We start from the raw sequence: 57,603 nt of genomic DNA, 5'->3' as shown, positions 1-57,603 counted from the left end.
GGGGGGGGCGGCGTGGGCGCCGCCCCCCCTCTCCGGCGCCCTTGGGACATCTCGAGTCCCGCCGACCGCCGTTTTTTCGCTTCCGCGGCGCGGGCCGCCATCCGCCCAACGGCCATCCCGCCGGCACCAGGCCCATTATCGGGACCAATCGCGCTCCCGCCCACCCGGCGATCTCAAAACCATGCCGCTTTACGGGGCCAGGCCGGGAACCCTCGGGGATGCCGTAATCGGTAAAATCAAAACCGCAGGTAGACGACTTGCGAATTTCGTGAAATGCAGGGTATGGACGGCCGGTCCGGGTCCAGCCCCGTAATCCGGCATGGTTTTGAAATGGCACTAATTCACTGGCAGGCAAACAAGGTTGTTCTAGTATCTCGTTGCCGGCTAATTCCCGATTTCCAACCAGTTGCACAAAACATTTGCTCGCAGTCGCGTTTCGGCGCGCTTCATCGCCTCGGATTTGGCTTTATATCGAATCCCCAAACGACTGCAGACGCTTTTGACTATGGTGTCTAGCTGCTTTTTGTCGTTAAGCATATCGTGGGTTACCAGGAACACGTCGAAACCCATGCTCTGGAGCGCAGTCATACGTTCCGCATCGTGGTCAAGTACCGCGCCTGATCCATGGATGACTTCACCTTGAATCTCGATAATTACTGCCTTCATTAGCATTGGGTTTACAATCACGATGTCGCCGTAGCAGACCTTTTGACCTGCGATGCTTTGGGCTGCCTCGGATAGAGGGGTTAAATCGTTGAGGTACACGTATCTGAAACCTGAACCACCTAGACGTCGAGAACGACTTAGGAGCAGGACTCCCGCGACCTCGAGTGGAGATGCAGCAATGCCGATAACCTGTTGAGCGGCATCATAAAACTGCTTTCCCCACATTTGACTTTTGACCTTATCGGCGAATCGATGCAGGTCGCTCAGTTCGATAAGCGGCTTTCTCATCCAAAGAGAAGTACCTTTGAGTTTCGTAACCTCTCTTCCATCCTCACGCTTGTTCGTTTGGCCTTCATTATCTGGGACCTTAACGGTTGCGTGGGCATAAACTCGTTTCCAAGGAACCTCGTCTTCGCCTTCTCCAAGTTCGAACAGATCCTGCGTGCTGGAATTGCGATTCTCCTCTTCTGCCATTTTTAGCTGTATTTCGGCAGCGGGAGTTGGCTCGAAAACAGAAAACCAGCCGCATAGTTCGTACATAGCCAGCACGAGATCTATTTGAGACACAAAGCGTGTCATAGTAAATAACGTGTTAAGCGGATTGGTGACACTAAAGCCTAAATGAGTGTCGATTGTTGCGCTGGCTTCCGATGCCCCTTCCCAGCGAATAGTGGAGCGCAATCCCGAGTGGTGATTACAAGAACCTGGCGAAGCTACAGCGATAATCGGGGTCTTGAGGACGTCGGTTACGAAAGGGGCTTGGGATAGAGCTCGCCAGCCGTCTTCGGAGTTGGGCAGGCGCGGGTAGAGATCGCGCACCTGCGGTGGGCAGCGCCAATAGCGAAATGCGGTGTTTGCGCAGACGATTTCGTCCATTTGCGCCTCCCCTGGTTTCGGCCGCGGGCCGTGCGGATCACGGGCATGGCCGATTATCTACTGGGCCATCATGCGGGTAAGTACCGGAAGCAAACCAATAGCTTAACGAGTTCTGCCGAAGATCCCTCGTGCAATACAATTCCGCTGGAAGGAGCTCTGGGCGTGTGGTCCCTGTCTCCACATTTACGCTCGAATCAGATGGGGAATTCAATGAAAATACGCATGCGTTTTATATAAAACATGCAATGGCATCAGCAAAAAGGGCGCGATATAAAATGACACCTTATACGACTACGATTCGATTTTGGTGTCAGTTCTGGTGTCACCCTTGGTGTCAAAAAGAAAAAGGCCAGAGGCTTAACACCTCTGACCTGTGCTTTTGATGGTGGGCGATACAAGATTCGAACTTGTGACCCCATCCGTGTGAAGGATATGCTCTACCCCTGAGCCAATCGCCCGTCGCCTTTCGGCAAAAGAGATACTAACATAGCCGCGCGTAGTTTACCAAGAACTTTTTGCCCTCGATTTTAAATTCGTGGGCGCCAGTCATGCCAAAGCAACCAAAGCAACCGACAAACCCGCAGCTAAACCACCCTTTATCGCTTGATCCACAAGGTCTCGGGGCGGCAAATGAGTCGCGCGTTGTTGTAAGCCATGTCGAGTCTGAGGCAGGTGCGCGCGGCGTAAAAGCCGTCCTCGCGCTGGATGGTCAGCGCCAGCTCGGGCTTGTCGCCGGTCAGGCACAGCGGCAGGACCAGCTGGATTCGGCCACCATAGAACTGAGGCACCGCGAGCGTGTAGCTAGCTGCGGGGCGGTCTGGTCCGCGTCGCGCTCGGTCAGGAACACCGCGCGGCTAAAAGAAAACGACAGGTAGTTTTTGAGGATGCGGTTACTGGGACCCCAGTCCTCGGGATCGGCGAGGTCAACCAGGCGGTCGTAGCAGGGCTCGGGGCAAAACGCGAAGTCACACACATTGCTGCACAGGGTGCTAGGGAGTTCCATGCGGTGTCCAACCCATTCAGTAACCAGCGTGCGGAAGGTTTGATTCTATACGGGCGAAGCGCAGTCGAGACACACAACGCAATTGCGCCTAAGCTCTTCCGCGAGATCGGCGCGAGAGCGGTTTCCGGATACGAGGTCTTGGATCCAGACGTAGTACTGGTTGTCTTTGGGCTCGGGGCTGTCGGACAGCACGACCGGGGTGCCGGCGAACCTTAGGACGGACAACGCAAAGACAAGGCTGGTGCGTTTGTTACCGTCCTCAAAGATGTGGTCCTTGACCATGTGCTCGGCCACGTAGGTGACCTGGTCAAAGATGTCTGCGAAGCGGTCGGCCGGCGATTGGCCGAATATCGTACAGAATGCACCCGCAAGCACGGACTCGACGCGTCCAAGCTCAAGCGCGGCCCGGCCGCCTGTGGCGTCGGTTGTATAGCAGCGCCTGACCGTCATCAGCGTGCTGTGTAGGCGCATTACGGCCGCGGCCATAGATTCGAGCGAACCGGCATCATTGAACGCGAGCGGCGCGAACGGATGAGCGCTCCGCTGCGTATCCGCCATCATGAGTCCTCCAAGAGCCTGAGCGCGTTGGGCATGCCCTCAATGGTCAGTCGAATAGCTTCATCGATCGACGTGACGCCGGCGAGCAAAATCGATGATGGTGAATTTGCCTCGTGTGCAGTTGAATGACCTTCTTTAGCAACGTGATTGGCGCCGTCATCTAGTTGAACGTAGTTCCAAGGCATGACTGCCTCCTCTATAGCTTTACGAACGGAATGGCCCGCGAGTCGTACTCCAGGGCGACCGGTTGCCAGACGAGGTCTTCGATCGCGCAGTTTAGGGTGTTTGCGAGCGCCAATGCCGAAGAGACCGAGGCGCGGCGCAAATCCAGCTGATTCTGTTCGTAGAGCTGTATAGCGCGAAGTTTAACCCCCGATTGGGCGGCGAGCTGTTTTTGCGTTAGGCCGGCCGCCTTTCGTGCCGCTTTGAGGCCCTTTTTGTCTGCCTGGGCTTTGTTCCATTTATCGATGACTATCTCTGCGAATGTATCTTCCGACGCCTCGTGAAGCGGGGAATACGAACCGATAATCCAATCAAGCGGGGCGACTTCAAAGAGCTCGTTAAAGTTCAAGCTGCTCGCCCATTGCGAATAAGCCAAAACCCAGCCCGCCCAATACTGAGGCGAACGATCAAGCGGATAGCTCTCCCTACATTCTGCGGGTTTCAGTCCCGCACTGGCAATTATTTCACGCGCAAGTTCGTCACCCGACATGCCGCAGACAACGCGCGCCACACCACGCTCGAATTGACTCATCTCGCGAGAATTCAATAGGATTGTCGTTAGTTCGACAGGACTCAGCCCTTGGTCACAGAGGGCAAAGTCGACCGCCTCGCCCAGCGTTCTCATGGCATCCTCGAGATACATCTCACTGTAGGCGTGGGTCATTTTCTGTCATCCCCTCTCGAACGATATCGACGATACGAATTCCCTCAAACGGGTTTTCGGTAAGCAATTCCCGATACTGCGCCCTTGCCAACTCATCTCGGTCCTTGGCCAATGGGCCATATAGAGCTTGTGGAGCACGTTCAAATCCAGCAAAACGAATGCTCTTAAACGCGCGCTCGCTTTTGAGCACAATCTGTTCTCCAAGGTTACCGAGCCTCATCGCTCGACCGAGCTGGTCAATGGTGATCGTATTGTTTACAAACGCCCTGGCATAGCTGAAGTACGAGTCATCCGCACGCCACCCTCTAATCACATCGTAAGCGTTAGCATCAGGCAAAAAATGATCGCGAAGGTATTCGCATGCCCCCACAGCGACGGCGGTGTCCTTTCGGAATGAACGATGCTCTACAAGCAATGCTATCCAATGCAGAACTGAATATTGCGGCGATAGCAGGTCGAGTACGTTGAGATCGGCCATATCGAGTTCATAGCGATTCGCAAAGCCATCGGCATCACGCGAGCACGCCCATTCCCTTGCAAGGTCGAGGCTCTCTGTGCAATAGAATCCCTGTCCATAGTCGTTATGGACATTCCCCAGGCCAATCTGGGGAGTCTCAATGATCTTCTGAGAACCATGCCACAGTTCCACGCGAGTCTCCTAACAGGTATCGCCCTAGCGATAGTATAGCATGCTATCGCTAGGGCGATACCTGTATTCAAGTGCAAGAGGGTGTATGGAACGGAGTTTGAGTTCAATACTGACTTCTAAGACTCTCCGAATCCGGAAGTATGCGGCAAAATTCAGACTTGCCGACCACACTGGAGCACACCGACGCCTCTACCTGCTACAGTACTTCATAGATGCACACCTCATCCTGTTCGATGCTTTTGCGGAAGGGCGGGCGCATGTGCTCTGGTGGGTTGGTGACGATATCAACCTTTCGCCCAAGTACCTTCTCGAGCTCATGGGAGAGTTCGTAAAGCGTGCCGAACGTCATGGTGTTGCCGCAGACTAGGCGCAAGTCAATATCGCTATCAGGCGTTTGCTCGCCTCGGGCAAACGAACCAAATAAATATGCCTCGCTGACGTCGTATTGAACCAGCACGCGGGAGGCCGCAGATGATATGTCAGCAAGTGAAACCATGTCTCAATTGGGCGTTTAACAGTAGAACGTCAGGGGGCCAGCGCCGAAACCGCCGGTCCGGCTTTTTGGCGTTCGGCGAGCTCGAAGATAAACGGGGCGTTTGATCTAACGAATTCAGTCAAGAAATTGAGGTCATCAGCAGTAAATCCTTCGACGTTGAACCATTTGACCGCAGGCAAGAAGCATTCCGCATGGTCAAAGCCAAAGTCAACCGGGCGCTCGACGGCCAAGCGAACGGTTCCGTCTTCTCTTGTCTCTGAGTAGGCAAATTGAGTGCCATCATCAAGCTGAACATAGCTCCAAAACATGACTACCTCCTTAGTGGTTATATTCGAGTATAAGGAGCAGCCTAGACGTAACGCGGCGTGAATTGGAGCATTCCTATAAGACCTTGCAACCGTGCTCGTTAACCCAAGGCGGCAAGCCGTTCTAACTAACCCGAATGCAGCAAGTAAAAGCAAGGCTTGACCCCAGGAGCAAAGGAATTCTCGGTCAAAAGGACCTACCCCCATTCGGGAACCCAGCTGAATCCATCCCAAGTCAGCCTTGCTTTGGTCGGAACTATATCACCACGAGTTCGGGCTACGCTAGCCAGCGGGATATTTCCGATAACCACCGATGTGCAAAAAATGGCGAGGTACGAACCTCGCCAGTCTGACACTTCCGAGACCATCGCCTCTTCGGTGATTGATTTCTCTCACACTTCAGGGGCTTTTAGAGCCGCATCGATTAGGTCGGCGGCGTTGTCGAAGCGGCCGGGATTCCCCCTGGCAAAGAACGCATCGCTCTCGTGAATTGCCTCAAGGCTTTCCGTGTTGGGCTCGGCGTGCAGAGTGAGCTGCGTGATGGTATCTGTAAGCTCCTTGTCACGTTTACTTCGCTTCATAGAGACGCACCTCATCCTGTTCGAGATTTTTGCGGAAGGCCGGGCGCATGTGCTCTGGTGGGTTGGTGACTATATCAACCTTTCGCCCAAGTTCCTTTTCGAGCTCAAGTGAAAGTACATATAGCGCGCCAAACGTCATCGTGGCGCCGCAGGCTAGACGCAAGTCAATATCGCTTTCTGGCGTTTGCTCGCCTCGGGCGAACGAGCCAAACAGATATGCCTCGCGGACGTCGTAGCGAGCCAGCACGCGGGAGACCGCAGTGGATATGTCGGTAGGCGAGATCATGGATAATTGCCGCTCAACGGTAAAACATCAGGGGACCAGCGCCGAAACCGCCGGTCCAACTTTATGGCGTTCGGCAAGCTCGAAAATGTATGGGGAATTTGACCTGAGGTTCTTGGGAAATAGTGTGACTGGCCGTAGCACGGGATAATCACACTATTGGCCCGACCCAAATACATCATCTACAAGATCAGGCAAATCTGTCCATACCTGATAGGCGGCAACGTTGTCCGGATTTGCTTCTCTTGCGCGGCGTTTATCATCGGTATTGTGCTTTGCGGCATTGGCCAAAGCCTGGTCCTTTTTGCCATCAATCATTTCTAGATTTACAGACTTGAACTTAGACGCAGACGACCTGTTGGGGTCGGTGGTCTTTAATACACCAAGGTTGCGCGCCCTTTTCTCACATTGGGGAGTCGATGCAAAAGTTTCCGGGCATGGTGACACATGATCGATGAGCCACACTTCAAAGCATGGATTAGAGATTGCAAGCCTTACACCTTTGGCCTTTGCTTCTCGTTCTGCCACGGCTAGGTTTCTGAACTCATCCGAATCGACAACAATCCATGCGGAACTCAATGCTTCGATTTCACCTATTTTAACTGCCTTTTTATCATTCTCGAGCTCTCGCGACAGCTGCTTGGCCACCTTCAAGGGATCTCCGTCTATATGCCGATACCGCACGCTTCCGCGAACGTCCATCTCACTGATTAAGTGGTTGAAGTATTCGGTTTCGGTCACCTTGCCATTGGACACAATTAAGTGGCGCTTTCTTTTGGCTCTTGTTTGCTTTTTGCGGCCAAGAGCAAGCCCTCTCCTTTCTGCCTTAGCCATTTATATCAGCGCCCTCCTTCATGAGTTGGGCCACAAGTTGATGAAAACTTGGGTTGGGCAGCGGCACATAGACACCGTTTAAGTAATTGCGCCCCAGATTCTCATTTGCGCGAGGGGAATACTCCATCGCGGCAATTAATTGCGAAGTACCTTCAGAGTCCTTTTCCACAAACCAGACCTGGTCACGTTCGAGCACCTCTTCCATGGGGCTGGTTCGCGTCATCAAGGTGACATCATGGGTTGAGAAGATTAGCTGCGCGCCATTTGGATTTGTGTCGGGATCGGCGAACAGTGAGACGAAGTCGCGCAGGAGCGTAGGATGAAGACTCGAATCAAGCTCGTCAATTACTGTTGTGGCCCCGCCGCTTAAAGAGCGTAATGCTACCGAGAAAAACGCCAGCGCAGCTTTTGTACCCTCCGATTCATGGGCGGAGTCCAGCCAAAAGCCATCTCCCGAGCCTTTGTGGTGGAAGAACAGGTCATAAGCGAACGACCATTTAAAGTCTTCTGCAATTTTATTACGTGCCTCTTCCGGAATCTCATCGAGTCCAACGAGCGAGTCTTTTAAACTCATGGCGCCTTCCGCTTGACGGACATCCATGCCGTCAATTCCGATGTCAGCATATTTAATGAGCTGAGATAGCATGTGAGCTCGTGCGTCATCGTTGATAAACAGCTTTTTTATGGTGGCGAGCTCTGCTAGATAATGCGTTGCATCATAAAGATTGATGTCATTTGCAAGAGCTGCGAATGCGGGTTGAATTACATCGCTTCCAGCCGCCGCGGCGGCAGATAAGAACAAAGAATTATTGCGCGTGATATCCCAAAGTTGTTTTTTGGCACCTGTAAAGGTGCTACCAAATTTAATTGACTGTTCCCCGTTTATCGATGAGCGGTCATAGAGAAGGGACGGCTGTTTTGATCGATACACGGTGAGATTCTCGTATGTAACCTCATTTTTGTTTACACCAAATGAAAATTCATACTTTAAGTTGTTGGCGATAAAATCTATCGAGAATTCTGTGTCATTTGTTCGCGATTCCGAGTCAAGTAAAAAGGGGACGATGGGTATTTGAGACTTCACATCGCCCGCTGCGTAGCTTGTGCGAACAAAGTAAGAGACAAAACTCAGGGCGTCTAAGAAATTTGATTTACCAGAGGCATTGGCGCCGTACACTGCAGCTACGCGAACGGGACCAAACTCTTTTTTACTGGAAATCGGTTCAAATGAAAATTGCTGGGCATCTCGAAAACTGAGGTAATTCTTAAAAGAAAAATTGAGGATCATTGTCGGAATCTTTCTAGATATTGTTCGCTTACCACAGGCACACCGGAAGAACAATAAGAATTATATGCTTTTAAAAGCAATATTTGTTTATTTTGGACAAATATTTGCCTTGAAACTCCAATTGCATTGATATTGGACTCTTAAGTCCGGTAACCACCTTCGATACCGTTGCATAATCTAAGGCTGAATTATCTGACACGCCCTTGCCCGCTAGGGCTGCATTGAAAAGTTCGGCGGCGATGACAACACTTCCGGAAATCGGGAGCATCAGCAACGGCGTGCAGCTTTAAGAACCGCTGTTCCCAGCACGAACAGCAATGCGGACACGGCGATCCAATTTGTGTCGCTGGTTTTGGGAAGCGACGAGGAGGTCACGGTGGCGGCCTTCGGCCTAGAAACCTTGGCGGCCGTGGTGTTGGCCACTGTGGTCGTGGTCACCGTCTTAGTCGCGGCCGCGGGCTTTTGTGTGGGATTCGTCGACGGATCTGCAGCGGGCTCGCCGGTAGCGGGGTCGGTGCCAGGGGCGGACGGGCCATCGCCCGGCACATCGGGCCCGCCGGTCTCCCCCGCCGGCGCCGTGGTATCCACGGGCTCGATCGTCACACGCGCCGCGGGCCCGTCGGCATCCACCACGCCGCCTGCGCCAAAAGCCCCGCCCGCAGGTGCCACAAAGCGCGCGGATGCAAGCGACCCGCCCAGGCAGGCGACGCCGCCTTCGGCGCCCGAAGCATCCAGCCAGGACGCATCGACGAAAAGCTGCCCGGCCGCGCCGCCGCCGGCAGCCCCGCCCAGCAGACACACACCATAGGCGCGCACGCCCGCCCCGGAGCCCGCGCCCGCGGCGACAACGCGCCCGGCGCCGCGAACGGCAAGACCGTCCGCGATCACGCCGGCCACCCGTGCATCATCCGCGATGCCGGCGCCGTCGGCCCGCGCGTCAACCTTGCAGCCGTCCACCGCGAGCGTCCCCGACACGTAGATCCCGCACTGCGAGCCCGTGGCCACCAGCGATCCGGCGCCGCCGAGCGTCAGATCGCCCCACACCTCCATGCCGCAACGCGAGATGTCCACGTCGGGCGCGCTCGTCTCGACAACAGTGTTCTGCCCGGTCAGCGTCACCACCAGGTCGCCTTTGGCGCCGATAGCCTCGCCTGTGTATCCGTTAAGTTCCAGGTGGCCGGCATCGGTCCAGGCCCAACCGGGGCCCGATATGCCCGGCTCGTAGTACGTGGCGCCCGCGATGAACAGGCTGTCCGCGCCCGCGGCATAAGAAGGCCCGCCCAGCAAAACGCATAGGCAGGCCATGACAGTAAACAGGATGTAGTGACGGCTAGTGTGGAACGCGGCAGCAAACATAACCGCTCCGATCTTCGCAAGAGCCAATGGAAGCCGCGCCAGAAAACCACCTGGTAGCAGCAGCTATTAGTGTAGCGAGATCAGATATCGGGCGAAGAAGGAAACCTGTGATCGGCTCCCAAAATTAGGTGTAAATCGTTTTGCCAGTCGGTGAAAGGCATTCGTGCCGAAAATGTTGGTGTAGGGGCGACCCCCTAGCGTCTATTTAACAAAGAGCGGTCACCAGTCCATTACCTCTATCCTCGCTTATTGTGCGCTATCCAATCGTCAGCGTAATAAAGACCTCCTCATTTCCCAACTTAAAGAGATCCTGAGATAGTTCTTGAGAAGTCTTCGTTCCAAAGCACCCCCGAGTCAAATAGGGAACCGAACAACCGCGCACCCGTTGCAAATCTTCAGCAAGCTCCGTTCTCCTAGTCAAATGAGCGATATCAGTTAGATCGCCAAGTTTAAGAATTAGAGGCTCATATGAGCGTTCATTCCTATTAACGGCGATACGCCATTCAGCTTGGTTTGCAAAACGAACATTCTTTACAAACACTCCTGCATTAAAATGTGGAATCCCATTTGGAAAAACCATATAAGCAGGTAATGGATTATGAGATTTTAAATCCATTGTTGATTTAACAACTTCAGAGGTATTCAACTGAACGCTATCTCTATATTCAACCGGAGCAGCTACAAAGTCATAACCCAATTGCAGAACGGCTGTCCTAAGCCTAGATATAAGTTCACAGGGATTGTCAATAACAACAATCCATGAACCAAGGTCAAGGCCCGGATCGGGCAATTCAATTAAGTCGACTCTCGTATCTACTTGCTTAATGAGGACACACGAAAAGCAGCACACATTACAGTAGCCTGCGCCTCTCGGTATTGCATACGATTCTTTTGCAAGGACACCGAGTAAATCTTCAGGAAAGCCCCGCATGAGGAAGCCTGTCGGACTGGATCAAGAGGCCCGACGCAGTCGATTGCAGCACGGGCGATGCTCCGTTCTTGATGCTCAAGGCTAAATGCAGGGAAAATGGAGTTCGTTGCGTAACGTGCTATATACAACGCATCGGTCACCAGCTGCAAAAGGAATCAGTCTTATACCAAAAGAGGTCATATCGGCGTTAGCCGATATGACCTCTTTCTTGACAATGCGACTCATAGATAAGGCTAAAATCGCGGTTGAGAATCCTCTCCCCTAATCCCTCTTAAACAGATCCCTCGTGTACACCTTGTCCGCAACGTCCGCGAGCTCGTCGCTCCAGCGGTTGGCGACGATCACGTCGCTGCCGGCCTTGAAGGCCTCCAGGTCGTGGGTCACCTCGGACCCGAAGAACTCCGGCGCGTCCAGCGTGGGCTCGTAGACCACCACGGGCACGCCCTTAGCCTTCACGCGCTTCATGACGCCCTGGATGGAGCTCGCGCGGAAGTTGTCGGAGTTCGACTTCATCGTCAGGCGGTACACGCCGACGACCGGCTTCTCCTTGCCGGCGTACACGCGGTCCCACACCATCTGCAGCACCTCGTCTGCCACGAAGTCCTTGCGGGTGCGGTTGGCCTCCACGATGGCCTCGATTAGGTTCTGGGGCACGTCCTTGTAGTTGGCCAGCAGCTGCTTGGTGTCCTTGGGCAGGCAGTAGCCGCCGTAGCCGAAGCTGGGGTTGTTGTAGTGGCTGCCGATGCGCGGCTCCAGGCACACGCCGTCGATGACGTCGCGGGTGTTGAGGCCGCGGACCTCACAGTAGGTGTCGAGCTCGTTGAAGTAGGCCACACGCAGCGCCAGGTATGTGTTGGCGAAGAGCTTTACGGCCTCGGCCTCGGTGGTGCCCAGCACGAGCTCCGGGATGCCGATAGTTCCGTCGGCGTTCACACGCTCCAACTCGGCGGAGTCCGCCCCTTGGGCAAGCAAGCGCGCGAAGCGCTCGGCAGCCGCGACGGCGTCAGCGTCTTCCTTCGGCGCGCCCACCACGATTCGGCTGGGGTGCAGGTTGTCGTAGAGCGCCCTGCTCTCGCGCAGGAACTCCGGGCTGAAGAAGATCTTGCTGTCGCCCAGCCTCTCGCAAAGGCCCGCGGTGTAGCCGACGGGGATGGTCGATTTGATGACGATCCAGGCGTCCGGGTTCACCGAGCGAACGGCGGCGATGGCGGCCTCGACGGAGGAAGTATCAAAGAAATTCTTATCGGAATCGTAGTTGGTGGGCGTGGCGATGACGGCGTAGTCGGCGCCCGTGTATGCCTCTGCAACGTCGACGGTGGCATGCAGGTCGAGCTCGCGCTCCCCCGCCTTGGCCTCCGCCAGGAAGCGCTCGATCTCGTCGTCCTGGATGGGCGATACGTAGCTGTTTATCTTCTCGACCTTCTCGGGCACGATGTCCAGTGCGCGCACCTCGTTGTGCTGCGAGAGCAAGACGGCGAGGGACAGGCCGACGTAGCCGGTACCGGCGACAGCGATCTTCATGTCATTCTCCAATTGTCAAAGAACTAAATACTCAAATTAATTCGCAAAATAGTGGTTAGCATTAACCTATGTTTGACTATATTAAAAAGCCTGGATAGTACTTAAAAGTCTCAAAATTAAACCCCTCTACTAAATGAAATAGCTCAAATTAGAGGATCAACTTCATAATGCATCCAAACGTATCAGGACAATTAAACGTTCAAAATAACTTCGACTAGCAAAGATGAGTTATTCCCAAAACGCTTGAACTCCATGTAAAGGTAGGTTAAAGGGGAAATGAATAGGTACCCGAATAACAACTTACATTCCTCTATAGAGAAATCTCCCAGCACGAGACCAAGCGAACGCCACGTCGACAGCAGAACTACCCTTGAAAGAGCATATATTGAGAGCACCAAGGTTCACCTGTTCTTTAGGCACTCTATCAAATGCTGCACGGAATACAGCATTGTCATTTTTGATACCTGCACGTTTGCGAAGCACAAGCCTCTCTTCAGTGTTGCCACATTCATCAATTAAATGCATATGGTCCTGCTGTACCCAATCTGGCGGAATATGCCCATTAGAATCAGCAAGCCAAATCCCTCGATGAAATGCGCTGATCTTGCAGGGATGTTTTTGCAATCCTAATAGAAGGACCTTCCCGCCTGCATGAAGAAACTTAGTGTACGGTGCACAGTCATCAAAACCGTAGGAGCAATTAAATGAATCCTGGAATAGCATTTCGGTGGCTGGTCCGATGCCCGCAATTGCAAAATGAGGAACAGCAGAACGAACAACATCAGCCTGCAGCCGAAACATCTCAGACAAAGCACCGGCATTCGAAGGAGTATTCCTGACATCGAAAAAATCTTTCGAGTATCCATAGCTCGGCATTAGCAAAGTTCCGCTATCACCAACCAAAGCACGCAGCATATCAACTAAAGAAGAGAGCGACCCCCCCCGCGCATATATCCATAGAAGCTGCGCCATCCACAGTGAACCATAACAATATCTCCGGGGTTGATGCCGACACTGCGAAGGGCAAGCCTTAGGTCATCTTGATAAATTATGCTTCGATCAATCTTAGACAGGGCGCACACCTCATGCCGTCTTAGGGCATCTCTAATTGGTTCATGATTCTTAGCCCCAACTGCCTTCCGGGCAAAATCGTGCAGCAATTTTATCAGCCTTCCAACACACGAGATCGGCAGTAAATACCAACAGTTAGTGCAAGCTTGAGGATATTGGCAGCTAGGACTCCAATACAAAAACCAATGAGTCCAAATGCACTCAGTAACCCAAAAGAGAAAACCAAGTAAGCAATTAAAACGGAAGCATTAATAATTACTTGCCACTTCATCGGATAAAACCTGACAATAAATGGGTTTAGCATGGAAGCAAATGTGTTGATTAGTCCAGATAGCGAAACAATGTACACAAATTCCATTGCAGTATCGACGTAGGCTGGATAAAGAACCGCGAGGACAGGTCTGGCAAATAAGATGACTCCAACCATTCCAACAGCTACTAGAATTGACCCAAAAGCAAACGTGATAGAAAATTGCTTATCTGACCTTCCTTTAGCTTTGGCCAAATAAGTTAGCATTACTGTCGTCAAAGGACTAACGATCATAGACAGTATTTTTCCAACGAGCGAAGATGCGTAATAGGCTCCAACTAAGCTTGCACCAACAATTGGAATCAGTAAAATTCGATCCGAATAAGTCAGTGCTCGACCAAGAAAGACAGAAAGAGCATACATTGAGGTTTCACCCGCCATATAGCCAAGAGACGGTGTTTTACGCAAAGGCTCACGCCAAAGATCGCTAAATAAACTCAAATGCAAAATTGGAAGAAATTGCCCCGCAAGCAAAACGAGTGCGAAATCTCCACCTTGTAAATAAATAATACAGCCAAGAAGATACCCAATAGCTTGAAGCCCGTTATTAATAAGAATCAATTTGTAATTGATTTGTATACGAAAAGCCACTAGCAGATACTCACGGACACACCAAAGGACACTTGCGAGGCAAGCATAAATAAGTCCAGTGAGGCTATCAACACCCATATAAACTAATGCCAGTAAGGTTCCTAAGATCGTTAAGCCACAGGAACTGAAGCATAGCAACTGAAAGTCACCGCTGCTCTCTCCGTATTTTCCATCGTGAAGAAGCCTAATATTATTCAGTGCTGTTCCAAGAGTTCCAGGTAATAAGCTCATAAGCGAGTACTCAGCTGTAAGTAGACCGTAAGCTTGACCATTTCCATGGCCCGCGACTAAGGGGAACGCAATAAGTTGCAGTACCAACGTTGGCAATGCAACTGCAACTATATTAAGAAAGACATCTATCACGGCTTTCTTTTTATTCATCCGATGCACAACCTTCGTTTATTGAGAAAAAATTTTACTAATTGACTTATCAGCCGAGTTGCGCGGAAGCCAATAAAGCGCAAGACACAACGCAGCAACACCATGCGTAAGAAGAACAGTGAAAAAGGAAGATGAATTGAAAGTAAATGATGCGGAAATTAATGCAGCGGCTAATACCTTTCCGGAAATACCGCTCGCACACGCCTCAATGAAACGGAAAACTAATACTGCAGCCAAAGGCATCACTAAACATCCGATTATTCCAAGATTCGCATACGCATCAGCAAACAGTCCGTTATTTGCATTCATTGCCGGATCATTGAAGCAATAGAGACCGATTACTCTAGCTATATCAATGCTATAAGCAGATTTAATTCCAATTTTGGAAAGCAAACTTTGTCTGTATAAATCAATTGCATGACTTGAAAAAAAATCGTAATAACTGTAATTCAGAAGCGCAGGAATTAGAAAAATTCTCCTTACTAAATAATTAACAACTCCAGTGCTGTGCAATAAATACAAGATGAACGAAATTAAAAATAGAGCAACAAATGCTCTAATTAGCAGCTTACAATCAATTATCCGTGCAAAACGATAAGCCAAAATAGCAAATACCAATGCAAAAAAAGTTGATTTAGTTCCATCAGCAGAAAAGGCCAGAAATTGAACCAACGCCACAAGTACTGCCGCAGTTTTCCGATCCTGCGATAAAAATAATACACAATACAAAGGAAGTACGTATTTCGCAGCTGAGAATAAAAATGTTAGTAGAAGAGGCATCTTGAATTGGCGGGCTTCCATTCTCAACTCATATACATCGCTTAAATTAAAAGTGAAATGAAAACCGGAATATAAAGCACAAACAGCGAGAACAGAAAGAACCAACACAGCAAGAATGGCTGCAGAACCAATGGAAGATGACTCCTTCGAAGCTCCGTTAAACTTAACAGTAGGTATTAGAAACTGCGCAAAGATGAATACAACCCAATATGTGAAAAAAGAAGCCACGAATTGCCAGGAAAAAACGCCTTGAAATGCAACAATCGACGTTGTCGGTATAAAGGAAATTATATAGAGGAGGGTAAATAAAAGATCTGACGTCCTTTGGGATTCTACCTTTAATAAAACCAAAGGGGCAGTGAGCATAAGCATCAGCCAAGAAACAATAGCTCTTTCAACCGTAGGAAAAAAGGAAAAATGATAAAGATAGCAGTAGTTCGGAACAACAAAGTCAACGTAATAAAAATCTAAAAGTACTCGCATTAAAACAATAGCAGCTAGACCTTCTGCGATTGCACTAACCGAGACGGATTTCAAGTTTGAAATCCCTGCATCCGATTCCTGATGAACTTGGCTTACCATTTTGCCTCGCTAGCCAAAACTGAGGAATATATTCTGTGGTAATTACCGGCTATTTTCTTCCAATCAAAATCCCGAGCCTTATCAATACAAGTATTTCTCATGCTGGCCCGAGAGTTATAGGCTTTAATAATACCCTCTGCAATCGATTTCGGAGAACTAGGATTAACCGCAAAACCTACTGTATCCTTTTCGAAATAGCCATCAATTCCCTGACCAATTGAAAAAATAACAGGTAGTCCTTGTGACATTGCTTCAATATAGGAAAGACCAAATGTCTCAGTAAAAGACGGCATAACGAAAACGTCGCTCGAACGGTAGAAATCAATTAAATCAACCTGCGAAACAGCAGGATTTAACATAGCACCTTTCTTGGCTAGCATCTTACCAATCTTGGGCTCTATCACCTTACCAACAACGTGGTACTTTACCTGGTATCCGGCTTTTTCTAGATCACGACAAGCTGCGATAACTCCTGCCTGATTTTTATTCCTACAGACATCGCCTACTTGAATTAGATTGATTACATCATTCTGCTTTTCTACGTGCCTGGGTGGTCTTTGGGAAGTAAATAGTGAGTTTATCCCGTTGGGAATTACATCAGTTTTATCTAGTAACTCAGCTTTAAGCATATTTGGAACGTATGTCTCAAAAACGGCACTTTTATAAGACGGAGAAATAAAAACAATATGTGATGCTTCTTCCATGATGTCAAGGCCTAGCTTTCGCAACCATGGCATATATTTAAAAAAGACGTTTACATCAGTGTTCCGCACAGCAACAAGATAGGGAATTCCAAAGCGTTTCTTAAGCTTATAGGCGATATAACCATTTGCAAAGAGGCTGTGAGCATGAGCTATGTCGAAATTAGACCCAAGTCCTAATGCGTCATACGCCTGAAGAACTTTGTCTTCTTTTTTCTTAAAAAAGAGTCTATCGAAAGATCCGTAGCATTCTGAAAATTTAACATCGGGAGTCAAATGACCAGGTTGCGTTCCATTTTCCGCAAAATAATAGACCGTGGAATTAATATTAAATTGAGATAGCTCTTTAAATAGGAGCTTATAGAAATTACTGGAATAGTAAGAACAGATCTGCAGTGCATTAATCAACTCTTACAACCTCCAGTACCGAAAATCCTCAAAATCGGATTTATCAAGAATGCTTTTAACATCAACGAGAACCTTTTCAGAATTAGGCTTGGAGGCAAACAAACCCTTGATATCCTCGCTATTCATTTCTACAAACTTATCGTGTGCAACGGCCACAATCAAGGCATCTAACTCCTTAATATCGTTAAGGGATACGAGATCAACGCCGTATGAAACTTTTGCATCTGAAGCATCTGCCCAAGGATCACATACCAACGGATTAATTCCATACTGATTTAGTCTGTTTAGAATATCGTTAACTTTCGAGTTTCGAACATCCGGGCAGTTTTCCTTAAAAGTAATGCCAAGAACACCGACCCTAGCCTTTGCAGGAGCAAGGCCAGCTTGAACCATTTCGCGAATAGTGGCGTCAGCAACAAACTCACCCATGCCATCGTTCACTTTTCGCCCAGCCAAAATAATTTGACTATGATAGCCCAGTTTTTCTGCTTCATAGGTGAAATAATAGGGGTCAACACCGATACAATGGCCTCCAACCAATCCTGGTCTAAAACCAAGAGCGTTCCACTTGGTATTCATGCCAGCGATAACTTCAGAGGTATCGATTCCCATTCGATCGAAAACCATCGCAAGCTCATTCATGAAAGCGATATTGATATCACGTTGCGAGTTTTCCACAACCTTAACTGCTTCAGCTGTTTTTATAGTGGAAACAGGAAATGTTCCTGCAGCAATCACAATATCGTAGACGTTCTGAATTTCGGCCAATGAATCGGCGTCCTGTCCCGAAACAATTTTTCTAATAGTCGTTAGAGTATGAACTTTATCGCCTGGGTTGATTCTCTCGGGCGAATAACCGACCTTGAAATCGACACCACACTTAAGGCCACTTTCACTCTCAAGAATGGGAACGCAAATATCTTCGGTCACACCAGGATACACTGTGGATTCATAAACAACAATAGAGCCAGGTTTCAGGTGTGCACCCAAGGTCTTCGAAGCCCCAATCACCGGAGATAAATCCGGTGTCTTGTCTTGGTTAACGGGAGTAGGAACAGCAACGATATGGAAACGTGCCTCCTCAAGCCTTGTCGGATCATTTGTAAAATCAACCGAAGAACTGGCGACCGCAGAATCGCCAACCTCATTCGTCGGATCCTTGCCCTCGCGGTACTGAGCAATTTTGCGCTCATTGATGTCAAAGCCAATCACTTTAACATGTTTAGCAAATTCAACCGCAATAGGCATCCCGACGTAGCCGAGCCCTACAAGAGAAAGCTTCGTTTTGCCATCGATCAATTGTTGATAAATACTCATTTGACTCTCCTAGCTCTAAAAACAAACTAACCTGATACCAATAAAACCGAAATTTCCATTCAACTCAGCAGCCATCTTCAACTTGAATCAGGTGAAAGATAGGCGGAAGAGCTAATAGATAAAGAAATGGGGCTTCCAAGAATAAAAACTCGCTGCAACAGAAGTATTCATTTAATGTGAAGCAACTTGATGAATCCCCATATAGCAATATGGAAGCTCGACCGCGCAATGCCTAGATGCTCGATCTCGCGATATAACTTCCAGTGGTACTTCACCAGATCAAACTTATTGTGCGAAATTGATCCTTCGCGAACGCGGTACTCTGACAGGATTTCCGGCATTCCCCAGATATAAGGCTCCTTCTTTAACATCTGCAGCCATAACGCATCATCATTCCGCTTACGAATGTTTGGAACCTCAAATTTCCCCATCGCACGAACGCTGTACATGACGGTTGAATTGCCGACCGGACAGTCAAGGAGAAGCCTGTTGTAGCTAGTTCGGCGAATAGTCTTAATTACTTTTCCTAGCGGATTTCCCTGCTCATCAACTTGCTCATAGGCGGTGCATGAAAAGGGATGTCCCTCCTCGCGCATGAAAGCCAACTGTTTAGCCAACTTCTCAGGTTTCCACATGTCATCGCTATCCAAAAAGGCCATATATTCGCCCTTGGCAGCTTTCATTGATTCAGTTCTTGCTACTGCTGCTCCTGAGTTTTTATCTAAGCAAATGTAACGAACTCGAAAATCATTTTTGGAATAGGACTCAACAACTTCCCGGGTATTATCGGTAGAGCAATCATCCACGATAACCATTTCCCAGTTACCATAGGTTTGCGCCTGAACTGACTCAATGGTCTTTCCAATAAATTGTGCGCAGTTATATGCCGGCGTAATAACCGATACAAGACCGTCTCGCATCTAATCTCTCCTAGCCACTGCGGCAACAGTAGCGAACATCGTGGCAATCTCTCCCCAAAAGCTAAAGTGGGAAAGATCGCGCAGGTTTAATTCCATCTTCTTTGGCAGCACCAGATTGATATATGCGCTATCAACGTCCTCTGCACCCTCTAACAAGGCATCTTCATCTTTGAACTCAATACTCGCTCTCGAAGTAACACCGGGAGCGAGAAGCAAAGTTGCTCGCATCTCGGGTGTATACGCCGCTACATAACGAGGAACCTCGGGGCGGGTGCCGACAAAGCTCATGGTTCCGCGCAGGATATCTATCAGCTGCGCGACTTCGTCGAGTCGACATTTACGTATAACGGAACCAACACGCGTTATACGAGAGTCACCAGCACTGGTGACTTGTGCGCCCTTTTTCTCGGCATCGACGCACATGGTTCGGAACTTGAAAATACGAAACGTCTTGCCGTATCGCCCAACTCTTTCTTGGCGGAAAAAAACCGGACCGGGAGAATCGAGCTTAATTGCAACAGCGAGAATGATGAATAGCCACCAAGTTAAGGCAAATAAAAATAAGGAACCAAATATATCGAAAAAACGTTTCGCGAATAGCCCCATACGATGCCCTGCAAGTTCGTCATAGTATGGGCGAACCTCATCAACGCGTATATCGTTGGGCAAATCAGCCCATGATAGCAGTCCCACTACGCACCAAGCTCCAAGAGGCAGGCCTTGAAGCAGTCGATGACGTAATTGACTTCGTCGTCAGTAAGGCGAGTATGCAGCGGCAATGTGATTTCGTTCTCAAAATGCTTGTAAGCATTCGGAAAATCAGAAATGTCAAATCCAAGATTCTTATATGCCGTGTGCATGGGCAAAGGCTTGTAATGAACGTTTGTAGCAACACCAAGCTCTGCCATCTTTATGATAATTTCATTGCGCTTTTCGAGATCAAACCCGGGGATACGACAAATATACAGGTGACCCGAAGACTGGCGCTCGCCTGTAAAATGATTTAGCGGCTCAATACCCAGCGGGGTCACAGCAGAATTGTAACGCTCGATAATCTCTTTGCGTCGCGCAAGCATGCCCTCATAACGATCGAGCTGAACGAGACCTAAAGCAGCTTGCATGTCAGTCATATTGCATTTATACCAAGGACCAATAATGTCATATTCCCAAGCACCAAGCTTGGTCTTAGCTAGGGCATCCTTGCTTTGGCCATGAAGACTCAGGAGCTGCAACTTCTTATACATGGCCTCAGAGTCGATGCCAGAAATGGCACGCCAAGCAAGGCAACCACCCTCGGCGGTGGTCAAATTCTTTACTGCATGGAAGCTGAACGAGCTGAAATCGGCGATAGAGCCAACCATCTTGCCATGCCAAGTTGCGCCTAAGGCATGGGCAGTATCTGCGCAAACCGCGATGCGCCCAAGAGCTTCCTGAATTTCGCCATTTGGTTTAAATAAATTACGCTTAGACTTAACGATTTCGAAAATACGATCGTAATTGCAAGGAACACCACCAAGATCAACAGGAATAATTGCTTTGGTGTTCTCATTGACGGCAGCCTCAACAGCATCGTAATCCATTTCGAAACTATTCGGCTGGCAATCGATAAGCACGAGTTTGGCACCCACATGGCACACAACAGAGGCGCTTGCCGTGTAAGTATAAGCTGGAACAATTACTTCATCGCCAGGTCCCACATTAAGAAGACGAAGCGCCATTTCTGCACATGCAGTCTGTGAATTTAGGCAGCAGACCCTTTCGGCTTTCAAATAATCTGCCAACCTGGCTTCGAGTTTCTTGGTACGAGGACCAGTAGTAATCCATCCGGATCGAAGGGCTTCAGCAACTTCGACAATTTCTGCCTCGGTAATATCAGGCGGCGAAAACGGGATGTTCATCTTTACAGTCATTATTCTGCCTCTTCCAACTAGTCGTTGTACTGTGGTTGATACGTTGGGACAACTTCGGCAAGAACCGTTTTAATCTCGTCGTTCGTGCCATTCAGACAGGCCTCGAGCTTTTCGAGCTTGTCCTTAATCTCTTCCATCTTGTCTGCCTCGGCTGTGGAAATACGAATCTCGGAATGCTCGGTAGGCAGGAGTTGCTCGTTGTCCATAAGGAGCTCCTCATACATTTTTTCACCAGGACGTAGGCCGACCTCTTTGACCTCGATATCCTTGCCGGGCTTAAGACCGCTAAGCGTGATGAGATTGATCGCGAGGTCATAAATCTTGACCGGTTCACCCATGTCCAAAACAAAAATCTCGCCGCCATGAGCAAGCGCACCGGCAGTAATGACCAATTTGCTGGCCTCGGGAATCGTCATAAAGTAACGCGTAATGTCCTTGTGCGTAATGGTGATAGGACCGCCCTCGTGAAGTTGACGCTTAAAGAGCGGGATGACCGAACCATGGCTACCAAGAACATTGCCAAAACGGACTGCAGTAAAAATGGTCTTGCTGTTGGCCGCATAATACTGAACGATCATCTCGTCCATGCGTTTGGTGGCACCCATTACATTTGCGGGATTAACGGCCTTATCAGTAGAAATTTGTACGAAATGACTGCACTGATACTTATCAGCTAATCGCACAACATTGAGGGTGCCAAACACGTTATTTTCAATTGCCTCACGCGCATTATGTTCCATAAGGGGAACATGCTTGTGTGCCGCCGCGTGGAAGACAACTTGCGGCTGATAAGTTTCGAAAACATGCTCGATTGCAGGCGAGTGCGTGATAGAACCGATAAACACCTGAATATCAGTGCCTTGGTCCTGAGCCGACTTGATAATGTCGTGGTACAGCTCATACGTCGTGTTCTCGTAGATATCGAACAAAATGATTTGAGCAGGCTTTGCCGGAAGTAGCTGACGCACGAGCTCAGAACCGATAGAACCGCCACCGCCGGTAACCAAAATGCGTTTGCCCGCAACATAGCCCATCTGGTCTAGATTAAGTGATTTTTCTTCACGAGATAGCAAATCGCTGATTTCGACTTCGCGAAGGGCAACCCTGCCAAGACCGCTTATAGGAATGTCGCGCACATTGGGCAAGGTTAATACCCTAATCCCCGTTTTCATGCAGAGGTCATAGATTCTCTGCCGTTCATCAAAAGTAGCACTTGGAATGGCGACTACGATTTGTTCGGCTTCACAGGCATGCGCAATCGTCGGAATATCCGCACAGGTACCGCAGACTTTAATGTCGTGAATTCGCTGATTTTGTTTATTGGGATCGTCATCAACGACGGCAACAGGATCTCCAACCATATCGGGATCGTTGCTAAGCATGCGCTTAATAGTAAGCGAACCGGTCTCCCCTGCTCCCACGATGAGCGTACGAGGTAAATGAGCATCTGATTTGCTTTTAAAACGCCATGCCTGGCTACCATAAATTGCACGAATGGTGAAGCGGCCACCGCCGCAAATGATAAGGACAACGGCCCAGGCCATGACGTCCTCACGAAGGGTCATGCCCTTGCCGAATAACACGTTAAAGATAACGTCGCCAATGACTGAGCCTACCGTTACAGCAGCAACAATACGTCCAGCCTCGGAAATGCTCGCATAGCGCCACAAACTGCTATACATATGGAAAAACCAAAAGACGACAACGTTAACAAGCGCAAGCACAAGAATAGCCGGGCATGCGCCGGCTGCACCGCTTATCGTCGCCCAATGTTGCGTTCCCCACGATGAGACAAACACGGCAATAAAAGTTGCCGCGATGTCATATGCCATCAACGCGTACGGTTCGAAGGCGCTTAACTTCCCCTTTTGCTTTGCACTCTTAGATTCGGTATTCAAGATCTTGTCTTCTCTTCCCTATTGATCCCGTTGCCTACGTCCCCGCCCCCGGGGATCCTCCCTGTCCCGTTAAACAGTCGCCCGCAGCTAGGCGATCGCCTTTTTAAGGTTTCGCATTGCGCGCTGCTCGGCTGAAAGCACGGCAAGGCCAACGCGGGTGGTTACGCGTCGACCGCACAAGTCGAGCTCCAAATAAGCAGTGCTCTTGCGTCTGTTAATGGTTTTGATTAGGCCTTCATGGCCCAGCAGCGGACCAGCCGTCACTACGACCTGGTCGCCGTCTTTTAAGGCCTCGCTCATGGGCACAACGCGGTCTCCCGCATGAGTAAAGCTGCCAATAAGCTGAACCTCTTCTTTTGCCAGCGGCACAAACTGACCGTCCTGGGATAGCACCCGGGCAAAGTCGTCCATACGTAGCAGATACTGTTGCACGGTGCGGGGATCTGCCGTGTCGCAGATAAGATATCCGGGAAAGAGCGGCTTGGTCGTATTGACCCATTCGCCGTGTACTTTAATCTCGGTTTGAAATTGGGGATAAAAGAGCTCCTGCATGGCGCCAGCCGGCACCACATGCTCTATGCGCTCGCGCATTACATCTTCGCGACCATTAATGACCTGAATCACATACCACACGAGCACCACCCCCTTGCTGTCTTACGTGTGGCTCACGGGGTTTAGGTATGGCTTCGCCAGGGCGCTTGTGCGCGAAGGCGCTCCATATTCAAACCCTGAGCCCAGTTAGACAAGCGCGTGGCTCTGCCCCACCGTGAACGGTATGTATAAGTGCAGTTGCTAGAGTCGCGGACGTGTATCGCAAAATGACCGCGACCCCAGCTGGCTGCGTGCGATCCAGTCAAGCGGGAACAAAACTGAATCGCACGCAAACAGCTGTAGGACTGCTGCGATGAGTCATGGAATATCGAATCGAAAGAACAGCTTGCACATAGACAAGCACAAAGTCATTCGATGCGATACGCATGACGACGGTATTGGAGCTCGTGGTTTTTCTGGCACCGCCGTTACGGCCGGATGCTGATCGACCCTGTGCTTTGCGGCTTGCTGGAGCCGTGAACACAGTTGAACCCATGTAACGTTATTTATCCTAGCACAGCAGATAGCCCATACGATTTGGGGTATGTTGAGCAACATATTGGTTACTTGCCGTGGTTATGGGGGATATTGTGCCGCCTTGCACACATTGCCGCAGGTTTATGGGGGTATGTGGGTTGGTGAGCACTGCCTGAGATGTATTACTGGCGGCATGAATTGCTCAAACTATTATGTTTGGCTAACAAACTTTGTACAAAACGGGGAGGTAATTGCGCAACTTTTTGCAGGTTGGTGCGAGCGTCACTTTGGTTTGTAGTGTGGACACGTATGAAAAAAGGCCTTCGGTTTTCCGAAGGCCTTTGCATTCACGATGGTGGAGACGAGGGGGATCGAACCCCTGACCTCTTGACTGCCAGTCAAGCGCTCTCCCAGCTGAGCTACGCCCCCGTGACGAGGTAGTACTATAGGGGAATGTTTTACTTGATGCAAGAGATTTTTGTTGAAACTTTTTCTTACGGGTTTTCCTGGGACGGGGCTGAATTAGCTGGTTTTGGCTTTGCCAAAACCAGCTAATTCAGCCCCGTCCCGATAAAACCCTCACGCGGCGATTGCCTGCTCGCCCACCGTCCCGATAAAACCCTCACGCGGCGATTGCCTACTCGCCCACCGTCCCGATAAAACCCTGACGCCGCGGCACCTTACTTGTAAAGGTAAGCGATGGCCGTTCCTTGGTGGACTTGAATCTTGGCCGTTTTCCTTACGACATTAGAGATGCCGGTGTCGGCTAGTAGGGCTAGCGGGGCGTGGTCCAGTTCCCACTCTAGGCCGTGTTCGCTTATTTCTGTGTTGGGGGCTATGGCGATGATGGAGAAGGTTTTGCCCTCGGCGCCCTCAATGGTCCAGGTCTCGTCCTGGTGCAGGATTCTGGCCGTCACTTCGTCTTCTTCGATCCAGACGGGGGCGTCCGCATAGCCTGCCAGTAGCCCTAACACAGACAGGGCCATGTCCGGGCGACCGCCGGTGGCGCAGGTCGCAACCACTTCGGCACCCGGCCAGCGGCGTCGGACGGAATCGAGTGCAAGTGCCAAATCGGTATAGTCCTTGTAGGGGTCATGTCGCTCAACCTCAAAGGCCTCGGCGGCATCGACCAACGCGCGACCGGTGTCGCTCACCGTGTCGGCATCTCCTACATACACGTCGCAACCCAGGCCAGCCCCCAGCAGCGCGTCGAGCCCGCGGTCCACGGCGACAACGTGGTCGCACTCCCCCGCTAGTCGACGCAACAGATCCGCGCTCGCCACCACGGGCGAACCACAAACTACTAATACCTTGCAAGCCACGGCCCTCGCCTAGCCCTCAAATGCAAGCACACGGGCCAGATCCAGGTCCTCATAGCTATCGATAAAGATATCGCAGTTATCGCGAACCTCGTCGCGCTCCATACGGCCGTGTGGGTCATAAATGCCCACCCGCTTAAAGCCTGCAGTGCCAGAGCTCTTAAGGCCAAAGACGGCGTCCTCAAACACCCACGCACGCTCAAACTGGTGCCCGTGGCGCTCTTCCAGGCGGCGCAGCGCCAGCTCGTACACATCGGGGAACTGCTTGGAGCGGCCTGCCTCGCCCGTCGTGGTAATAAACTCCATGTAGGCGTCGAGCCCCGCACCCGCGAGTGCGGACTGCACCAGCTCGGCCGGCGTGGACGTGGCCACGCACATGGCAATGCCGGCCAATTTCGCCTGCTCCAAAAATGCCAGGAGCCCCTCGCGCGGCGGCACCTTGGAGTAGCCATCGATCAGGATGTCGCTCAGCTCGCGATACAGCTCCTCGCCATTTTCGCCAATGCCCCACGTGTCGTGGTAGGCCTGGCACTCGTCCTCGAGCGACAAATGCTCAAACTGGGCAAAATCGTCGACCGTTACATCAATGCCGTAACGCCGCAATAGTTCGGGCTGCGCATAGCCCCAAACGGGGGTGCTATTTACCAGTGTGCCGTCGCAATCAAAAATAAAAGCAACATTAGAGGCGGCTGTGTGGTTCATTCGCAAACCTTTCAATGTCAAATGGTAAACAACCTGCTAAAAACGTTTTACCAAACGTAAATCTAAAAATTTTGAAACCCTAATTGGTAAAACTGTCAAGAGTTTTACCATCGCAATTCTGTCAGTGGCATAAACATGGCGCTCACCGATTAAACGCCACCGTAAATCCACTTTCGTCCATAAAAGTAACGGACAGGTGTTATTGTGGTTTTTGCCGAAAGTTCCACCGTGCACGCGAGGTGGGACGACTCATAGAGCTATCGCCGTCCCTTCGATTCGTGCAGCCTTGGACCTTTCGCATCTAGTCACCAAGGCAACACGCTGCCGCGTCATGATGGGATCAAACGTGAGCGATACAAAGCTAAAGCCAGCAACCAAAAAGCCCGCTACCCGTAAAGCCGCCCCGCACGCATCGGAGCTCACCAAGGACGATGTCTATCTGTTTGGCATTGGAATGTGGGAGCGCAGTTGGGAAAAGATGGGCGCGCATCCCGACACGCAGCAGCGCACGCGCGGCTGGCGTTTTTGCGTTTGGGCGCCCGACGTTAAGAGCGTCCACGTTATCGGTGAATTCAACAATTGGGACGAACAAGCCAACCCGCTGGTGCCCGTACACACGAGCGCTATCTGGGAAGGCTTTATTCCTGGCGCCGAGCAGGGCCAGCTCTATAAATACCTCATCGAGACCAACGAGGGCGAAAAGCTCTACAAGGCCGATCCGTACGCCTTTAAGGCCGAGTGCCCTCCGGGAACGGCGAGCGTGCTGTGGACCCTCGATGGCTACCAGTGGAACGACGCCGCATGGCTTAAGCGCCGCGCCGGCCACAACCACATGTCGCAGCCGCTCAACATCTACGAGGTGCATATTGGCTCGTGGAAGCGCCACGGAGACGAGCCACAGGGCGAGCCGGACGAGTACGGCAACTACCCCGGTCCCATGGACCCCTTCCCTGCGCAGCGCGGCGAGTTTTACACCTACGACGACCTGTCGGTGGAGCTCGTGGACTACGTGCGCGATATGGGCTACACGCATATCGAGGTCATGCCGCTTATGGAGCACCCCTTCGATGGCTCCTGGGGCTACCAGACGACCGGCTACTTTGCCGCCACGTCGCGCTACGGCAACCCGCAGCAGCTCATGCACTTTATCGATGCGTGCCACGAGGCGGGCATCGGCGTGATCATGGACTGGGTGCCCGGCGGTTTTTGCGCCGACTCCCACGGCCTTGCCACCTTTAACGGCCACATGCTGTTTGAGCACGAGATTCACCCCAACTGGGGCACGCACAAGTTTGACTTCGCCCGCGGCGAGGTCCGCTCCTTCTTGGTCTCCAACGTGCTGTACTGGATCGAGAACTTCCATGTGGACGGCATTCGCATGGACGGCGTGTCCAGCATGCTGTACCTCAACTTTGGCATTGACGATCCTGGCCAAAAGAAGTTCAACAAGTACGGTACCGAGGAGGACCTGGACGCCAGCGCGTTTATCCGTCAGGTCAACTGCGCTGTTGAGGCGCACTACCCCGACGTGATGATGATGGCCGAGGAGTCCACCGCGTGGCCGCTTGTGACCTATCCGCCGCAGGACGGCGGCCTGGGCTTCCACTACAAGTGGGACATGGGCTGGATGAACGACACCCTGCACTACATGCAGACCGATTTTCCGTGGCGCCCCGGCAACCATGGCTTGCTCACGTTCTCCATCATGTACGCCTTTACCGAGAACTTTATCTGCCCGCTGAGCCATGACGAGGTCGTGCACGGCAAGTGCTCGCTCATCGGCCGCATGCCGGGTGACTGGTGGCGCCAGTTTGCCGGCCTGCGCACGCTCGCCTTCTACCAGATGACGCACCCCGGTGCCAAGCTCAACTTTATGGGCAACGAGATCGGCCAGTTTATCGAGTGGCGCTACTACGAATCTATTCAGTGGTTCTTGACCGAGCAGTATGAGACCCATGCACACCATCAGGCGTTCATTAAGGCGCTCAACCACCTGTATACCGCCGAGCCCGCCCTGTACGAGCGCGGCTACAACGACGACGGCTTTACCTGGATCGACGCGGACAACTCCAAGCAGTCCATCGTGAGCTTTGTGCGTCAGGGCGAAAACGTCGATGACGACCTCGTGATCCTGATCAACTTTGACCCGGCGGCCTACGAGAGCTTCCGTGTGGGCGTGCCGCGTGAGGGCGACTGGGAGGTCATCTTTGACTCCGACCGTCCCGAGTTTGGCGGCAGCGGCTATGCTGGCGAGGAGCCCTACACCTGCTCGAGCGAGCCCTATCCCTGGAACGGGCAGATGGACTCCATCGAGATTAAGGTGCCCAGCCTGGCAGGCGTGGTGCTTAAGCGTCGCGGCCCCAGCAGCTATAAGCCGCCCGTGGTCGAGGAGCCCAAGAAGGCGACCCGCAAGCGTGCGTCCTCGGTGAAGCCCAAGCCAGCGGCCGCCAAGAAGGCTCCGGCCAAGGCGAAGGCTACGACGACCAAGGCCAAGGCTAAGGCTAAGGCCGCCGCAAAGCCCGCTGCCAAGGCTACCGCGACCAAGAAGCCGACTGCCAAAAAGGCCGCTACCAAAGCCAAGTCTGCTTCTGTTAAGTCGTCACCTAAGGATGCGTAACAAAGCCGTTACAGCTGTAATTACCCGTCCCAGCGGGGCGTAGGATACAAGTCACAACCGTTCCGGGAGAAACATCCCCGGGGGAAAGGAACGTATGAATAAGATCTTCGACAACAAGCAGGAGTTTACCGAGCTCTATCGCGATGCCGTCATGAGCATTAGCGGCAAGAGCGTCGAGGCCGCCAGCGACCTGGATCGCTTTAACGCCCTGGCCAAGCTCGTGGCCGAAAAGGCGCGCACCGTTGCCACCAAGAGCGACGCCCGCGCCACCGCCGAGGGCAAGAAGCGCGTGTACTACTTCTCGATCGAGTTTTTGATCGGCCGCCTGCTCGACAACTACCTGCTCAACTTTGGCGTGCGCGACATGGTCGCCGAGGCGCTCGACGATATGGGCCTTGACCTGTCCGTCATCGAGAGCCAGGAGCCCGATCCGGCGCTGGGCAACGGTGGCCTGGGTCGTCTGGCCGCATGCTTCCTGGATTCCATGGCAGCCGAGGGCATTGCCGGCTACGGCAACGGCATGCGCTACCGCTACGGCCTGTTTAAACAGGAGATCGTCAACGGCAGCCAAGTCGAAACCACCGACGAGTGGCTCACCAACGGCTATCCCTGGGAGGTCCGTCGTCAGGATAAGGCCGTGACCATTAAGTTTGGTGGCCGCGTCGAGGGCTTTGAGGAGAACGGCCGCACGTTCTATCGAACCGTGGACACGCAGGACATCCTGGCCGTCCCTTACGACATCCCCGTGGTGGGCTATGCCGGCGAGACCGTCAACAAGCTGCGCGTCTGGGCCGCTGAGCCGGTCGAGGAGCACTTCGATCTGGAGGCCTTCAACCGCGGCGACTACGCCCTGGCCGACGCCGAGCGCGCCGAGGCCGAGGCCATCAGCGCCATCCTCTACCCCAACGACGCCGGCGAGCACGGCCGTCTGCTGCGTCTGAAGCAGGAATACCTGTTTGTCTCGGCCGGTATCTATAGCCTGCTCGACACCTTTGAGAAGGAACACGGCGCGAACTGGGAGCTACTGCCGCAGTTTGTGGCCATCCACACCAACGATACGCACCCCGCCATGTGCGGCCCCGAGCTCATGCGCATCCTCATCGACGAGAAGAAGCTCGAGTGGGATGACGCCTGGAACATCGTGACGCAGGTCGTGAGTTACACCAACCACACCATCCTGCCCGAGGCCCTGGAGAAGTGGCCCATCGGCACGTTCTCCAAGCTCCTCCCCCGTGTGTACCAGATCATCGACGAAATCAGCCGTCGTTGGCATGAGTCGTTCGATACGACGCAGGAAGGCTGGCAGGAGCGTCTGCGCCAGACCGCCATCCTATGGGACGGCGAGGTTCGCATGGCCAACCTGTCCGTGATCTGCAGCCACAGCGTCAACGGCGTGGCCAAGATTCACTCCGATATCATCAAGAACAATGTGCTCAAGGACTTCTATGCCCTGACGCCCGAGAAGTTCAACAACAAGACCAACGGCATCTCGCACCGTCGCTTCTTTGCCGAGGCCAACCCCACCTACGCCAAGCTCGTGACCGAGGCCATTGGCGACGGCTGGCTGAAGGACGCCTTTGAGCTGGAGAAACTCAGGGAGTTCCAGAACGACACCGAGTTCCTGAAGGCCGTGGGTGCCTCCAAGCGCGCCAACAAGGAGCGTCTTGCCGCCTACGTTAAGGCAGAGACCGGTCTGGTTATTGACCCCAACACCGTCTTTGATGTTCAGGTAAAGCGTTTTCATGCCTACAAGCGCCAGCTCATGAACATCATGAAGGTGATGGACATCTACAACCGCCGCATCGCCAATCCCAACTTCCACGTGACACCGACGACCTTTATCTTTAGCGGCAAGGCTGCCTCGAGCTACACCTTTGCCAAGGAGACCATCCGCCTGATCAACTCGGTGGCCGAGGTCATCAACAACGACCCGCGCGTCAACGAAGTCATGAAGGTCTGCTTTATCCCCAACTTCCGCGTGAGCAACGCACAGCTCATCTACCCTGCCGCCGAGATCTCGGAGCAGATTTCCACAGCTGGCAAGGAGGCCTCGGGCACGTCCAACATGAAGCTCATGATGAACGGCGCCATTACGCTGGGCACCCTCGACGGCGCCAACATCGAAATCGCCGATTTGGCCGGCCGCGAGAACGAGGCGATCTTTGGCCTGACCGCTCCCGAGGTCGAGCAGCTCTGGGCATCGAACAGCTACTTTGCGTGGGATACGCTCAACAATGATCGCGAACGTCTGGGCCGCGTGATGGATGAGCTCAAGGACAACACGTTTGCCGGCCTTTCGGGCAACTTTGAGAGCATCTACAACGAGCTTATGAACAACAACGACCCCGACCTGGTCATGGCAGACTTCCGCAGCTACGTGGATGCATGGGAGAAGCTCACGGGCAGCTATGGCGACCAGGAGACGTGGAACCGCAAGGCGCTGCTCAACACCGCCTCGAGCGGCTGGTTCTCGAGCGACCGCACCATTCGCGAGTACCGCGACGAGATCTGGCACGCTTAAAGGCCGCGAGTTCCCTTTGCCGCACGGCATTACTCGACGGGCGCGACCGAGCGCCGCGCCCGTCGCTAATGGGTTTAGGAACATCGATGACAGAAGGAGAAACCGATGAGTAAGAAAGAATGCATCGCGATGCTCCTCGCAGGAGGACAGGGAAGCCGATTGGGGGCACTCACCCAAAAGATCGCTAAACCGGCGGTTAGCTTTGGTGGCAAGTTCCGCATTATCGACTTTTCGCTGTCCAACTGCTCCAATTCGGGCATCGACACGGTGGGCGTCCTGACGCAGTATCGTCCCTATCTGCTGCATGCCTACGTGGGCTCTGGCGAGGCGTGGGATCTGGACAGCCGCGACGGTGGCGTGTCGATCCTGCCGCCGTACGAGACGCAAACCGGTGGCGCATGGTATGCGGGCACGGCCGACGCCATCACGCAGAACCTCGACTACATCAAGTCCAACGACCCCAAGTACGTCCTGATTCTTTCGGGCGATCATCTGTATCGCATGGACTACCGCAAGATGCTCAAGACGCACATTGAGAACAACGCCGACCTCACGGTGAGCGTTATGCCCGTGCCGTGGGAGGAGGCCAGCCGCTTTGGCATCCTGACCACCGACCCCGAGGACGGCCGCATCACCAAGTTCACGGAGAAGCCCGAGAAGCCCGATTCGAACCTCGCGTCCATGGGCATCTACATCTTCTCGGCCGACGTGCTGATCAAGGCGCTCGAGGAGGACGCTCTGGACCAGCGCTCGAGCCACGACTTTGGCAAGGACATCATCCCCAAGCTGCTCGCCGAGGACAAGCGCCTGTACAGCTACGAGTTCCACGGCTTTTGGAAGGATGTTGGCACCATCGCCAGCTTCCACGAGACCTCGATGGACCTGCTGGGCAACAACCCCGAGTTCGATCTGTTTGACAAGAGCTTCCCCATCATGTCCAACATCACCACGCGTCCGCCGCACTACATTGGCCCGGACGGTCGCCTGGACGACTGCCTGGTCTCCAATGGCTGCAAGATCTACGGCACCGCTCGCCACTCGATCCTTTCGACCGATGTCATCATCGAGGAGCGCGCCGTGGTCGAGGACTCCGTGCTGCTGCCGGGTGCGCACGTTAAGAGCGGCGCGCACATTTGCCGCGCTATTTTGGGCGAGAACTCCACGGTCGAAGAGGGCGTGAAGCTCGGCTCTGTCGATACCACCAAGGATACGGCCGTCGTTGGAAATGACGTCGTTGTCGGGAAGGGGGAATGATCCGATGATCAATCGCAAGGCCATCGGCTATATCACCGCTAACTACTCTTCGACCTACGGCAGCGTGCTGCTCAAGGATCGCCCCATCGCGTCCGTTCCGTTTTTGGGCCGCTACCGCCTGATCGACTTTCCGCTGTCCAACATGATGAATGCCGGCATTAAGACCGTCGGCGTTGTCATGCCGGGCAACTACCGCTCGCTGATCGACCACGTGGGCTCGGGCAAGGACTGGGGCCTGGACCGCAAGAAGGGCGGCCTGTTCATGGTGCCCGGCAACGCGTATGGCACCACCAAGGGCGGCATGCGCTTCTTGCTCCGCGACATCATCTCCAACAAGACGCTGTTCCAGCGCTCGGACAAGCCCTATGTTGTGATGATGGGCACCAACGTCATCTTTAACATGGACCTCAACACCATCATCGAGGCGCACGAGAAATCCGGTGCCCAGATGACCGTGGTGTACTGCAAGGCCACGCACAACGTCGAAGACGAGACCAAGCTCGATATCAACCAGAACGGCCGCCTGACGGGCGTGAGCTCCGGCGTCGCGTACGGCGACAACGCCTCTATGGACTGCTGCATCGTCAACCGCGAGACGCTGCTCGAGATCATCGACCACTACCAGGCCGCCGATTATCTGGACCTGCTCGAGGCGCTCCAGGGCGACTTTGGCAACATCGACGTGTGCAGCTATGAGTACAAGGGCGAGGTCGTGGGCGTGTTTAGCGAGAAGTCGCTGTATCGTCGCAGCATGGACCTGCTCGACCAGACCGTGGCCGATCAGCTCTTTGACCCCGAGCGCCCGATCCTGACCAAGGCCCACGACGTGCCGCCTTCGCGTTACGCGACCGGCAGCCACGCCTGCAACTCGATCATCTCGGCCGGCTGCATCATCAAGGGCACCGTGCGCAACTCGATCCTGTCGCGCGGCGTTGTGATCGAGGAAGGCGCCTCGGTGACCAACTCGATCATCAACCAGAGCTCCATCATCAAGAGCGGCGCCCGTGTTGAGAACGCCATCTTGGACAAGAACAACGTGGTTCCCACCAACACCGAGCTTCGCGGTACGCCCGAGAACATCCTGGTGCTGGGCAAGGCTCCGTTAACTTCCGATACCACCATCGCTCGTTAACGTTGGCACCACATAATCGCACGTAACTTGTAGAATAGTCGCCCGGTTAGCGCCAGGCGACTATTCTCGAATTGCAACATGGGAGACAAAATGGCACAAACCAGCAAAAAGATGCAGATCGTGTTTGCCTCGGCAGAGTGCGCGCCGTTTGTTAAGACCGGTGGCTTGGGTGACGTGGCGGGCTCGCTGCCTGCGGCACTCGTGCGCGCTGGCGCCGAAGTCATTGTGATGGTGCCCAAGTACGCCACCATCAAGGACGAGTACAAGGCGCAGATGGAGCACTTTGCCGACTTTTACGTGAGCCTGAGCTGGCGCAACGAGTACTGCGGGCTGGAGAAGCTCGAGCACGACGGCGTCACCTATATGTTCGTGGACAACGAGCACTACTTTGCGCGCGACTATCCCTACGGCTTCTTTGACGACGGCGAGCGCTTCGCGTTTTTCTCCAAGGCCATCACCGAGAGCCTGCAGCACCTGCCCGAAGGCTTTGAGTGCGACATCCTGCACTGCAACGACTGGCAGACGGCGCTGGCGCCCGTGTTCTTGCGAGAGTTCTACCAAGGCCTGCCGCTGTACGACCGCGTCAAGACCGTGTTCTCGATCCACAATGTGGCGTTCCAGGGCCAGTTTAGCGACACCGTGATGGAAGACATACTGGGTATGGCGCATATTCCGGCAGCCGCCACGCAGTTGCGCTGTGACGCCTGCAGCATTAACTATATGCTGGGCGCGCTGCACTATGCCGATGCCATCACCACGGTGAGCCCCACCTATGCGGGCGAGATCCAGACGCCCGAGTTTGGCGAGGGCCTGGACGGCGTGCTGCGCGAGCGTTCGTACGCTCTGCAGGGTATCCTCAACGGCATTGACGTTGTGGGTTTTGATCCGGCGACCGACAAGCGCATTGCCGCCAACTACACGGTTGATGACCGTGCGGGGAAGGCCGTATGCAAGGCCAAACTGCAGGAGGAGTTGGGGCTCGAGATTCGCGACGACCGCCCGCTTATGGTGATGGTCACGCGCCTGACGCGACAGAAGGGCATGGACCTGGTCATGTACGCGCTCGACCGCATCCTGTCCGGTGGCGTTCAGGTGGCCGTGCTGGGTACCGGCGACCGCGACTACGAGGACGGCCTGCGCTACTTCCAGTACAAATACCCCGGCACCATGGCGGCGCGTATCGAGTTTGACCCGGCGCTTTCGCAGCGCATGTACGCCGCCGCCGATATGTTCCTGATGCCCTCGAAGTTTGAGCCGTGTGGCCTGTCGCAGATCATCGCCATGCGCTACGGCACCCTGCCCATTGTGCGCGAGACCGGTGGCCTGAAGGACACCGTGCAACCGTACAACGAGTTTACCGGCGAGGGCACGGGCTTCTCATTTAGTCACTTTAACGGCGACGAGATGGGCGACGCGGTGTTCCGCGCGGCTCGCCTGTTCTGGGATAACCGCGAGGCCTGGAATCAGCTGGTCACGCAGGCCATGAGCCAGGACTTTAGCTGGACACGTTCGGCCGATAAGTATCTGGACCTGTACTTCTTTATGCACCCGGAGATTGAGAGGCCGGTGGCAGTGGAGGCTGCTGCGGCCGTGGAGGAGCCGGCTGCCGCTGAGGCCGAGCCTGCGGCACCCGTTAAGGAGCCCGCTGCTGCCGAGGCCGAGCCTGCGGCACCCGTTAAGGAGCCCGCTGCTGCCGAGGAGCCCAAGGCCGAGGAGAAGCCGGCTGACGACGGCGAGGTAAAGCCCACGGCGAAGCCTGCCGCCAAGAAGACGACGACCCGCAAGACGGCGGCTAAGAAGGCCACGACCACGAAGGCCGCTACGAGCAAGACCACCGCTGCCAAGAAGGCCGTCGAAGCCGAGGCCGCTCCCGAGGTAAAGGCCGAGGCCACCGCTGAGGCTGCCACTGCCGAGGCTAAGACCGCGGCAAAGGCTCCGGCCAAGACCGCTGCCAAGAAGACGACCGCGACCAAGACCGCGACCGCCAAGAAGGCCACGGCTACGAAGTCGCCGGCGACCAAGGCTGCTACGACGAAGGCCGCCGCGAAGACGGCCCCGAAGGCTGCTGCAAAGCCCGCCGTCAAGGTCGAGGAGGCGCCCTCCGAGCCCAAGGCCAAGGCAGCTGTCGAGGCAAAGCCGGCCGCCAAGACCACCACACGCAAGCGCGCCACGACAACGGCCAAATAGGCTACGACCAAGACAGCCGCTCCCAAGGCAGAGGCTAAAGCCAAGGACAAACCCGCAGTAAAGGCCGAGCCGGAACCGAAGGCCGCCGAGGTCAAGACGGCTCCAAAGGCTACGGCAAAGACCGAACCCGCCAAGAAGGCCCCGGTCTCCCCCGCCGCTCCAGCCGAGGAAAAGGCTCCGACCAAGAAGACCTCCGTCCGCAAGGCAACGGCCACCCGCAAGCGCCGCTAGTCCACAGACGATCTAAAACCTAATAAAAACCCTAAACAAGGGGCGCTCCAACCGGGCGCCCCTTCTCTGTGGATAGTTGGTAAAACGATTTTCTAGGACAACCGTTCGCCGATAGTGAGCGACTGTAGTTTATACAACTAAAGTGCAACGGATATACTTATGCACTGTGCGTTAAGCCCATGACCCGCTGGCCATGATTGTATAGAACTGGACCGTACTATGAGATTGATACACAACAGCCGCCTGACGCAGTTTCGCACTCCTTTTGGCGCTGTGACCACTGGAACTTCCGTTTCGCTTTCGGTGATTTTGGAGGATGCCGACCCCAACCAGGCAACGCTCACCCTGCGCACCTGGGTTGACGGCATCGGAGAGACCTTGATCCCCATGGAGCACAAGGGCGATGGCATCTTTACCGGTGAGCTCAACTGCGCCGAGCCCTGTCTTGTATGGTACAGCTTTATATGCAATATCGAAGGCCAGTCCGAGGTCCGCTTGGGTGCGCCGCAGGGTCGCACCGGCGGCGAGGGCGTTGTATACAACTACGCCGAGGTTCCGTCCTTCCAGATTACCGTCTACAAGCACCGCGAGAACCGTCCCACCTGGTACGAGCACGGCATGGTCTACCAGATCTTCCCCGACCGCTACGCCCGCGACGAAAACTGGCGCGAGCGCACGCTGGCCGAGGTCGAAAAACCGCGTAAGGGAATCCAGCGTCGCATGGTCGAGGACTGGAACGAGCCGCCCGTGTACGAGCGTGCCGAGGACAGATCCATCAAGACCTGGGATTTTTACGGTGGCTCGCTCAAGGGTATCCAAAATGACCTGCCCCGCATCGCCGAGCTGGGCTTTACGGCCATCTACCTCAACCCGATCTTTGAGGCCGCGAGCAACCACCGCTACGACACAGCCGATTACACCAAGATCGACCCGATTCTGGGAACCGAGCAGGACTTTACGGAGCTATGCGAGGCGGCCGAGAAGCTCGGCATTTCCATCATCCTGGACGGCGTCTTCAACCATACGGGCGACGACTCGATCTACTTTAACCGCTACGGCAACTATCCCGGCGTCGGCGCGTGGCAGAGCGAGGACTCCCCGTGGCGCGATGCGTTTACCTTCCACGAGGACGGTTCGTATGACTGCTGGTGGGGCGTGAGCAACATGCCCGCCCTCAACGAGAATTCCGAGCTCGTGCGTAAAAAGCTTCTGGGCAAGGACGGCGTCATTCGCAAGTGGCTGCGCGCCGGTGCCCACGGCTGGCGACTCGATGTGGCCGACGAGCTTTCCGATGACTTCCTGGCCGATATCAAGGCCGCCGTGCTCGAAGAGAAGCCCGATGCGCTGCTGCTCGGCGAAGTCTGGGAGGACGCCTCCAACAAGATCAGCTATGGCCATCTGCGCCGTTATCTGCAGGGCTCCGAACTCGATTCCGCCATGGACTACCCCTTCCGCGACATGGTCATCGGCTTTTTGATGGGCTACAAGGACGCCTATCAGGCTGCCGAGGACATCGAGACACTGCGCGAGAACTACCCGCGCGAGGCACTGGCCTGCGCGCTCAATCTGCTTTCGAGCCACGACCGTCCGCGCATTATCTCGGTGCTCGGCGGTGGTCCCGACGAGTCGCAGCTACCCGAGAGCGAGCGTAGCAAATGGCGCTTGGACGAGAACTCCATGGACCTGGCCAAGAGGCGCTTTTGGTTGGCGACGCTCATGCAGATGACCTTCCCCGGCGTGCCCTCGATCTATTATGGCGATGAGTACGGCCTGGAGGGCCTCACCGATCCGGGCAACCGCCGTACCCTGCCGACAAAGGACCAGCTCCACGATTTCGATACGTTGGCCATCGTGAAGAACGCATCCGCCCTGCGCCGCGCGTTGCCGTTTATGGTTGACGGCGAGATCAAGGCCTTCGCGCTTAACGACGACGTCCTAGCCTACACCCGCACGGGCAAAGACGGCGAGGCTGCGACTGTTATCGTCAATCGCAGCCTGCGCAATTCGCACCGCGTGACGATTCCAGCGCTCGGTGAATGTGCGAGCGACGTGATCAGCGGTCACGAGTGCGAGATCCACAACGGCACGGTTACGCTCGACCTGTACCCGCTGGGCTCTTCGATCATCTATCACCATGCCGAGAGGCGCCTGCAAGAGCCGCTCGATCATGGCGCGGGCGTCGTATGCCACATCACCTCGGTGCCGACTGACGATGGCAAGCCGGGTACGATCGGCGCACCCACGCGTCGCTTTATCGACCACCTGGCCGCCATGGGCATGCGCTACTGGCAGGTCCTGCCCGTCAACCCGACGGATTTCTTCCGCTCCCCCTATGCCGGACCCTCGGCTTTTGCGGGTAACATCGACCTGCTGCCCGAGAGTCACGAGGAGCTGGCCGCCGACTTCGCTTCTTGGAAGGCCCACGGTGGCGAAGATGCCGACCCGCTGTACACCGCGTTTAAACATCGCAATGCCGATTGGCTCGAGAAGTACTGCGTCTACATGGCCGTTAAGAAATACTTTGAGGGCGAGTCGCGCCACAATTGGCCGGCAGATGTCGCGCGCTACAACGAGCATCTGATCGACGACAAGCGCTTCCACGACGAGGCCGAGCTTCAGGCGTACATGCAGTACCGCTTTGACCTGGCTTGGTGCGAGCTCATGAACTATGCGCACAAGAAGGGCATCGAGGTCATCGGCGATATCCCGATGTATGTATCGGACGATTCGGCAGATGCGTGGAGCGAGCCCGAGAACTTCTGGCTGTCCGATACCGGCAAGGCAATCGAGATATCCGGTGCGCCACCCGACAACTTTGCGCCCGAAGGTCAGGTGTGGGGAAACCCCACCTTCCGCTGGGATCACATGAGGGAGAGCGGCTATCGCTGGTGGCTCGATCGCCTGCGCCGAGCGTTCGCGCTCTACGACCGCGTGCGCCTGGACCACTTCCTGGGCTTCCACAACTACTTTAGCATTCCCGCTGGCAAAGCCTGTGCCGACGGCCGCTGGCTTGCCGGTCCGGGCAAGGACCTGTTCCAGGCCGCCTACGACGAGCTGGGTCCGCTCAATTTTATTGCCGAGGATCTGGGCTATCTGACGCCTGGCGTTCGCGCTATGGCTTCGACCTGCGGTTTTCCCGGCATGGACGTACTGGAGTTTAGTGACTACGACGTTCGCTGCGGAATTCATCCCACGCCGGGCAAAATCCTGTACACCTCGACGCACGACACTTCGACACTCGCTGGCTGGTGCACGCGCTCCTTTGCAGGCGGCGACGAGACGAGCGGTGCTGAGGTGGCGGCCAAGCTGATGGGCGACGCGCTCGCAAGCGACGCCCCCCTGGTGATGATGCCGCTGCAGGATGTGCTGGGGCTGGGGGACGACGCACGTATGAACGTGCCGGGAGTAGCCACAGGCAACTGGACGTGGCAGGCACAAGAGGCAGACGTTGCGGAGGCCGAAGAGAAAACTGCGAAGCTCCTGCGCAGCACCCATAGATTCTGGGGCGAAGCGTGATAAAACCCTCGATATAGGGTACAGTTACAAACGTTTGAATTTTTGCGGGCAGAGCGATCTGCCCGCTTTGTGCTGAAAAGGAAGTATTATGGCGCGCTACGAATATAAGTGCACGAGCTGCGGCAACGTTTTTGAGGTTGAGCACCCCATGTCCGAGACTCCCGAGGTCGTATGCCCCAGCTGCGGCGCCCCAGCATCCAAGACGTTCTCGGCCAGCGGCATTAAGTTCGACGGCAGCGGTTTCTACAACACCGACCAGCGCAGTGGCGGGTCCAGCACCAGCGCCACCAGTGGCTGCTGCGCCGACTGCCCGCATAACCACTAGCGACAAGCGGTCCCGACACCCAGGCTTCCTGATGAGTTGCGGTGAAATAGTTCCTGAATCAGCCCTTTCAACGGCCAAACAGGATCCATTTCACCGCAACTTTTCTTTAGATGGGATTTCGGGCTGATGCTAAGTTTGTAACATTTCAAAACCCTGCCGGATTACGGGGCCGAATTGGCAACCTCTATCCATTCCGGTAATTTGCAAATTTCAACAAACCATCTACCTGCGGTTTTATTTAGGCCATTTTTGCTGTGGTCAGGCATCACCAATCTTGCCCCGTAATCCGCTCTACTTTTGATAGCAGCAAGTATGAAACGGGACTATTTTTCCCACTCTTTAGCTAATTTGGGACGGGGCTTTTTTAGCTGCCCCAGCTGATAACGCAAATGTTTGGCCGACTGGCGGCCAGGGCAGCTAAAAAAGCCCCGTCCCAAATTAGCTACCCTTGGAATCCGTTTTACTTGCGGACCAGTCTGGCGCAGAAGTGGCCGTCGTAGGAATCGGCGTTTGCGGGGACGCTCTGGAAAAGTCCACGGTCGTTCTGGCGTACCGATACGAGTTTCTTGGCCTGCGCGAAATCGGGGAGCTGCAAAATCTGGGCTTCGGAGAGCGGCGCCACGGTAAAGCCGGCGCCCTCGGGAGAGGCTAGGAAGGCATCAACGACCTGCGTGTTCTCCTCGTCGAAGACCGAGCAGGTGGCATAGATAAGCTCACCGCCGGCAGCCACGCGCGCGGCTGCTTCCTTGAGCATCGTCAGCTGCAGGCGGGGCAACTCAGTCGTAACGTCGTTCTCGGTCAGACGCCACGGTATCTCGGAATGACGGCGCATGGTGCCGGTGCCCGAGCACGGAGCATCGATAAACACCATGTCGAACAGGGCAGGCTCGCCAAGCATCGCGTCAAAGGACGTGAGCACCTCATTGAGCTCGCAGGCATCGCCCGACACCGTACGAACACCCGTTATACCCGCCTTATGCAGGCGCGCGAGATTCTGGTCGCACTTGCGGTCGTGCAAATCGAGCGCGGTGTGCTGACGGTCGTAACCGGCACGTTTGGCCTGGCACATCATCACATAGGTCTTGGTGCCACGACCGGCGCCAATCTCTAGACAACGCCCGGGACGGGTCGCCGCGGTAGCGATGAGCTGGGCGTTAAGGTCCGAGGCCACGGCAGCTGCGCGCTCAAACACACCCGACGCAACCGTGGCCTGCGCGTCGACCGGCGCATGGCAACCCGGGAACACGGGTGCCACAAGCTGCGAAATGTACGGATCGGGTTTGGTTGCAAAGGCATTCTCGTGCAAAGCCAGCGGAGCGGGCGCCAGATTGCCGGCAAAGCCGAGCGCGCCCTCGGGTGTATCGAACGACGCCAAAATGCGAGCGCACAGCCAGCGCGGCATGCCCATCAGGCGAGATAGGCGAACCAAACGGCGCTCGGACTCATCGGCATCCGTCGCAGCGGCAAAGTCCTCGATGTTGTTCGCAACCTTATGCAGCACGGCGTTCGCCAGACCGGCGGCAGACTTAGCACCGCTGCGCACGAGCTCAACGCCCTGACTCACCGCAACGCGACCCGGGGTATGCAGGTAGAGCATCTCGAAGGCCGAGATACGAAGTGCCATGCGCACACGAGGCGCGACCTTTTTGGGCTTATCGAGAAACTGGTCGAGCAGCTCATCCAAAATGCCCTGGGTGGCTGCAACGCCCAGTGCCAAACGAGCGGCAAAAGCAGAATCGCGCTGGTCGATGGCCTTGGCCGAGGCACGGGACGAGAGCACGTCGCGCGCGTACATGCCGCGGCGATCGGCCTCCATCAAAACATCAAGCGCGAGCTTGCGCGCGGGGGAAAGCTTACTCACGACAAAACACCCCACGAAAGATCCGCACCCTGCAGGCCGGCAGCCCAGGCAGAAGCAGCCATAGCACGCTTACCATCGGGCTTAACCTCGAGCAGTTCGACCGCGCCATCGGACAGGCCCAGGTAGACGCGCTTGGCCTGAACGGCGACGAGCCCTTCGCCAAGCGATACATCTGCCGGCGCGGCATCGAGCACGCGCACGGTCTTGCCGGCAATCACGCAGCGAGCGGGAGCGGTGTCGGAAGAGGCAAGCACATGACGCACGCAATCAAGCGCCCTCATCTGCGGATCCAGACGCATCTCCTGCTTGGAAATCTTGGCAGCATGCGTGACGAGCGACTCATCCTGCTCAGTCCAAACAGCCGAGCCATCGGCAAGCGAGGGCAGCGTATCGGCAAGCAACTTACCGCCCAGCTCACCAAGCTCCATGGTCAGTGCCTCGGCATGTTTACCGGCAACCGAGGTCGACACCTGCGCGCAATAAGCGCCCGTATCCACGCCATGCCCAATGCGCATAATGGAAACGCCGGCAACCTCGTCACCAGCAAGAATGGCACGCTGAATGGGAGCAGCGCCACGCCAACGGGGCAGCAGCGAAGCATGAACATTCACAATTCCGAGCGGCGCCATATGCAGCACCTCATCGGGCAAAATGCAGCCATAGGCAGCCACACAGAAAATATCGGCATCAGCAGCCTTAAGGCGATCAATAACATCCGGCGTCATACGGTTTGTCTCAACAACGGGCAGACCAAGCTCAAGCGCCTTGGCCTTAACAGGAGACGGCTCCAGCTTTTTACCACGCCCGCGAACAGCATCGGGACGCGTAATTACCAGCGTAATCTCATTCCCAGCATCAACAAGCGAAGTCAGCGACGGCACCGCAAAATCAGGCGTACCCATAAACACAATACGCATAAAGAACGTCTCCCCTCAAACAAAACCGAGACGGCTACAAATAACAGCGGAAAGCCAAGTCGCCAGCCCATCCGCAATAACAATTCAACAAGAACAAATATACCCAAAACCAAAGAAAGAGCCGCAATAAAAGCAGCTCTTCCAACAAAGCAATTATCAGCGAAGACGCCCCTCCCTGGCCCGACGGCACCCGGGCGAAAAGGAGCACGAAAACGCAGTCCCCTTCCGCCGCAGGGCTTAGGTTATTGCTCCACGCGCAGTTCCGCACGAGCCGAAGAGCACTTAATGTGCTCTTCGTGCGAGCAGGACTGTTTGAGCATGGAGCAAAACCTAAGCCCTGCGGCGGAAGGGGACGGTGGGACCTACTCCGTCTCGCCCGGTCGAGCGCCGCGGGCCAGGGCGTCCTGGTACTCCTTGACGGCCTTGATGCGCTGCATCGGCCTGAGTCGCTCGAACATGGTGTTGCCGTGCAGGTGATCGATCTCGTGCTGCAGGCACACGCAGAACAGGTCGCCTGAGGCCTCATAGCGAATCAGGTTGGCGTCCAGATCGTATGCCTCGACAACGACATGGTCGGGACGCTCGATCTCGCAGCTAATGCCGGGGATGGACAGGCAGCCCTCGCTAAACGGCACCAGATGGTCACTCTGCTCAACAATGACAGGGTTGATGAGCACGTAGGGATCATAGTCGTTCTTGTCGGTGTAGTCGCAGTCGATGGTGACGAGCTGGATGAGCTCGCCGATCTGCGGGGCGGCCAGGCCGCAACCGCCGTTGTCGAACATCATCTTCTTCATCTTCTCGGCAAGCGCCTCAATCGCCGGGGTGATCTCCTCGATAACGGCGCACTCTTGGCGCAGACGAGGGTCGGGCGACAATACGATTCCGTTGGCTTCCATGGCCATCCTTTCGGGTTGTTACATCAAATCATAGGCGTCGACGTCAACGCTCACGCTCACGCCGCGCACGGAGCCCACCTCTTTGAGGCAGGCGTCGATATCATCAGAGACATGGTACCCTACCGGCGACTTGACAAGCAGATGGAAGCGATAACGGTCTTTGGCTCTCTCGATTACACACGAAGCCGGGCCCAGCACCTGGGGCACGGCGCTCCCCGCCCGCAAAAAGTCAGGCGCGGCGGCATGCCAGCGGCGCTTGAGAAGCTTTGCGATGCGCCCAATGTAGTCCTGCGCATTATCACGATTCGCCGACCACACCAAAACGTTGACAAGACGCACGAACGGCGGATACAGGGCGTCTCGGCGCTGGTCCAGGTCGTAGTCGGTAAAGATCGAGCGGTCGTGCTCGGCAACGGCGCGAATGACCGGGTCCTCGGGCAGATACGTCTGGATGATAACCTCGCCGGGACGATCGCCGCGACCGGCGCGACCGGCGACCTGTTCCAGCAAATCGTAGGCGCGCTCCCCCGCCCTAAAATCGGGCAGCTTTAACGCAAAGTCGGCATTGACCACGCCCACGAGCGTGACCTCGGGAAAATCGAGGCCCTTTGCAATCATCTGGGTACCCAGCAGCACCGCGCAATCCGCGGCATCGAACTGCTCGAGTAGTTTTTTGTGCGCATCCTTGCCGCGTGTGGAATCGGCGTCCATGCGAATGATGGCGACATCCTCGGGCAGTATCTGGTGTAGGGCGTCCTCGATCTGCTGCGTACCCAGCCCCATTTTTGCCAGGTAGCGGCTGCCGCACTTGGGACAACGACTCGTGGGCGCCGGATAGGGCTGCACGCGCCAAGACGATCCGCAGGTGTGGCACTGCAGCGTGTGCGTGCGCTCGTGGTACGTGAGCGCGGTAGAACAGTGGTTGCAGGTGGGGACGCAGCCGCACTCACGGCACATCAAAAACGGCGCAAAACCGCGGCGGTTGTGCAGCAGTACGGCCTTCTCGCGGCGCTCGACCACGCGTTCCAGGCCTTCCATCAGCGGTTTAGAGAACATGGAGCGGCTGCCGTGCGCGAACTCGCGGCGCAGATCGGCAATGCGGACCGTGGGCAGCACGGCGTGTCCCGGGCGCTCGGGCATCTCGACACGCGTCCAGGTGGCACCGTTATACATACCGCGGCGACAGCGATCGAGGGCCTCGGCCGAGGGCGTGGCGGAGCCCAACACGAGCGGGCACCGATAGCGGCGCGCCATCTCGGCAGCCACCTCGCGCGCATGGTAGCGCGGGCTGGAGCCCTGCTTGTAGCTGGTCTCGTGCTCCTCGTCGATGATGATGAGGCCAAGATCGCTGAGCGGGCAAAAAAGCGCCGAGCGGGCGCCCACGACCACGCGCGCGGCACCGCTGGCAACCATATCCCACTGGTCCAGACGCTCGCCGGCCGAAAGTCGCGAGTGGAAGACCGCGACCGTCTCGCCAAAGCGCGAGCGGAAGCGGCCGACGGTCTGGGCCGTCAGCGAGATCTCGGGCACGAGCACGCAGGCCGAACGGCCGGCCGCCAGCACGCGCTCAATCGCCGAGAGGTAAACCTCGGTTTTACCGGAACCGGTGACGCCATCGACAAGGACCACGTCGCCATGGGCATCAAGGCGGGCGCGTTCAATCTGGGCGAGCGCCTGCTGCTGGCCGTTGGTGAGAGAGACCGGCGCCTTGCCGCTTGCCGAGGACAACGTGGTCTGCTCGCTACACCCACGCCAGGCGCGGCGCTCCTCCACCACCACGACGCCGCGTTTTTCGAGCGCTTTAATGGTCGCCGACATGCTGTTGTAGAGCAGGTTGAGGTCGCGCGTCGTGACCGGGCCGCATTGGAGCGCGGCGATGAGCTGACGCTGACGGACCGCAGTCTTGGGCGGCGTGTAGTCGAAACCCTCGGGCGTGAGCATGACCCAACGGTTTTGGATGGGTTTGACGGCGGGGCGCTCAACGGTCCACACGCCGTCATCGCCCTTCACGACACGCGGACTGCCGCCCGGAGGCAAGAACAGACGCAGGCACTCGGAAAGCGTCGCGACGTACTCGTGGCTCATCCAGCGCGCAATGCGTGCAGCCTCGGCGGTAAAGAGCGGCTTGCTGAGGATGGCCTCGATGGGCTTGATGCGCAAGGGGTCGGGGGCGTCGTTGCCTTGCAGGTCGCCCAGCTCGGGCGCGATATCGACGATATAGCCCGCGGCCGCACGGTTGCCAAAGCGGACCAGGACCGTGGACCCGATCTGGGCATCGTTGGCAAGGGACTGCGGGATGCCGTAGTCGAATGGCTCGGGGAGCGCACGGGTCGGGATGTCGAGGACCACGCTCGCGTAGGCGGAGACGGGTTCGGGTGCGGGCTCGGGCTGCGCCGGGGCGGCGGCAGGGGCCGCGGACTTCGGAGCTTCCTTAGGTTCCGGCGAACCAAACAGCGACAGTTGCTCGGCCATGGTCTCTGTACCTCCCATCCCATACGTCTTTAGAAACAAGAGCCCCGCTCGGGTGAACGGGGCTCGGATACATGCGTTTACGCAGCTGCTACAGCGCCATCGTGCGGGCGCGGTCGATGCGCGCCAAGCAGTCGTCGCGGCCGACGAGCGTCATGGTCTCGCCCAGCGGGGGGCTCACCATGTTACCGCAGACGGCGACGCGCACAGCTTGGAACACCACGCGCTTCTTGAGGTCCATCTGCTCGGGCAGCGGCTCAAGCGCGGCGTCGATGTTGGCAGCCGTCCACTCATCCACGCCCTCGAGCGCGGCCTTGGCGGCATCCAGAATGGCGCCCATGCCTTCCTTGGCCAGACCCTTGTTGACAGACTTCTCGTCATACTCGAGCGTCTCGGCCGTGGCAAAGATGGGGGCGGCGACGGTCACGGCGTCGGCCGGCATCTTGGTGCGCGGCTTGACGATGGCGGCAAGCGCGTCGATCCAGTCCTCGCCGTACTCGATGTTACCCTCGATCATACCGGCCTCGTGCAGCTCGGGGATCATGATCTCGTCGGCAAACTGGGCGTCAGACATGTTGTTGATGTACTCGGCATTGACCCAGTCGAGCTTTTTGGGGTCGAAGGTCGCCGGGTTCTTGGAGATGCGGTCGAGCGAGAACTTACTGGCCAGGACATCGCGCGGGATGATCGTGGTCTCGCCGTCGAGCGACCAGCCGAGCAGCGCCAGGTAGTTAACGAACGCGTCGGACAGGTAGCCGGCGTCGCGGTACTCCTCCACCGAGGTGGCGCCGTGGCGTTTAGAGAGCTTCTTGCCGTCGGCACCCAAGATCATGGAGATGTGGGCAAACGTGGGAACGGGCGCGCCGAGGGCCTCGTAAACCATGACCTGGCGCGGGGTGTTGGACAGATGGTCGTCGCCGCGGATGACATGGGTGATCTTCATCATGGCGTCGTCGACGACGGTCGCGAAGTTATACGTGGGCGTGCCATCCGAGCGGAAGATGACGAAGTCGTCGAGCTCCTTGGCGTCGAAGGTCACCTCGCCGTGGACGGCGTCGTGGATGACGACATCGCCGCGGTCCTCGGGCACCTTGATGCGAAGGACGTAGGGCTCGCCGGCCTCGATGCGGCGGCGTGCCTCCTCGGGATCGAGATCGCGACAGCGGCGCTGATAGCCCTGGAAGGGGTCTTTACGCTCCTGGGCGGCCTTACGATCGGCCTCGAGCTGCTCCTTGGTGCAGAAGCAGGGATAGGCCTTGCCCTCGTCCCAGAGCTTCTGGGCGGCCTGCTTGTACAGGTCCAGGCGCTCGGTCTGGGCATAGGGGCCATAGTCGCCGCCAACCTCGGGGCCCTCGTCCCAGTCCAGGCCCAGCCAACGCATAGCGCGCAGAATGATCTGCGTGTTCTCGTCGGTAGAGCGGGTGGGGTCGGTGTCGTCGATGCGCAGGATGAACGTGCCGCCGTTTGCGCGGGCAAAAGCCCAGTTATAGATAGCGGTGCGGGCGCCGCCGATGTGCAGCTTGCCCGTCGGTGAGGGTGCAAAGCGGACGCGAACGTCTGATGCCATGGAAATCTCCTCGATTGCAGGATGGATGTCTAACCGCACCAGTATAAAGCAACAACGCCCACCTCCGCACAAAGGGCACCGACCCAGTCATCGAACCCGGGTAGCTAATTTGGGACGGGGCTTTTTTAGCTGCCCCGGCAGGCTATCGGCTAAACCAGCAAACAATCAGCCGGGGTAGCTAAAAAAGCCCCGTCCCAAATTAGCTACCCGATGAGTAGGTGCGGAAAGGGTGTGAATGTTGGATTTACGCGCTATGATGTGCCCCTGCATACAGAGCCCAGCGGAATGGTAACGGTCGCTGGGACACGTTATTCGAAAGGACAATCATGTCAGAAGAGCTTCGTTCCATCCCGCCCCAGCAGGGGTCTTTTGTGTTTACGTCGGAGTCGGTGACCGAAGGCCATCCCGATAAGATCGCCGACCAGATCAGCGATGCCGTCCTCGACGCAATCCTCGCCAAAGAAATAGAGCTGCAGGAGCAGGGCTATATTGCGCCCAACGGCGTGCCCGCCAACGTGGAAAACGTCCGCTGCGCCTGCGAGACCCTCGTGACCACCGGCACCGTCATCGTCGCCGGAGAGATTCGCACCCAGGCATACGTCGACGTGCAGGAAATCGCCCGTGGCGTCATCCGCCGCATCGGCTACAACCGCGCCAAGTTTGGCTTTGACTGCGATACCTGCGGCGTCATGAGCCTCATCCACGAGCAGTCCCCCGATATCGCCCAGGGCGTCGACGAGTCATTTGAGACCCAGACCGGCGCCACCACCGACCCGATCGACCTGATCGGTGCCGGCGACCAGGGCATGATGTTTGGCTACGCCTCCAACGAAACCAAGACCCTCATGCCCATGCCGCACTACCTGGCAAGCCGCCTGGCGGAACGCCTGTCCGCCGTGCGCCACGACGGCACCCTGCCCTATCTGCGCCCCGACGGCAAGACCCAGGTCACCGTGCGCTACGAGGACGGAAAGCCCGTGGAGGTCACAACCATCGTCATCTCCACGCAGCACGCTGCCGAAGTTGAGGACATGGGCAAGATCAAGGCCGACCTCATCGAGCATGTCATCGCACCCGTCATGGATGCCGAGAACATGCCGTGGGATGGCGCCGATATCTATGTGAACCCCACCGGACGCTTTGTCGTGGGCGGCCCCATGGGCGACACGGGCCTGACCGGCCGCAAGATCATCGTCGATACCTACGGCGGCTACGGCCGTCACGGCGGCGGCGCCTTTAGCGGCAAGGACTGCACCAAGGTCGACCGCTCTGCCGCGTACGCCGCTCGCTGGGTCGCCAAGAACGTAGTCGCCGCCGGCCTGGCCGATCGCTGCGAGGTCGAGCTGGCCTACGCCATCGGCGTGTCCAAGCCGCTGTCGATTATGGTCGACACCTTTGGCACCGCGCATGTTGCCGAGGACAAGATCGTCGAGGCCGTGGAGAAGACCTTTGACCTACGCCCGGGCGCAATCATCCGCGACCTGGACCTGCGTCGCCCCATCTATGAAAAGACGGCAGCCTACGGTCACTTTGGCCGCGAAGACGCCGACTTTACCTGGGAGAAAACGGACCGCATCGACGAACTCAAAGCAGCCTGCGGCCTGTAAGCTAACGAGAAAAGCCACAGCCAAATAAAAACGCACCAAAAAGAGGTACTGGAACAACCGGTACCTCTTTTTTGTTAACCGGTGGTGAAGATATTTCGATATGCAATGCATGACGCGTCAGCAGCTAATGAATTTTGCGCACGCGCACTTCTACCATGTATCCTTAGTCCCGAGGGGCGGGGCATAAGGTCGATCACGAGTTCCGCACGAGCCGGAGAGCACTTAATGTGCTCTCCGTGCGAGTCAGGACTGTCCGAGCAGGCGACCAAATACTAAAGCCCTTGGAACGACGGGACAGCGTTTGCCCCGCCCCTCGGGACGACGGGATAGAAAAGGAGCAACCATGGCAGGCAAGCCGCAAACACTAGCTACGACCTCGGCATTCGAGATCTTGGGCCCCATCATGGTCGGCCCCAGCTCATCGCACACCGCCGGCGCCCTGCGTTGCGCCCAGGTTGCCGCCAGCCTGCTGGAAGGCCGAATCACCAAGGTCACCTTTGGCCTGTGGAACTCCTTTGGCCACACCTACCGCGGCCATGGCACCGACCGCGCACTCGTCGCGGGCATCTTGGGCCTCGACACCGACGACGAAAACATCAAGCAGGCCTTTGACCTCGCGCGCGAGCGGGGCCTCAGCTATCACTTTGACATTAAGGGCGACGACGCCTCCATCCACCCCAACACCGTCGACATCGACATGGTCGATGACACGGGCGCCACGGCGCAGGTCCGCGGCGAGAGCCTTGGCGGCGGCAAGATGCGCATCAGCCGCATCAACGGCGTCGGCGTCGATATCTCGGGCATGTATTCCACCCTGTTTGTGGCGCACCAGGACGTCCCCGGCGTTCTCGCCGCGCTCACGAACCAGCTCGCCTACGCACACGTAAACATTGCCTTCTGCCGCACCTACCGCACCGAGGTGGGCGGCCAAGCTTATTCCGTATTTGAGACCGACGGCACCCCCGATGACATCGTCGTTCCCATGCTACGCATGCTCGACCATGTCGATTACGCCACCTTCATTGAGCTTCCCGGCTCGGCCTCATCGCTCTCCCCCGGCGTTTCCGCCAAGGAAATCTTCGACGATGGCGAACAGCTCCTCGACGCCTGCGCCGAACTGGGCCTCAACATTGGCGCCGTCATGGCCGTACGCGAAGCCCGCCTGACCGGCGAGCAGCACGCCGTCGCCGCCATGCGCCGCGTACTCGAGGTCATGCGCGAGGAGACGACGGCGCCCATCGCCGCACCGCAGCGCTCGCTCGGCGGGCTTATCGGCGGCGAGGCAAAACTCGTCGACGCCACATGCCGCAACGATCTGAGCACAAACCTGATGGGCGCCGTCCAAACCGAAGCCGTAGCCCGCGCCATGGCTGTGCTTGAGCGCTCTGCCACCATGGGCGTCATCGTCGCCGCCCCCACGGCCGGCTCTGCGGGCGTCGTGCCCGGCTGCGTGTTGGCGCTCGCCGACCATCTACAGCTCGATGACGAACAGGTCATGGACGCACTCTACTGCTCTGCCGCGATTGGTCTCAACCTCACCACAAGCGCTTGCGTCGCCGGTGCCGAAGGCGGATGTCAGGCTGAGGTGGGCAGCGCCGCCGCCATGGCCGCTGCCGCGCTAGTCCAGATGCTGGGCGGCACGCCCGAGCAGGCACTCGACGCTAGTTCTATCGCACTGAGCAATCTGCTTGGTCTTGTATGCGATCCCGTGGGCGGCCTTGTCGAAGTGCCATGCCAAAACCGCAACGCGATCGGCGTGGCGGCCGCATTTAGCTCGGCGCAGCTCGCCCTCGCCGGCATTAAGAGCCTGGTGCCGTTTGACCAGATGGCACACGTCATGCTCTCGGTGGGCCACGCGTTGCCGGCCACGCTGCGCGAGACGGCAAAGGGCGGCATTGCACAAGCTCCGGCCGCGCTTTCGGCCTGTGCAAAATGCGGCGTGTGCGGATAAAGAACAGTCCAAAACAAGAGGTGGGACAAATGTCCAACCTCTTGCCAATGCCACCGTTTCAATACCACAAACAACTAGGTAATCGCTATAATGCAAGCCCAGTAAAAACACGATGAGCCGCAAGGCGAAACTCGAAGGATATGCATACGATGTCGCAAAACGACCGCACCCAACTGATTCCCGATCCTAAACAGCCTTCTAGGCCTACCGACGGCGTCCAGTCGCCGCGCCCCATTACGCCAACGCGTAGCACAAAGCATGGTTTGGGAAACACCTCACAGCGACAGAACCCTCATGCGTATCAGCAGCGTCAGAGCAATAAAGCGACTAAGCACGCGCCTTCACACACCCAAAACCATCACAAGGGCCCCCGTGGGTCAGAGAACCACGCCAACGGGAAAAAATCCGGGGCGAAAATGACCCTTTTCGTTGCTCTGGGCCTCATTGTTGTCGTTTACATTGTTGGCGTTGTCGCATTTTCGCAGGTAGCCTATCCCAACACCACCATTGCCGGCGTCGACGTCTCGTTCTCCAGTGCTTCGTCTGCTGCCACTAAGGTCAACTCGGCATGGAAGCACTATAAGCTCACCGTGACAGGCGATGACTTTAACTGGACCTATCAGCCCGAGTCCGATGAACCCATCGTCGACGGCGAAGCTGCCGCAAAAGAAATCATCAGCCGCAACGAAGCCTTTATATGGCCGGTCCGCCTTGTGGAATCCTTAAGCGGCAAGACCAAAACAACCGCTACCTCCAACAAAGTCGATCTTGAACAAGACGTCGACCTGTCCATGCTCTCTGACACCTTTGACCAAAAGAAGTTTGAGGAGGATCTGGGCGCCGCCATTGACGAGTTTAACGAGGGCCGTTCGGGCACGTTCGAGGCCAATAGCTCCTATGACGAGCAAGCCGGCAAGTTTACCGTCGAGAAGGCGCGCTCCAACGAAAAACTCAACCGCGAGCATGTCATTAAGTATGCCGAGCTCGAGCTTGCCTCGCTGGCCGAGACCGTAGATCTTTCCAAGCTCGGCAACGATGCCTATGAACCGCTCAATGAAACGCTGACCAATGATCAGATTCAGGCCGCATGCGATGCCGCCAACAACTTCTTGGGCGTCAACGTGACCCTCAAGCTCAACGGCGAGGATGCCGGCAAGGTCGACGGCAGCTCCGTGTTGCAGTGGATCAGCTTTGTCGATCCGGCCAACCCCACACTCGATACGTCGCAGATCGGTAGCTGGGCAGCCGAGCTCGCCAACGGCTTTAATACCGTGGGCACCACCCGCTGGTGGACGCGTGCCGACGGCAAAGAATGTGCCGTCGAGGGCGGTGACTTTGGCTGGTCCGTCGATAGCGACGCACTCGCCAAGCAGGTCGAGGACGCCATTAACAACAAGCAGACCGGCGAAATCGAGATTAAGTACTCCCAGAAGGCCGACACCTATACCGCAAAGGGAGAGCCCGACTGGAAGGCGTATATCGACGTCGACCTGTCCGAGCAGCACGCGCGCTACTATGACGAGAACGGTAATATCGTTTGGGAGGCCAACTTTATCTCGGGCAAACCGGGAGAGGATGCCACCCCCGAGGGCGTTTGGCAGATCAATAGCAATGACGGCGCAAGCAAGCTCATCGGTGCCAAAGACCCAAAGACCGGAAAACCAAAATACGAAAGCCCCGTGTCATATTGGATGCCGTTTGAAGGCAACATGGTTGGTTTCCATGATGCAACATGGCAAAACGATCAGAGCTTTGACGACCCAAATTCGTACAAATGGTGCGGCAGCCACGGTTGCATCAACTTGCGTCTGGCCGATGCCAAGGCACTCCACGATTGCATCAACGTAGGCCTATGCGTGGTCGTGCACTCGTAGGGAAACACGCCTTCGCACAACGGGGAACTGACGCTCCAATCTAACAGTTCCGAAAGAATCCGCCATATGCGCCCGCTTCTCGCGACGGGCGCATATACTTATCGAAGAACTTTCTATAAAGGAGACGCCATGTCGAATGTCCCCACCATCACCCCGGGACCGAATGATACCGAGCGAGCGCCCGAGGGTGCCACCGAAACGCTTCCCCTCATAACAAACATGCGCGCCACACAGCAAAACGGCAGCACAAGCGATGCAACCGAGATTTCTGACGAAGAGGCCTACGCCAAGCTCAAGGCGAAGCGTGCCGAGCGTCGGCGCAAAAAGCTCATCCGACGCGGCATTGCGGCCGGCGTCGTGGCCGCCATTGTGCTCATCGCCGTTGTCGTAACCTTCGTCATTAACGCACGGCCCGCAGGTACCAACGGGCCGGTGACCGACATGGTCACCGAGGGTACATTTACGACCACCGTCGAGGCTAAAGGCCAGCTCAAGCCTATCTCGGCTTCGGTGGTCTCCCCTTCTGTCGACGGCACGGTGGCATCGATCAACGTATCAGCCGGCCAGTCCGTTAACGAGGGCGATGTGCTCATGACCATTAAAAATGACGAGCTCGATCGCAACGTTGCCGAGGCGCAGCGCGCGGTGGCGGCGGCACAGGAAGACCTCGCCAACGCGCAGAAAGCGGTAGCTGCCGCCCAAGCCGCTCCGGCGACTGACACAGATGCGGCAGGCGCAAGTGGCGCCAGCGGTAGCACCGGCACGAGTGCCGTCTCGAGCGCCCAACGTAACCTGGCCTCGGCCCAGGCGACCCTGGACCAGGCCAACGCCAAAGCCGCCGAGCGCACTGTGACCGCGCCCAGCTCGGGCAGCATCGTCGAGCTCAACGCCAAGGTCGGCGCCACGGTGACGGGCGGCATGATTATGGGCGAAGGCGATACGACCGGCGGCAAGCAGTGCATGCAGATCGCCGACCTCTCCAAGATGAAGGTCACCGTTCAGGTGGGCGAAAAGGATATCGCCAAGATCGCAGTGGGCCAGAGCGCCAACGTTACCTATCCGGCCTTTCCCGATATCGTGAGCCAGGGAACGGTCACGACAATCGCTTCGGTGGCAAACTCCGACTCCACCTACGGTGGCGGCGGTAGCGTGACCTATAACGTCGATATTTTGATTGACGCGCCCGACGCGCGCCTCAAGCCGGGCATGACCGCCGAGGTCTCGGTGGTAACCGAGCAGCTCGACGATGTGGTGATGGTGCCGACCATGGCGCTCATGACCGAGGATGGCGAGCACTATTACGTCAACGTGGCAACCGACGGTGAAGGCAAGGAGATGCGCCGCGTGAAGGTGACCATTGTGACGCAAAACGAAAACGACGCCGTGGTCGGCAAGACGCAGGTCAAGCGCGACGACCAGGGCAATGAGATCAACGCAGACGTACCGGTTACCAAGCTGCGCGACGGCGACACCCTCATCGTGGACACCGGCGCAGGCATGACGGCCGACGGCGACGACTCTGGCAGCATGTCTGCCGACGAGGGCTTGTAATGCGTCCCGTCATCAACATCCGCAACGTGCATCGCATTTTTGAGAGCGAGGCCGGCTGCGCCCATATCCTGCATAACGTGAGCCTGGCAGTGAATCCCGGCGAATTCGTGGCCATTACCGGCCCTTCTGGCTCGGGCAAGTCAACGCTCATGAACATCCTGGGCTGCCTGGACAAGCCAACGGCAGGCGATTATTACCTGCAGGGCCTCAACGTGGCGGAGCTCGACGATGACGAGCTCACCGAAGTCCGCGCCCTGAGCATCGGCTTTGTCTTTCAGAGCTTTAACCTGCTGCCGCGCCTATCGGTCATCGAAAACGTCATGCTGCCGCTGTCGTACACCAACGTGCCGCGGGCTCAGCGTGAGATGCGCGCCGTTCATGCGCTGCAAGCCGTCACGCTGCCGGTCGACCACTGGGACCACCGCATCTCCGAGCTCTCAGGCGGACAGATGCAGAGGGTTGCCATCGCGCGCGCCCTCGTCAACGACCCGCCCATCATCCTGGCGGACGAGCCGACGGGAAACCTGGACTCCGCCACCGGAGCGCTCGTGATGGAGACCTTCCACAAACTCCAGGAACGTGGCAAGACCATTGTGCTCATCACGCATGATCCCGGTATCGCCGCCGAGGCCGACCGTGCCGTAACCATTCGCGACGGCCGAATCCACGACGGCGCGTACATCGCGCACGCACCGCAGACCCTGCACGGCGCCATTGATAACCTGCCCATGATTTCCGCACACGCCAATCCGACGAAAGGAGTGAAGGCATGAGCACGTGCGACCTTATCCAAGAAGCCCTTCACTCCCTCGAGGCCAACAAGGGACGCAGCCTACTCACCATCCTGGGCATTGTTATTGGCATCGCCTCCGTCATTGCCATGACCTCGCTTATCGGCGGTATCCAAAACAGCCTGGTCAACAGCCTGGGCCTCAACGCCGCGCGTATGGTGCAGATTTATTCGTCGCAAGAGCTCACCGAGTCGGACGTTGAGAAGCTTCGCAAGATGGTGCCGCAGATCGAGCAGATCGGTATCGTGGACAGTGCCTATACCGAGTACAAGGCCGGTGACAAAAGCTATAACGTCATGGCGCAGGGCGTCGATAGCGACATGCTCGACGCAGTGGGAGCCAGCGAGCTCGTCGCGGGGCGCACCTATACCCAGGCTGAGTCCCAATCTGGCGCACGCGTGGCGCTCATCAGCCGCGGCGGCGCGGACCAGCTGTACGGCAACGAACAGGACGCGCTCGGCAAGACCATCAAGGTGTCGAACGGCGAGGTGCAGATTATCGGCGTTATCGACGGCGGCAGCGACTCCATGGGCTCACTCACGCTCTACATGCCGCGCGAGACCATCTCGGGCCTCTTTGGCGACGAGAACCCGTCTTTTCCCAGCGTAACGGCGCTCGCCGCCGAGGGTACGGACATGGATGAGCTGTGCAAGATGATTGAATCCAAGGTGCGCAGCATGAAGGACATCGCGGATGACGACGAATATGACAGCGTGTCGGCGACCTCAATGAAAAGCGCCATCGACGCCCTCAACTCCTTTATGGGCGCGTTTTCGCTCATCATGGGCGCCGTTGCCAGCATTTCGCTGCTCGTGGGCGGTATCGGCATCATGAACATGATGCTCACCAATGTGACCGAACGCATCCGCGAGATCGGTATTCGTCGAGCCTTGGGTGCCAGCCGTCGCGATATCACCGCACAGTTTTTGGCCGAGTCTTCGGCGCTGTGCATCACCGGCGGTCTGCTAGGTGTCCTGATTGGCTACCTGCTTGCCTGGGGCCTAGCGATGTTCGCCGCGGGTTCCGGCGTGCTTGGCGAACTCGGTGCCAGCGGTACCATAACGCCGAGTTTTTCGATCGCCACGGTGCTGCTGGCCTTTGCGGTCTCCGTCGGCATCGGCGTAATCTTTGGCTTCTACCCCGCCCGCCGGGCCGCAAAACTCGACCCCGTGGAGTGCCTGCGCTACCAGTAATGCAATCCCCCCCCTGAGTTGCGGTGAAATAGGGAGTGTTTTAGCCGTTAAAAGGCCTATTCAGTCCTTATTTCACCGCAACTCGGAGGGGATAAGGCGGTAGTGTCGAGAAAGTTGGTGTAGCGCCCGATCCGAAGCGAGTCGGCCCGGCGTCCCAGAATCTGGAATACGGTTGATATCCTATGCCGCCTCGACCCTGTCCGCAAGCTCGAGGCCGGACTCGAGCATCTTCCTTGCCTCCGCCTCGAGCCGCGCCCAGTCGACGGGACCGTCGGTCCCCCGGGTGCGACCGTCGTCGTAGAGCTCGTTCATCCTCGCCTCCGAGAAGTACCTGGACTCCTGCCATATCTCGTCCTGCTCGCACATGACCGCGCCCGCGAGCCGCACCGGCGAGCCCGTGGAGGGGAACACCTGCACGACGCGCGACCTGCGCTTTATCTGTTAGCGCTAATCTAAAATTGACCACTTTCGCAAACGCATCTCGCCGAATGCGCTAACGCGCTTTCGCCGACCCCGCTAACGCACTTTCACCAACTGCGCTAACGGAACTATGCTCCGATCGGGTATCCGACCCGGGAGGAGCGGGATATGGAGCGAAACGTAATGGGAGAGCTGAACGTCTACAGGGGGTCCGGCGCGAAGCCGAACTTCAGCGAGATCGCGAGGAGGCACGGCATGGACCGGCACACGGTCGCCAAGTACTGGCGGGAGGGCGAGTCCGCCGCCGACGGCAGGTCCGCGAGGGGCAGCGCCTTCGACCCGCTCGAGGAGGTGATCCGCTCGAAGGCCCAGCTGCCCGGGATGACCAAGATGGCCGTCTACGCGTTCCTGCGCGAGGGCCGCGGGGAGGGGCTGCCCGGGTACGGCGCCTTCACCGCCTGGTGCCGGGCCCGCGACGTGCCCTTCGGGGGCGCGGGCGGCCGCGAGCCGCACCCGCGGTTCGAGACGC

The 57,603-nt window shown here is 56.2% G+C and carries 45 protein-coding genes, 2 tRNA genes and 2 pseudogenes; 14 read left to right on the top strand and 35 right to left on the bottom strand.

Annotated elements, in window-relative coordinates; all coding sequences use genetic code 11:
* Nucleotides 1-384: 384 nt before the first annotated feature.
* The 29 genes and pseudogenes from ACTQ05_RS06480 to ACTQ05_RS06340 all read right to left on the bottom strand — a co-directional run bounded on the left by ACTQ05_RS06480 (nucleotide 385) and on the right by ACTQ05_RS06340 (nucleotide 26,191).
* A complete protein-coding gene (locus tag ACTQ05_RS06480) occupies nucleotides 385-1,542 on the bottom strand; it encodes a hypothetical protein (RefSeq protein WP_441538440.1) in 1,158 nt (385 codons plus the stop codon).
* 383 nt (nucleotides 1,543-1,925) lie between these two features.
* A tRNA-Val gene (locus ACTQ05_RS06475) sits at nucleotides 1,926-2,000 on the bottom strand.
* A gap of 138 nt (nucleotides 2,001-2,138) precedes the next feature.
* Nucleotides 2,139-2,339: pseudogene (locus ACTQ05_RS06470) on the bottom strand (DUF3825 domain-containing protein); the annotation flags it as partial.
* Between the two features lie 251 nt (nucleotides 2,340-2,590).
* Entirely contained in the window at nucleotides 2,591-3,103 is a 513-nt protein-coding gene (locus tag ACTQ05_RS06465) for a Fic family protein (RefSeq protein ID WP_441538438.1), read from the bottom strand.
* A complete protein-coding gene (locus tag ACTQ05_RS06460; protein ID WP_441538437.1) occupies nucleotides 3,103-3,288 on the bottom strand; it encodes a hypothetical protein in 186 nt (61 codons plus the stop codon). The genes ACTQ05_RS06465 and ACTQ05_RS06460 overlap by 1 nt, the downstream gene beginning before the upstream one ends.
* 11 nt (nucleotides 3,289-3,299) lie before the next feature.
* Entirely contained in the window at nucleotides 3,300-3,989 is a 690-nt protein-coding gene (locus ACTQ05_RS06455; RefSeq protein WP_441538436.1) for a helix-turn-helix transcriptional regulator, read from the bottom strand.
* Complete coding sequence (locus ACTQ05_RS06450) at nucleotides 3,970-4,638, bottom strand: DUF3990 domain-containing protein (protein ID WP_441538434.1); 669 nt, start codon at nucleotides 4,636-4,638, stop codon at nucleotides 3,970-3,972. Before ACTQ05_RS06450 ends, ACTQ05_RS06455 begins: the two co-directional genes overlap by 20 nt.
* A 196-nt stretch (nucleotides 4,639-4,834) precedes the next feature.
* Entirely contained in the window at nucleotides 4,835-5,095 is a 261-nt protein-coding gene (locus ACTQ05_RS06445; protein ID WP_441538432.1) for a nucleotidyltransferase family protein, read from the bottom strand.
* 68 nt (nucleotides 5,096-5,163) lie between these two features.
* Entirely contained in the window at nucleotides 5,164-5,442 is a 279-nt protein-coding gene (locus ACTQ05_RS06440) for a hypothetical protein (RefSeq protein ID WP_441538430.1), read from the bottom strand.
* 389 nt (nucleotides 5,443-5,831) lie between these two features.
* Complete coding sequence (locus tag ACTQ05_RS06435) at nucleotides 5,832-6,020, bottom strand: hypothetical protein (protein WP_441538428.1); 189 nt, start codon at nucleotides 6,018-6,020, stop codon at nucleotides 5,832-5,834.
* Nucleotides 6,007-6,306, bottom strand: a complete 300-nt coding sequence (locus ACTQ05_RS06430) for a nucleotidyltransferase family protein (RefSeq protein WP_441538427.1) — start codon at nucleotides 6,304-6,306, stop codon at nucleotides 6,007-6,009. Before ACTQ05_RS06430 ends, ACTQ05_RS06435 begins: the two co-directional genes overlap by 14 nt.
* Nucleotides 6,307-6,459: 153 nt before the next feature.
* Nucleotides 6,460-7,137, bottom strand: coding sequence for an RloB family protein (locus tag ACTQ05_RS06425; protein WP_441538426.1), 678 nt, complete (start codon nucleotides 7,135-7,137; stop codon nucleotides 6,460-6,462).
* Nucleotides 7,130-8,425, bottom strand: coding sequence for an AAA family ATPase (locus ACTQ05_RS06420; RefSeq protein ID WP_441538424.1), 1,296 nt, complete (start codon nucleotides 8,423-8,425; stop codon nucleotides 7,130-7,132). The genes ACTQ05_RS06425 and ACTQ05_RS06420 overlap by 8 nt, the downstream gene beginning before the upstream one ends.
* A gap of 267 nt (nucleotides 8,426-8,692) precedes the next feature.
* A complete protein-coding gene (locus tag ACTQ05_RS06415) occupies nucleotides 8,693-9,781 on the bottom strand; it encodes a hypothetical protein (protein ID WP_441538422.1) in 1,089 nt (362 codons plus the stop codon).
* A 256-nt stretch (nucleotides 9,782-10,037) separates the two neighbouring features.
* A complete protein-coding gene (locus ACTQ05_RS06410; protein ID WP_441538420.1) occupies nucleotides 10,038-10,712 on the bottom strand; it encodes a hypothetical protein in 675 nt (224 codons plus the stop codon).
* A 261-nt stretch (nucleotides 10,713-10,973) separates the two neighbouring features.
* Nucleotides 10,974-12,233 (bottom strand): nucleotide sugar dehydrogenase, encoded by a 1,260-nt coding sequence (locus ACTQ05_RS06405; RefSeq protein ID WP_441538419.1) that lies wholly within the window; start codon nucleotides 12,231-12,233, stop codon nucleotides 10,974-10,976.
* Between the two features lie 300 nt (nucleotides 12,234-12,533).
* Nucleotides 12,534-13,205, bottom strand: a complete 672-nt coding sequence (locus tag ACTQ05_RS06400) for an AAC(3) family N-acetyltransferase (protein ID WP_441538417.1) — start codon at nucleotides 13,203-13,205, stop codon at nucleotides 12,534-12,536.
* A 193-nt stretch (nucleotides 13,206-13,398) separates the two neighbouring features.
* Nucleotides 13,399-14,586: a lipopolysaccharide biosynthesis protein gene (locus tag ACTQ05_RS06395; protein WP_441538415.1), complete on the bottom strand. Its 1,188-nt coding sequence runs from the start codon at nucleotides 14,584-14,586 to the stop codon at nucleotides 13,399-13,401.
* Between the two features lie 18 nt (nucleotides 14,587-14,604).
* A complete protein-coding gene (locus ACTQ05_RS06390) occupies nucleotides 14,605-15,948 on the bottom strand; it encodes a hypothetical protein (protein ID WP_441538413.1) in 1,344 nt (447 codons plus the stop codon).
* The gene (locus tag ACTQ05_RS06385) at nucleotides 15,942-17,057 is read right to left on the bottom strand and encodes a glycosyltransferase family 4 protein (RefSeq protein ID WP_441538411.1); all 1,116 of its coding nucleotides are present in this window, start codon (nucleotides 17,055-17,057) and stop codon (nucleotides 15,942-15,944) included. Before ACTQ05_RS06385 ends, ACTQ05_RS06390 begins: the two co-directional genes overlap by 7 nt.
* A 3-nt stretch (nucleotides 17,058-17,060) precedes the next feature.
* The gene (locus ACTQ05_RS06380) at nucleotides 17,061-18,374 is read right to left on the bottom strand and encodes a nucleotide sugar dehydrogenase (protein WP_441538409.1); all 1,314 of its coding nucleotides are present in this window, start codon (nucleotides 18,372-18,374) and stop codon (nucleotides 17,061-17,063) included.
* A gap of 167 nt (nucleotides 18,375-18,541) precedes the next feature.
* Nucleotides 18,542-19,294 (bottom strand): glycosyltransferase family 2 protein, encoded by a 753-nt coding sequence (locus ACTQ05_RS06375; protein WP_441538407.1) that lies wholly within the window; start codon nucleotides 19,292-19,294, stop codon nucleotides 18,542-18,544.
* Entirely contained in the window at nucleotides 19,295-19,987 is a 693-nt protein-coding gene (locus ACTQ05_RS06370) for a sugar transferase (protein ID WP_441538406.1), read from the bottom strand.
* Nucleotides 19,987-21,204 (bottom strand): DegT/DnrJ/EryC1/StrS family aminotransferase, encoded by a 1,218-nt coding sequence (locus tag ACTQ05_RS06365; RefSeq protein WP_441538405.1) that lies wholly within the window; start codon nucleotides 21,202-21,204, stop codon nucleotides 19,987-19,989. Before ACTQ05_RS06365 ends, ACTQ05_RS06370 begins: the two co-directional genes overlap by 1 nt.
* Before the next feature lie 17 nt (nucleotides 21,205-21,221).
* Nucleotides 21,222-23,102: a polysaccharide biosynthesis protein gene (locus ACTQ05_RS06360; protein ID WP_441538403.1), complete on the bottom strand. Its 1,881-nt coding sequence runs from the start codon at nucleotides 23,100-23,102 to the stop codon at nucleotides 21,222-21,224.
* 87 nt (nucleotides 23,103-23,189) lie between these two features.
* The gene (gene loaP / locus ACTQ05_RS06355) at nucleotides 23,190-23,741 is read right to left on the bottom strand and encodes an antiterminator LoaP (protein WP_441538401.1); all 552 of its coding nucleotides are present in this window, start codon (nucleotides 23,739-23,741) and stop codon (nucleotides 23,190-23,192) included.
* Between the two features lie 782 nt (nucleotides 23,742-24,523).
* A tRNA-Ala gene (locus tag ACTQ05_RS06350) sits at nucleotides 24,524-24,599 on the bottom strand.
* Between the two features lie 251 nt (nucleotides 24,600-24,850).
* Nucleotides 24,851-25,492 carry a thiamine diphosphokinase gene (locus tag ACTQ05_RS06345; protein WP_441538399.1) on the bottom strand — a complete coding sequence of 214 codons (642 nt, stop codon included), beginning with the start codon at nucleotides 25,490-25,492 and terminating at the stop codon, nucleotides 24,851-24,853.
* Nucleotides 25,493-25,501: 9 nt separating this feature from the next.
* On the bottom strand, nucleotides 25,502-26,191 hold the full coding sequence (locus ACTQ05_RS06340; protein ID WP_441538397.1) for an HAD family hydrolase: 690 nt from the start codon (nucleotides 26,189-26,191) through the stop codon (nucleotides 25,502-25,504).
* A 331-nt stretch (nucleotides 26,192-26,522) separates the two neighbouring features.
* On the opposite strand from ACTQ05_RS06340, the gene glgB reads away from it, so the two are divergent.
* The 7 genes from glgB (at nucleotide 26,523) to ACTQ05_RS06305 (ending at nucleotide 39,974) form a co-directional block, all read left to right on the top strand.
* Nucleotides 26,523-28,808: a 1,4-alpha-glucan branching protein GlgB gene (glgB, locus tag ACTQ05_RS06335; protein WP_441538441.1), complete on the top strand. Its 2,286-nt coding sequence runs from the start codon at nucleotides 26,523-26,525 to the stop codon at nucleotides 28,806-28,808.
* A gap of 94 nt (nucleotides 28,809-28,902) precedes the next feature.
* Nucleotides 28,903-31,329, top strand: a complete 2,427-nt coding sequence (locus ACTQ05_RS06330; protein WP_441538395.1) for a glycogen/starch/alpha-glucan phosphorylase — start codon at nucleotides 28,903-28,905, stop codon at nucleotides 31,327-31,329.
* A 105-nt stretch (nucleotides 31,330-31,434) separates the two neighbouring features.
* The gene (locus ACTQ05_RS06325) at nucleotides 31,435-32,583 is read left to right on the top strand and encodes a glucose-1-phosphate adenylyltransferase (protein WP_441538393.1); all 1,149 of its coding nucleotides are present in this window, start codon (nucleotides 31,435-31,437) and stop codon (nucleotides 32,581-32,583) included.
* Between the two features lie 4 nt (nucleotides 32,584-32,587).
* Entirely contained in the window at nucleotides 32,588-33,715 is a 1,128-nt protein-coding gene (gene glgD, locus ACTQ05_RS06320) for a glucose-1-phosphate adenylyltransferase subunit GlgD (RefSeq protein WP_441538392.1), read from the top strand.
* A gap of 90 nt (nucleotides 33,716-33,805) precedes the next feature.
* Nucleotides 33,806-35,902 carry a glycogen synthase GlgA gene (gene glgA / locus ACTQ05_RS06315; protein WP_441538391.1) on the top strand — a complete coding sequence of 699 codons (2,097 nt, stop codon included), beginning with the start codon at nucleotides 33,806-33,808 and terminating at the stop codon, nucleotides 35,900-35,902.
* A gap of 450 nt (nucleotides 35,903-36,352) precedes the next feature.
* Nucleotides 36,353-39,649, top strand: a complete 3,297-nt coding sequence (locus ACTQ05_RS06310; RefSeq protein ID WP_441538389.1) for a 4-alpha-glucanotransferase — start codon at nucleotides 36,353-36,355, stop codon at nucleotides 39,647-39,649.
* 88 nt (nucleotides 39,650-39,737) lie between these two features.
* The gene (locus ACTQ05_RS06305) at nucleotides 39,738-39,974 is read left to right on the top strand and encodes an FmdB family zinc ribbon protein (protein WP_154518065.1); all 237 of its coding nucleotides are present in this window, start codon (nucleotides 39,738-39,740) and stop codon (nucleotides 39,972-39,974) included.
* A 460-nt stretch (nucleotides 39,975-40,434) separates the two neighbouring features.
* Here ACTQ05_RS06305 and ACTQ05_RS06300 read toward each other — a convergent pair whose 3' ends face one another.
* The 5 genes from ACTQ05_RS06300 to gltX form a co-directional block, all read right to left on the bottom strand.
* On the bottom strand, nucleotides 40,435-41,835 hold the full coding sequence (locus ACTQ05_RS06300) for an RsmB/NOP family class I SAM-dependent RNA methyltransferase (protein ID WP_441538387.1): 1,401 nt from the start codon (nucleotides 41,833-41,835) through the stop codon (nucleotides 40,435-40,437).
* The gene (fmt, locus tag ACTQ05_RS06295) at nucleotides 41,832-42,752 is read right to left on the bottom strand and encodes a methionyl-tRNA formyltransferase (RefSeq protein ID WP_441538385.1); all 921 of its coding nucleotides are present in this window, start codon (nucleotides 42,750-42,752) and stop codon (nucleotides 41,832-41,834) included. The genes ACTQ05_RS06300 and fmt overlap by 4 nt, the downstream gene beginning before the upstream one ends.
* 362 nt (nucleotides 42,753-43,114) lie before the next feature.
* Nucleotides 43,115-43,651, bottom strand: coding sequence for a peptide deformylase (gene def / locus ACTQ05_RS06290; protein ID WP_441538383.1), 537 nt, complete (start codon nucleotides 43,649-43,651; stop codon nucleotides 43,115-43,117).
* Between the two features lie 18 nt (nucleotides 43,652-43,669).
* Nucleotides 43,670-46,141: a replication restart helicase PriA gene (priA, locus tag ACTQ05_RS06285; RefSeq protein ID WP_441538381.1), complete on the bottom strand. Its 2,472-nt coding sequence runs from the start codon at nucleotides 46,139-46,141 to the stop codon at nucleotides 43,670-43,672.
* A 70-nt stretch (nucleotides 46,142-46,211) separates the two neighbouring features.
* Nucleotides 46,212-47,687, bottom strand: a complete 1,476-nt coding sequence (gltX, locus tag ACTQ05_RS06280; RefSeq protein WP_441538379.1) for a glutamate--tRNA ligase — start codon at nucleotides 47,685-47,687, stop codon at nucleotides 46,212-46,214.
* Nucleotides 47,688-48,013: 326 nt separating this feature from the next.
* Between gltX and metK the strand changes: the two genes are divergently transcribed.
* From metK to ACTQ05_RS06250, 6 genes are all read left to right on the top strand, one after another.
* The gene (gene metK, locus ACTQ05_RS06275; protein ID WP_427747377.1) at nucleotides 48,014-49,294 is read left to right on the top strand and encodes a methionine adenosyltransferase; all 1,281 of its coding nucleotides are present in this window, start codon (nucleotides 48,014-48,016) and stop codon (nucleotides 49,292-49,294) included.
* 343 nt (nucleotides 49,295-49,637) lie between these two features.
* On the top strand, nucleotides 49,638-51,245 hold the full coding sequence (sdaAA, locus tag ACTQ05_RS06270; RefSeq protein WP_441538377.1) for an L-serine ammonia-lyase, iron-sulfur-dependent, subunit alpha: 1,608 nt from the start codon (nucleotides 49,638-49,640) through the stop codon (nucleotides 51,243-51,245).
* Nucleotides 51,246-51,661: 416 nt separating this feature from the next.
* The gene (locus tag ACTQ05_RS06265; RefSeq protein ID WP_441538375.1) at nucleotides 51,662-53,119 is read left to right on the top strand and encodes a L,D-transpeptidase; all 1,458 of its coding nucleotides are present in this window, start codon (nucleotides 51,662-51,664) and stop codon (nucleotides 53,117-53,119) included.
* 129 nt (nucleotides 53,120-53,248) lie between these two features.
* Nucleotides 53,249-54,670: an efflux RND transporter periplasmic adaptor subunit gene (locus ACTQ05_RS06260; RefSeq protein WP_441538373.1), complete on the top strand. Its 1,422-nt coding sequence runs from the start codon at nucleotides 53,249-53,251 to the stop codon at nucleotides 54,668-54,670.
* Entirely contained in the window at nucleotides 54,670-55,443 is a 774-nt protein-coding gene (locus tag ACTQ05_RS06255) for an ABC transporter ATP-binding protein (protein WP_427717357.1), read from the top strand. Before ACTQ05_RS06260 ends, ACTQ05_RS06255 begins: the two co-directional genes overlap by 1 nt.
* The gene (locus tag ACTQ05_RS06250) at nucleotides 55,440-56,654 is read left to right on the top strand and encodes an ABC transporter permease (protein ID WP_441538371.1); all 1,215 of its coding nucleotides are present in this window, start codon (nucleotides 55,440-55,442) and stop codon (nucleotides 56,652-56,654) included. Before ACTQ05_RS06255 ends, ACTQ05_RS06250 begins: the two co-directional genes overlap by 4 nt.
* Before the next feature lie 180 nt (nucleotides 56,655-56,834).
* On the opposite strand, the gene ACTQ05_RS06245 is transcribed toward ACTQ05_RS06250, so the two are convergent.
* A complete protein-coding gene (locus tag ACTQ05_RS06245) occupies nucleotides 56,835-57,020 on the bottom strand; it encodes a hypothetical protein (protein ID WP_441538369.1) in 186 nt (61 codons plus the stop codon).
* Between the two features lie 222 nt (nucleotides 57,021-57,242).
* On the opposite strand from ACTQ05_RS06245, the pseudogene ACTQ05_RS06240 reads away from it, so the two are divergent.
* Nucleotides 57,243-57,603, top strand: a pseudogene (locus ACTQ05_RS06240) (IS21 family transposase); the annotation flags it as partial.

This window comes from Collinsella sp. LCP21S3_A9 (assembly GCF_052118785.1).
Classification (GTDB): Bacteria; Actinomycetota; Coriobacteriia; order Coriobacteriales; family Coriobacteriaceae; genus Collinsella.
Note: the sequence above shows the minus strand (reverse complement) of the source record. Positions and strands in the feature narration are given on the sequence as shown.

Excerpts from the sequence above, each read along its gene's own strand:
- ACTQ05_RS06480 (WP_441538440.1), bottom strand. The coding sequence starts at position 1,542 with ATGGACGAAATCGTCTGCGCAAACACCGCATTTCGCTATTGGCGCTGC.
- ACTQ05_RS06465 (WP_441538438.1), bottom strand. The coding sequence starts at position 3,103 with ATGGCGGATACGCAGCGGAGCGCTCATCCGTTCGCGCCGCTCGCGTTC.
- ACTQ05_RS06460 (WP_441538437.1), bottom strand. The coding sequence starts at position 3,288 with ATGCCTTGGAACTACGTTCAACTAGATGACGGCGCCAATCACGTTGCT.
- ACTQ05_RS06455 (WP_441538436.1), bottom strand. The coding sequence starts at position 3,989 with ATGACCCACGCCTACAGTGAGATGTATCTCGAGGATGCCATGAGAACG.
- ACTQ05_RS06440 (WP_441538430.1), bottom strand. The coding sequence starts at position 5,442 with ATGTTTTGGAGCTATGTTCAGCTTGATGATGGCACTCAATTTGCCTAC.
- ACTQ05_RS06435 (WP_441538428.1), bottom strand. The coding sequence starts at position 6,020 with ATGAAGCGAAGTAAACGTGACAAGGAGCTTACAGATACCATCACGCAG.
- ACTQ05_RS06430 (WP_441538427.1), bottom strand. The coding sequence starts at position 6,306 with ATGATCTCGCCTACCGACATATCCACTGCGGTCTCCCGCGTGCTGGCT.
- ACTQ05_RS06425 (WP_441538426.1), bottom strand. The coding sequence starts at position 7,137 with ATGGCTAAGGCAGAAAGGAGAGGGCTTGCTCTTGGCCGCAAAAAGCAA.
- ACTQ05_RS06420 (WP_441538424.1), bottom strand. The coding sequence starts at position 8,425 with ATGATCCTCAATTTTTCTTTTAAGAATTACCTCAGTTTTCGAGATGCC.
- ACTQ05_RS06415 (WP_441538422.1), bottom strand. The coding sequence starts at position 9,781 with ATGTTTGCTGCCGCGTTCCACACTAGCCGTCACTACATCCTGTTTACT.
- ACTQ05_RS06410 (WP_441538420.1), bottom strand. The coding sequence starts at position 10,712 with ATGCGGGGCTTTCCTGAAGATTTACTCGGTGTCCTTGCAAAAGAATCG.
- ACTQ05_RS06405 (WP_441538419.1), bottom strand. The coding sequence starts at position 12,233 with ATGAAGATCGCTGTCGCCGGTACCGGCTACGTCGGCCTGTCCCTCGCC.
- ACTQ05_RS06400 (WP_441538417.1), bottom strand. The coding sequence starts at position 13,205 with ATGGCGCAGCTTCTATGGATATATGCGCGGGGGGGGTCGCTCTCTTCT.
- ACTQ05_RS06395 (WP_441538415.1), bottom strand. The coding sequence starts at position 14,586 with ATGAATAAAAAGAAAGCCGTGATAGATGTCTTTCTTAATATAGTTGCA.
- ACTQ05_RS06390 (WP_441538413.1), bottom strand. The coding sequence starts at position 15,948 with ATGGTAAGCCAAGTTCATCAGGAATCGGATGCAGGGATTTCAAACTTG.
- ACTQ05_RS06380 (WP_441538409.1), bottom strand. The coding sequence starts at position 18,374 with ATGAGTATTTATCAACAATTGATCGATGGCAAAACGAAGCTTTCTCTT.
- ACTQ05_RS06375 (WP_441538407.1), bottom strand. The coding sequence starts at position 19,294 with ATGCGAGACGGTCTTGTATCGGTTATTACGCCGGCATATAACTGCGCA.
- ACTQ05_RS06365 (WP_441538405.1), bottom strand. The coding sequence starts at position 21,204 with ATGACTGTAAAGATGAACATCCCGTTTTCGCCGCCTGATATTACCGAG.
- ACTQ05_RS06340 (WP_441538397.1), bottom strand. The coding sequence starts at position 26,191 with ATGAACCACACAGCCGCCTCTAATGTTGCTTTTATTTTTGATTGCGAC.
- glgB (WP_441538441.1), top strand. The coding sequence starts at position 26,523 with ATGATGGGATCAAACGTGAGCGATACAAAGCTAAAGCCAGCAACCAAA.
- ACTQ05_RS06330 (WP_441538395.1), top strand. The coding sequence starts at position 28,903 with ATGAATAAGATCTTCGACAACAAGCAGGAGTTTACCGAGCTCTATCGC.
- ACTQ05_RS06325 (WP_441538393.1), top strand. The coding sequence starts at position 31,435 with ATGAGTAAGAAAGAATGCATCGCGATGCTCCTCGCAGGAGGACAGGGA.
- glgD (WP_441538392.1), top strand. The coding sequence starts at position 32,588 with ATGATCAATCGCAAGGCCATCGGCTATATCACCGCTAACTACTCTTCG.
- glgA (WP_441538391.1), top strand. The coding sequence starts at position 33,806 with ATGGCACAAACCAGCAAAAAGATGCAGATCGTGTTTGCCTCGGCAGAG.
- ACTQ05_RS06310 (WP_441538389.1), top strand. The coding sequence starts at position 36,353 with ATGAGATTGATACACAACAGCCGCCTGACGCAGTTTCGCACTCCTTTT.
- ACTQ05_RS06305 (WP_154518065.1), top strand. The coding sequence starts at position 39,738 with ATGGCGCGCTACGAATATAAGTGCACGAGCTGCGGCAACGTTTTTGAG.
- fmt (WP_441538385.1), bottom strand. The coding sequence starts at position 42,752 with ATGCGTATTGTGTTTATGGGTACGCCTGATTTTGCGGTGCCGTCGCTG.
- def (WP_441538383.1), bottom strand. The coding sequence starts at position 43,651 with ATGGAAGCCAACGGAATCGTATTGTCGCCCGACCCTCGTCTGCGCCAA.
- priA (WP_441538381.1), bottom strand. The coding sequence starts at position 46,141 with ATGGGAGGTACAGAGACCATGGCCGAGCAACTGTCGCTGTTTGGTTCG.
- gltX (WP_441538379.1), bottom strand. The coding sequence starts at position 47,687 with ATGGCATCAGACGTTCGCGTCCGCTTTGCACCCTCACCGACGGGCAAG.
- metK (WP_427747377.1), top strand. The coding sequence starts at position 48,014 with ATGTCAGAAGAGCTTCGTTCCATCCCGCCCCAGCAGGGGTCTTTTGTG.
- sdaAA (WP_441538377.1), top strand. The coding sequence starts at position 49,638 with ATGGCAGGCAAGCCGCAAACACTAGCTACGACCTCGGCATTCGAGATC.
- ACTQ05_RS06265 (WP_441538375.1), top strand. The coding sequence starts at position 51,662 with ATGACCCTTTTCGTTGCTCTGGGCCTCATTGTTGTCGTTTACATTGTT.
- ACTQ05_RS06260 (WP_441538373.1), top strand. The coding sequence starts at position 53,249 with ATGTCGAATGTCCCCACCATCACCCCGGGACCGAATGATACCGAGCGA.
- ACTQ05_RS06255 (WP_427717357.1), top strand. The coding sequence starts at position 54,670 with ATGCGTCCCGTCATCAACATCCGCAACGTGCATCGCATTTTTGAGAGC.
- ACTQ05_RS06250 (WP_441538371.1), top strand. The coding sequence starts at position 55,440 with ATGAGCACGTGCGACCTTATCCAAGAAGCCCTTCACTCCCTCGAGGCC.
- ACTQ05_RS06245 (WP_441538369.1), bottom strand. The coding sequence starts at position 57,020 with ATGTGCGAGCAGGACGAGATATGGCAGGAGTCCAGGTACTTCTCGGAG.